The following is a 57,671-nucleotide window of genomic DNA, read 5'->3' as shown; positions in this document are numbered from 1 at the left end:
GGGCTGAAGATGCTGATGATCCTGTCATCTGTGGTGCTGCTGATTGCGTGCGCCAACATTGCCAACCTGCTGCTGGCGCGGAGCACGGCGCGGCGTGCGGATGTGGCGGTGCGGATGGCCATGGGGGCGGGGCGGCGGCGGGTGATGCGGCAGGCCATTACGGAGAGCGTGCTGCTGAGCTGCGTGGGCGGCCTGGTGGGCATGGCGGTGGCCTATGCGGGCTCGCGGACGATTTTGGCGCTGGCGTTTCCTGAGGCGCGGCATTTACCTATCAGCGCCACCCCGTCCGCTGCGGTGCTGGGATTTGCGTTTCTGGTCTCGCTGGTGACGGGGGTTCTGTTCGGGATGGCACCGGCTTGGTTGGCGCTGCATGCGCAGCCAGCGGAGGTGCTGCGCGGCGTGAATCGCGCCACGCATGATCGATCGTCCCTGCCGCAGAAAGTGCTGGTGATCTTCCAGGCTGCGCTTTCGATTGTGCTTCTGGCGGGCGCGATTCTGATGACGAAGTCGCTGGGCAATCTGGAAAATCAGAATTTTGGCGTGGCAACGAACAACCGCTATGTGTTGCACGTTGATCCGCAGGGTGCGGGCTACACGATCGATCGCCTTCCCGCGCTGTATCGGCAGATTGAGGATCGCTTCTCGTCCTTGCCGGGGGTGGGGCATGTGGCGATGGCTCTCTACAGCCCGCTGGAGGGCGACAACTGGGGCGAGTGCGTGATTCAGCAGGGGCATCCGGCACCGGGGCCGAACGACCGCTGCGGATCGACGTGGGACCGCGTGAGCCCGGGGTTCCTTTCCTCCGTGGGCGTGCCCATTGTGCGCGGCCGCGACCTGGGCCAGCAGGACACGGCGGCGACGCAGCAGGTTGCAGTGGTGAACCAGACGTTTGTGAACCGCTTCTTTCCGAAGCAGGATCCCGTGGGGCAGCACTTTGGCATCGATCTGCCGCAGTACTCGGGCGCGTTCGAGATTGTGGGCGTGTTTCGCGATTTCAAGATGAACAATCCACGCGACCCGGTGCGGCCTGTGTTTCTGCGGCCGCTGGCGCAATCGTTCAGCGGGTACAAAGAGGCGCCACTCATCTCAGGCGAGCAGCAGTCCATGTACATTGATTCGATCATCGTGAACTTCAGCGCGCCGCAGCAGGATGCGGAAGGACTGCTGCGGCGGACACTGGCGGGCATCGATCCGAATATGACGGTGGTGGATCTGCGTTCGTTCCACGCGCAGGTGATGGGCAACTTCGATCAGGAGCGACTGGTGGCGCGGCTCACGAGCTTGTTTGGCGTGCTGGCTCTGGTGCTGGCTTCGATTGGGCTTTACGGCGTGATGGCGTATTTTGTGGTGCGGCGCACCAGCGAGATCGGCATACGGATGGCGCTGGGAGCTACGCGATCGAGCGTGATTGCGATTGTGATGCGCGGCATGGGCGTGCAGGTGGGACTGGGACTGGTGCTGGGGATTCCCGCGGCGCTGCTGGCCGGCCGCTTGATGAGGAATCAGTTGTACGGGGTTGGATCGTACGATCCCTGGGCGCTGGTGGGCGCGACGTTGGTGCTGGCGATCTGCGCTGCGCTGGCGGGCCTGGTGCCGGCAAGGCGCGCGGCATCAATTGAACCCATGCAGGCTTTACGAACCGAGTAGCGAAGAGGAGCAAACCGAGATGATGACACGCGATATCCGATACGCAATCCGCCAGTTGAGAAAATCTCCCGGCTTCGCGCTCACGGCGGTGTTGACTCTGGCGTTCGGGATCGGTGCGACCACTGCCATTTTTTCGGTGGTGGAAGGCGTGCTGCTTCGTCCGCTTCCGTTCCCACACTCACAGGCATTGATGGCAGCCGGGGACGAGCTGGAGGGCGCTCCGTTCGCGGGTGGTCCTTCTGTACCCGCGGCGGAGATGCTCCAGTATATGCGCGACACGCGCGCATTCTCGGCCATGGGCGGTTACCGCGAGACCAACTACGAGCTGTCCGGCGCCGGTGAACCGGCACAGGTGAATGCGTCGCGGATGACGGCAAGCATGTTTCCCACGCTGGGCGTATCGCCGGCGCTGGGGCGGGTGTTCACGCAGGAGGAAGACCAGGGCAGGGCACAGGTCGCGGTGATCAGCTATCAGACCTGGCGCAGCCGGTTCCACGGCGAGGCCGGCATTCTGGGGCGTCGGATCCAACTGGACCGCAAGCCGTACGAAATTGTTGGCGTGATGCCAAGAGATTTCGAATTTCCGCTTGTGCCGGGGCAGTTGAACCGCAGTGAACTCTGGGTGCCCACCAGCCTTACACAGGATGAACTCAGCAGCGGACAGGGTAGCTGGAACTATCGCATGGTGGGCCGTTTGAGGCCGGGCATCACGGCTGTGCGGGCGCAAGCGGATATGCAGCGCGTGGCCGAGGACATCATGCGCAATTTTCCGGCGCCGATGCAGACTCTCAAGCTGCACGCGGTGGTGGTTTCACTCAATGAGAAAACCGTAAGCGAAGCGCGGCCACTGGTGCGGACGCTGTTTCTGGCAGTAGTGGTTGTTCTGTTTATTGGTTGCGCAAACCTCGCGGGCCTGCTGCTGGTGCGGGTGATTCAGCGCAGGCGCGAAGTATCGGTTCGTCTGGCTCTGGGCGCCAGTGTCCGGGAGGTTGTTCTGCAGAATCTGATTGAGGTTCTGGTGCTCAGCATTTCCGGCGGACTCGCCGGGCTGGCGCTGGCCTGGGTTGCGGTGCGCGCAGGGGTGAGCATGCTGCCTGAAACGCTGCCGCGCATTGATTCGATTTCGCTGGACTGGAAGGTGGTGAGCTTCGCGTTGCTGCTGGCGGTGATTACGGGGCTGGCGTGCGGAATGATTCCAGCACTGGCGGCCTCCCGGACGAAGGTGAACGACGCGCTGAAAGAGGGCGGGCGCACCGGCACGGCAGGCGGTCACGCGCGGCTGCGTTCGGCGCTGGTGATCACGGAACTGGCGGTGGCGCTGGTGCTGCTGAGTGGGGCGGGGCTGCTGCTGAAGAGCTTCGAAAAGCTGCGCGCTGTGAATCTCGGCTTCCGCACCGACCACATGCTGACGGCGTACTACAGTCTGCCGCATCAGCAGTATTCCACGCAGGCGAGCGTGGACGCGTTCAATCGTGTGCTGCAGGCGAAGCTTGCGCAGTTGCCGGGAGTGGATGCAGTTGGCTTGACCTCGAACCTGCCGGCAAGCGGCAACACCGATAACAGCGGGATTGTGGCGGAGGGGTATGTGCCGATCAAAGGCAAGACGCTAAATCTCAGCTGGCCTTCGCAGATCACAGGCGATTATTTTGGCGCCGCCGGCATTCCGATTGTGCGTGGCCGCAGCTTTACGCAGGCCGATGGCGCCGGAACTCCGCTGGTTGTGATCGTGAACCGCACGCTGGCTGAGCGCTACTGGCCGGGGCAGGACCCGGTTGGCAAGCGCATTCATCTTGGCGTGCCGGAGATCCCGTTGCCATGGATGACCGTGGTGGGCGAGATTGGCGATATCAAGCAGACCACGGCGGACAGCGAGACGCAGGCGCAGATCTATCAGCCTGCGGGTCAGTTCAAGGAGACGCTGGGCATGTTCGCGCAGCAGAGCATGCTGAATGGTGATTCCGGATCGATCGTGTTGCGCACCGGGCTGGCACCCGAGCAGATGGCCGACTCTTTGCGCGCGGTGGTTCGCTCCATCGACCCGCAGTTGCCGCTTACGCAGGTTCAAAGCATGGATCGCGTGGTGAGCGAGGGACAGGCGCCTCGGCGTTTCAACGCGGCACTGATCTCAGCGTTTGCGGCAGCGGCGCTGCTGCTGGCACTGCTGGGAATCTATAGCGTCATTGCTTTCTCGACCGCAATGCGTACGCAGGAGATGGCGATTCGGCTGGCGCTGGGGTCGCAAAGGGCGGGGCTGATGCGATTGATTCTGGCTTCCGGAGCGAAGCTGGGGATTGTCGGAGCCGGAATTGGCGCCGTGGGTGCGGTGTTCGCGATGCGCCTGATGCGCGCGCTTCTATTCGAGGTTGACCCACTGGACCCGGTGGTGCTGGTTGTGGCGGCGCTTTCGATTCTGCTGCTGGCGCTTGCGGCTTCTTATATCCCAGCGCGGCGGGCTGCTGCGATCGAACCCATGCAGGCACTGCGGACGGAGTAACGAAATGCGAGACCTGCGATATGCCGTGCGGCAATTGAGGAAGGCACCGGGCTTCAGCGCCGCGGTTGTGCTTACGCTGGCGCTTGGCATCGGCGCGAGTGCGGCAATCTTCTGCCTCATGGATGGGTTATGGCTGCATCCCCTGGCGGTGCCGCGGTCCGGCGAACTGATGCGGGTGTTTGCGACAACGCAGCAGGAGTCCGAGGGCCTTTTCACGTACCACGATTACCAGGTGATTGCGCAACGCGCGTCGGCGTTTGGCGGAGTGGCTGCGATTGGGCGGCGGGGAAGCCTGATGCCGCGTGCGGATGGCACCTCGGCATTGCTGCTGACGAATGTTGTTTCGAGCAACTTCTTTGACGTGCTGGGTGTGAATCTGGCGCTGGGGCGGGCCTTTAGCGCGCAGGATGCGGAGAGGATGCGGACGCATCCCGGCGTTGTGCTTGGCTATGGATTCTGGCGGCGGGAGTTCAACTCCGATCCAGCGGTTGTGGGACGCAGTATCACTCTGCTGCGGGGGCGGGATCATCGCAACGCGGTGGAGGTGCTGGGGGTGCTTCCAGCGAGTTTCCGAGAGATGGATCCGAACAGCGATCGCGATCTGTGGATTCCTGCGGAATCGTGGGCGTTGCTGAACGGCGGGAGCGATCTGACGTCGAGTGAATTTCGCTGGTTCAACGTGGTGGGGAGGCTTGCCCGGGGAGCAACGGCGGCGGCGAACGAGCAGGTTGCGTCGATTGCGCAATCGCTGCAAGTGGTCGAGCCCGCGTCGCACCAGGGCCGCGGCGCGCGTGCCGTGAGCGATTTTGGCTATCGCATGGACCGGGCCGGAACCACGGGGCTGATTTTGTTTGCGGTGGTGGGCTGCGTGGTGGTGCTGGCCGCGGTAAATGTGGCGCACCTGCTGCTGGCGCGGGCCATTACGCGCAAGGGCGAGGTGGCGCTGCGGCTCTCGCTGGGCGCGCGCCGGGCAACCATTGCGCGGCAACTGCTGACAGAGAATGCGGTGCTGGGCGGGGCGGCTCTGGCGGCGGGGCTGTGCCTGGCCGCGGCGATTGCGGCGGTGCTGCCCCGGTTGCTGGTGCTCGAACCGGCGATGCTTAATGCGAATGCGGACAGAGCGGCGTTCCATCTGGACTGGCGGGTGCTCGGGTTTGCATCCGCGCTTGCATGCGCGACCATGCTTTTGCTGGCTGTGGTTCCGCTGCTGCAGGCAAGGCGCGCGGAGTTGATTCCTGCGCTGCAAGGGGCGGCGGCCACGCGCACCGAGGGACGCACGCCGGCAATTCGGCAAGCTTCAATCTGGTTGCAGATTGGATTGTCGTTCGCGCTACTGGTGTCGACCATGGCGCTGGTGCGCAGTTTTTTGAATACGCGCACGCAGTCGATTGGGCTTACGCGCGATCAAGTGCTGGTGGCGTTTACGCAGGATCCCGATGAGCCGATGCGCAGCGATGTGCTGGCGAAGTTACGCGTACTACCGGGGGTGAAGGGCGCCGCGTTTGGAATTCGCGCGCCGTTGATGCCGTCGGAGGGCGGCATTGCCGCCAAGGTCCTGCTTCCCAGTCATCCTGAACTGCGTGTGGCGGCGGAGATCAAGTACAACGCAGTCAGCCCGGATTTTCTCAACGTGACCGGGACGCGCGTGTTGCTGGGGCGGGGGTTTACTGCGGAGGACAACACGTCAGGGCCGCCGGTGCTGCTTGTGAGCCAGGCCATGGTGCGCAAGTACTGGCCGGGCGCGAATCCGATTGGGCAGATGGTGCGGCTGCCGGAATTCAACAACGGCTCCGATGTTGCGCTGCGCATTGTGGGCGTGGTGGAAGATGCGCCGATCAACCAGGTGGGCGCGATTCCGGAACCTTACATGTATATTCCGTTCCGTTTCTCGAGCATGGGCGAAGTCACGTTTGTGATCGGGAGCGAACAGAATGCTATGGCACTGGCGCCGACGGCGCGGCAGGTGTTCATCCATGCCAATCCGCTGCTCGATCCAATGTTCATCACGTCTCTGCCGGAACTGATCCGCTACTCGACGGGCAGTTATCAGATGATGGCGGAGTTGGTGAGCGCGCTGGGAGTGATTGCTTTGATGCTCACGGTTGTGGGGCTCTATGGGTTTCTGGCGTTCAGGGTGGCGCAGCGGCGACGGGAGATTGGCATCCGCATGGCGCTGGGCGCATCACGACGCGCGACCGGGTTGCTGATCCTGCGCGACACGGCACGCATGGCAGGCATGGGGCTGGTTATTGGTATTTGCGCGTGCGTGGCGTCGGTAAGGATTGAAGCTTCGGTGCTGTTCGGAGTCAAGCCATTGGACGCGCTCTCAATGGCTTCGGCGCTAGTGATCATGACGCTCGCGGTGGTTGCCGCGGCGTGGTTACCCGCGCGCAGGGCGGCGTCAGTAGAACCCATGCAGGCGTTGCGCACGGAATAGGAGAAGGGTATGCACTCATTCGCTCAGGATCTTCGGTACGCGCTGCGCCAGTTGCGCAAATCGCCGGGGTTCACCGTTACGGTGGTTCTCACGCTGGCGCTCGGCATCGGGGCGAATGCCGCGATCTTCACCCTGTTCGACCAGGTGCTGTTGCGCATGCTGCCGGTGCAGCATCCGGAACAACTGGTGCGTTTGCAGTGGAGCGGCGGATTCAGCGGATCGATGAGCTCTTTCGGCGGCGACACGGGAGAGGCTCACAGCTATTTCTCGTATCCGATGTACAAGGATCTGCGCGATCAGAGCAAGGTCTTCGACGGAATGGTCGTAGCGGATAAGGCGCAGGCGGGAATCTCCTGGCACAACGAAGCAGAGAGCAAGCAAATTGAGATCGTCAGCGGGAATTACTTCGAGATGCTTGATCTGAGGCCGGGAATGGGGCGGCTGTTTACCGCACAGGACGAAACGGGAAAGAATGCCAACGCCGTGGTGGTTCTCAGCTACAACTACTGGCGTACGCGCTTCAACGCGTCGCGCGACGTGGTGGGGCAAACCATCTCGATCAATGGGCACCCGTTCACCGTGGTGGGAGTCGCACCCAGCCACTTCGATTCGGCAATTGGCGGATTCAAGCCCGCAGCGTTTGTGCCCGTCACCATGGTGGAGTACGCAATTCCGTGGAGAGCGCAACTGAATGATCTCAAGAATCATCAGTCGGCGTGGCTCACGATCGTTGCCCGCCTGAAGCCTGGTGTGAGCATTGCGCAGGCGCAATCGAGCATTGCGCCTCTGTGGCACTCGCTGCGCACCGACGAGTTTGCACTCTACAAGTCGAAGTCCGAGCGGTTCCGCAAGAGCTTCATTGATAGCTCGCGCCTGAGCGTGGTGGACGACTCCAAGGGTTTCAATCCGGACCGGCTGGATTTGCAGAAGCCGCTGGTGATCCTGATGAGCATGACTGTGCTGCTGGTGGCGCTCTGCGCGATCAACGTTGCGACCTTGCTGTTGCTGCGGGCGTCGGCGAGGGTCAGGGAGATGTCGATGCGCTATGCGCTGGGGGCACGCCGCGGGCGCATCATTTCGCAATTGCTGGTGGAAGGCGGGATGCTGGGCGTGGCAGGAGCGGCCGCGGGACTGGCATTTGCGCCGGTGGTGGCTCGTTTGCTGGTCCGCATCATGACCAGCGCCGATGCAGGCTCGGAGCACTACTCGAGCGCCGTGGACGTGCGCGTGCTTTTGTTCACGCTGGGGGTGTCGCTCCTGTCGAGCCTTGTGTTCAGTGTTGCACCGGTGTTTCATTTCATCCGGCCCGACCTGGCGGGAGCGCTACGCCAGACGGCGGGCACCGCATCACGAGAGTCGCAGCGCTTTCGCAAAATCGCAGTGGGCGTTCAGATTGCGCTCAGCCTGATGTTGCTGGGGGGAGCGGGCCTGTTTGTGCGCACGCTTGAGAATCTGCGCCAGCAGCAGGTTGGCTTTGATATCGGCCACCTGGTGACGTTCACGCTCGATCCCACCAACTCGGGATACGGCGAAGACCGCACGCCGCAAGTGATCGCCAGCGCGCTTGAGGCTTTGAGTCGCATCCCCGGTGTCTCGCAGGCGGCGGCCACGAACGATCCCGAACTGACTGGAGACAGCGAGACCTCGAACGCGTCGATTCAGGGTTACAAGCCTGGGGAAGACGAGAACATGAATTTCGAAGAGCCCTTCATCACGCCGGGTTATTTCGCTACCTTGCACCAGCCCGTTCTTGCGGGAAGGGAATTCACAGTGGCCGACGCGAAGGGTCAGCCCAAGGTGGCGGTGGTGAATGCGGCGTTTGCAAACCGCTTCTTCGGTTCACCGCAAAAGGCGATCGGGCGGCAGCTTGCAAGGGGCTCGGGCGATGACGTGAAGTACGACATGACGATTGTGGGTGTGGCCGGCGATATCCGTCACACGGATCTGCGCACGCCGCTGGGCCCGGCCGTTTACAAGCCATATTTTCAAATGGATCACGCGACGGGCGTGGAGATGTACCTGCGCAGCGTGCAGCCACCGGAGTTGATTGAACCAGCGATTCGCAGGGCTGTTCACGAGCTGGATCCTGCGCTGGTGGTGGACGGGCTGCGCACCATGCAAGAGCAGGTAGACCGCAGCGCAGCGGACGAGCGCGCTCTGGCGTTGCTGGCGGTGGGCTTTTCTTTGCTGGCGGTGCTGCTTGCGGGGGTGGGGCTTTATGGCGTGCTTGCGTATTCGACGGAGCAGCGCACGCGGGAGATTGGCGTGCGCCTGGCGCTTGGTGCGCAACGCTCCAATGTAGTGGGGCTGGTGCTGCGCGAGATGCTGATTATTGCGGGCATCGCCGTGGCTGTGGCGCTGCCGGCCACCATTGTGACGGCGCGCCTTTTCCGCAGTCAGCTCTACGGCGTGACGTCGACCGATCCGCTCACGCTGGGATTTGCGGTGGGTGTAACGGCGTTAATGGTGATGCTGGCGGCGGCGCTGCCGGCGCGGCGGGCGGCGAGTGTTCAACCCATGCGTGCATTGCGCACCGAGTAAGCGAGGGGAGCAGGGATGGGATCAGTGATGCAGGACGTGCGCCATGCGCTGCGGCAACTTCGCAGGACGCCGGGGTTTGCGTTTACTGTGGTGGCGGTACTCGCGCTGGGCATGGGCGCGAACATTGCCGTGTTCACGCTGCTCAGCGGTATCCTGCTGCGGCCTCTTCCACTGCAGAAAGCAGACCGGTTGGTAGCAGTGGAGCTCTCCGGGGCGATGCCGTATTACACGCTGACCTACTCCAACATGGTGCAACTGCGCGACGCGGCGGGGTCGCGGATGAAGTTTGGCGCAATCGTATACGGCGGTCCGCAAAATGCGAGTGTGGTTACGCCGGCGGGCAGGTTTCAGATTGAAGTGCCCACGGTGACGGCGGGTCTGTTCGACGTGCTCGGCGTGCGCCCGGTGCTGGGCCGCAGCTTTCGCGCGGACGAAGATCAACCGGGCAAGAATCGCGTTGTGCTGATTGGATATGACACGTGGCAGAAGCTGTACCAGGGTGATCCGGCGGCGATTGGAAGCACGCTCACCATGCGCCACCAGCCTTACACCGTGATAGGCGTTCTGCCGCAGGGCTTCTTTTTTTCGTACTACAACAAGATGGCGGCATGGTCTCCTGCGGAGCTTGGGCCGAACGCAGCGTCCGCGATGGGCGAGAAGGCGCGATGGGGAGAGATGTTTGCCCGGCTGCCGGACGGGATGACGGCCCAGCAACTCGCCGCAGATCTGAGTCGGGCGCAGGCGGTGATTGCGCGAGAGGTGACAGGCGGCGACGAGCTTCCATCGAGCATCAAGGTGACGGACTGCCAGACGCTCCTGAATCGGAAGGTCCGCAAGCCGCTGTTCCTGTTGTATGGAGTGGTGGCGGGCATCTGGTGCCTGGCGTGCCTGAACGTGGCTGGTCTGATGCTGGCACGCGCCATTGCGCGCAGCCGCGAGCATGCTGTGCGCGCGGCTCTCGGAGCGAGCCGTTGGCGGCTGCTGCAGGAGAGCCTGGTTGAAAGCCTGCTACTGAGCGGAGCGGGCGCACTGGCCGGCTTGGGACTGGGTGCTGGCGCGCTGAAGGTATTGTGGCGCCAGATTGAGCATGAGCTTCCGTTGACGAACGCAGTCCACGTGGACTGGCGTGTGGTGATTTGCCTTGTATGCCTGGCGCTGCTTACTGCTTTGGTGTGCGGAGTCCTTCCGGCGGTCCGGGCCATGCGGCGCGACGTGCGCGATGCGCTTGCGGGAGGAGCGGCTACTCAATCGAGCGGGGCCAACCGCACGCGCGAGGTGCTGGTGGCGGGGCAGTTGGCGCTGACCCTGATGTTCCTTGTGGGCGCGGGACTGTTCCTCCGCACCATCTATGCCTTGCGCGATGTTCCACTTGGTTTCACGCAGCAGAACGTTCTGACCGGCGGAATCATTCTCAACGGCGGCAGCCAGCTTGAGGATGAGGAGAACGGAGTGGACCGGCCGAGCGTGGTGCAGAATTCCTACTTGCCGCTGCTGGAGAGGCTCAAGACGATTCCCGGCGTGCAGGTGGTTGCGTTGAGTTCCGTGCTGCCGTTGCGGCGGGAGATGAGTGTTTCCATCATCACGAACATCGATCACAAGGAGGTTGGGTACTCCAAGCAGCCACAGGCGGATGGACGTATCGCATCGCCCGGATTGGTGGAGGCGCTTGGGATCCCGATGGTGCGCGGGCGCTTCTTCACGGACGAGGATACGGCATCTTCTCCGGTGGTGGCGGTGGTGAACCAGGCTTTCGTCGGCAGGTATCTACCCGGTGCCGATGCTGTCGGACATACGCTCTCCATGGACAAAAAGGGCCGCTTCGCCGATATCCGCATCGTGGGCGTCATTGGCGATACCAAGCAGACCAGCCTGGCGGAAGCCACGAAGCCGGAGATCTATTTCTGCCTGGCGCAGACGCAGCCGGGCACGCCGCTCTATGGAATAGCGGCTGCGTTCATCCAGGTGGCGATGCGCGCCGGGGTCCCGGCGGACGCGCTGCGTTCCCAGTTCGACAAGGCTCTGCACGAAGTTGCACCCGAAGCGACCACCACCAAGGTGAAGACCATTCGGCAAGCGGTGGAGGACTCGTATGGCAATCAGGCTTTGATGGCGCGGCTTCTGGGAGGCTTTGCCGGCTTGGCGTTGCTGATCGCCTCTGTGGGCCTTTACGGATTGCTGTCGTTCGCGGTGGCGCAGCGTACGCGAGAGATTGGCGTGCGTATTGCGCTAGGCGCGCCGCAGGGCAATATCGTCGGACTTATGTTGAAGCGGGCGGTGGTGCTGGTGGCAGCCGGCGTGGGCTGCGGCGCAGTGCTGGCATGGTTTACCGCGAGGCTGGCCGCTTCTTACATTTTTGGAGTGCGCCCGCACGATGCGCTCACTTTCACAGCGGTGACGTTGGTGCTTTCCGCCGCTTCTCTCTTTGCAGCGTGGCTGCCGGCCAGGCGCGCGGCTGCTGTTGACCCCATTCAGGCTTTGCGATCGGAGTAGGAAAAATGATTGACCTCAAAAATGTAGAACGCAGTTACAAGACCGGCCACACGGAAACGTGGGTGTTGCGCCGCGTGGGTCTCACCATCAACGAAGGCGAATTCGTAACGGTAATGGGCCCGTCCGGAGCGGGGAAGTCGTCTCTGCTGAACGTGCTGGCGCTGCTCGATGATGGCTGGGCAGGCGAGTACTGGTTTGGCGGCACTGCAGTGCATGCGCTCAATCGCAAGCAACGCGCCGATCTTGCGCGTCAGCGGATCGGCATGGTGTTTCAAAGCTATCACCTGCTTGACGATCTCACCGTGGCGGAGAATATCGACCTGCCTTTGTCGTATAAGAATCTGGCTTCGAAGCAGCGGGCCGGCATGGTTGCAGACATCCTCGACCGTTTTCAGATTGTGGCGAAGAAGGACCTCTTCCCGAATCAGCTTTCGGGCGGGCAGCAGCAACTTGTAGGCATAGCGCGCGCGGTTGTGCACGCGCCTTCGCTGCTTCTTGCCGATGAGCCCACGGGCAATCTGCATTCCACGCAGGCGCGCGAAATCATGGAGCTATTCCGGGAACTGAATCGGAATGGCACGACTATCGTGCAGGTAACTCATTCAGAAGAGAACGCTCGCTACGGATCGCGCATTCTCGAACTCCACGACGGATGGCTCACGCGTGACGTCGCCGTCGATTCTCCAGTTGTCACGGGGGCCCAGTGAAAGATATTCAAAAGGTGAACGCAATTTCCACCCAGATGAACCGCGGAGCGCGCGGCGCTGCGGGCAGGCGGATGAAGGCAATTTTGGCGGTCGTACTGTTGCAGGCGAATCTGGTCCTGGGGGTTGAGCCGATGCAGGCTCAATCGTCAGAGCAGGCAAAGGCCGCGCCGGATTCTCCGGCGCCCCCGGCGAGCGCCGCATCTGCTGCGCCGCTTACGCTGGCGCAGCAGATGCAGCAGGCGCAACAACAACAGGCGGTGGGCTCGCAGCAACCATTCCACGTGGAACTGCCGCACTCGCGCAAACCATTTTCGCCTTACTTTCCAAGTGACGCGCCGCCACTGGATCTGAGCAACTCCCCGCGTTTGCAGAACCTGATCCGCGATGGGAAGCTTTACGTTTCGCTGCGGGACGTGATTGCGCTCGCGATCGAGAATAATCTGGATATCGCTTATTTCCGTTATAACTTCCCGATCGCGCAAACCGATGTAGCGCGGACCAAGGCCGGTGGCCTTGCCCAGGGAGTCAACACCGGGGTGGTGCAATCGTCGACCCAGGGAGGGTTTGGCGGCGGCAGCAGTGGTTCCGCGGGCGCCAGTTCCGGTTCCGCGGCTGCAGGCGCAGGCGGCATTGTCACGTCGACGCTGGGCGCGGGAACCGCGGTTGCGTCTTTCGATCCTTACCTGAACTTTAAAGCCTTTTTGGATCACGATGTGACGCAGGAGGGCAATGCCTTCCAGACGGGCGTTTTGATTTTCAAGCAGAACACCATCGAGGCCCTGGCCGGATACAGCCAGGCGTTTCCGTTCGGAACGGGCCTGGCGATCAACTATGAGGCCCAGCGCTTCGCGAATAACAGCCCCTACGATTCAGTTAATCCCACGCTCTATTCGAATTTTCAGCTTGTTCTGACGCAGCACCTGCTGGCTGGTTTCGGAATCGCCACGAACGAGCGTTACATGCACATCGCGAGGAAGAACCAGCAGATTAACGATCTCGCATTTCGTTCCCAAGTGATAGCCACGATTACCCAGGTGGAGAACATCTACTGGGATCTAGTCAATGCTTATCAAGACGAGCAGGTGAAGGAACGGTTGCTCTCGTTCGCGCAGAAGACTCTTTCCGACGATCAGAAACAGTTTGAGCTGAATGCTATTCCGGCCATGCAGGTGACGAAGGATGAGTCGAACGTGGCCACCAGCGAAGGTGACCTTACGGTGTCGCGCGCGACTCTCCGGCTCAACGAGCTTCTGATCAAGAACGCCATCACAAAAATGGATGATCCGGCGATTGCCGAAATGCCGGTCATTCCCCTCGACAACACCGGGACGCCTGATCCCAATGCGTCGAGCTCCATTGACGACCTGATCACACAAGCTGAAAAGAATCGTCCCGATGTCAAGGAGGACGAGATCGCGATGCAGGTGGCGCAGATGAGTCTCAAGTCCATCCGCAGCGAATTGTTACCTACGCTGGACGCTTATGGATTCTATGCGGGAGCCGGGATTGCCGGGAAGCCGAATCCAAACTGCAACCTGGGGCCTGACCAGTGCGCCTCCGAACTGCCTCCGGGGTTCGGCGGCATGTTCCAGAACACGTTCAATTACTCTTCGCCGGAATACCAGTTCGGGATGAATCTGCAAATTAACCTTCGCAACCGGGTGGCCAAGGCGGATCAGTTTCGCGCGGTGTTGGAATTTCGTCAGCGCCAGATCACGTTTGAAGAGCAGAAGAAGAGCATCCGCTTCGATGTGCGCAACTCGCAGTTCGCGTTGCAGCAAAAGGGGGCGCTCGTGAATTCTGCGCAAAAGGCCCGCGATCTGGCACAGCATACTTTCGAGGTTACCCAGCAGGAGCAGAAGCTGGGCGCCAAGTCCGGCAGCGATACGCTGCTTGCTCAGCATGATCTGGGGGTGGCCGAATCGGCGCTTGTGGCGGCCCAGACGGCCTATGAAAAAGCCAAGGTGGATATTGACCGCGCCACTGGAACGACTCTGGAGCGGATGGGCGTATCCATAGACGATGCCAAGATGGGAGTGGTGACGCACGCGCCGTAGAATGGCTGAAAGCATCCATCCGTTTGCGGGCCACGCGCCGCGCGCGGAACATCGCGCGCGGGTCATGGTCCGGACCGATTGTTGACATCAAAACCGGCGCAGTGGAGGCAGGCCATTCCGAGTAAGCAACCAAAAATCCGGGTTCTTGTAGCGGACGATCAGCCCCACATTCTGGAGGCTGTGGAACTCCTTCTGCAGCCGCAGGGAATCATCGTCGATTGTGCTCGCACGCCGCAGCTAGCGCTGGAAGCGCTGGGCCAGACCGACTATGACGTTTTGCTGATCGACCTGAATTACACGCGGGATACCACATCGGGCCAGGAAGGCCTCGATCTGCTGGCGCGTATCCAGGAGATGGATTCGCGGTTGCCTGTGATCGTGATGACGGCCTGGGGCAACATCGATCTTGCCGTCGAAAGCATGAAGCGCGGGGCGCGCGATTTTGTTCAGAAGCCCTGGGAGAACGAGCGGCTCATCAGCCTTATCCGGGTGCATGCGGAGCTGCACCAGGCGCTGCGGCGGGCGCGGCAACTGGAACTGGAAAACCGCCTGCTGCGAGCGGAGGGCATGCCGGAGTTTGTGGCCACCGCCGCGTCCATGCAGCCCGTGCTTGAGCTCATTGCGCAGGTTGGGCCGTCCGATGCCAACGTGCTGATTACGGGCGAACACGGCACAGGCAAGGAGATTGTGGCCAAGCTGCTGCACGCTGCCTCTCCACGCGCGCGCATGCCGCTGGTGGCTGTGAACGCCGGGGGATTGCCGGAGGGCACGTTCGAGAGCGAGATCTTTGGTCACGTGAAAGGGGCGTTCACGGATGCGCGCACGGACCGCATCGGGCGATTCGAACTGGCGAACAACGGGACGCTGTTTCTGGATGAAATTGCCAATGTCCCTATTCGACAGCAGGCGAAGCTGCTGCGCGTGCTTGAGACCGGCGAGCTTGAGCGGGTGGGTTCGTCCCAAACGCGGCGCGTGGATGTGCGCGTGCTTTCAGCCACCAATTCACAATTGCACGAAGAGGCAGCGGCGGGAAATTTCCGGGAGGATCTTCTGTTCCGCCTGAATACAGTGGAGATTCATCTGCCGGCGCTGCGCGATCGCCGCGAAGACATTCCGCTGCTGGCCGTGCACTTTCTCAATCGCAGCCGGGCACGGTATCGCAAGCAGGTCACCGGCTTTTCAGCGGTGGCCATGCAGCAGATGATGCAGTATGCGTGGCCGGGCAACGTGCGTGAACTGGAGCACACGGTGGAGCGCGCCGTGTTGCTTTGCCGCGGGAACGAGATCGATCCGGCCAACCTTGCGATCAGCGCGGCGCGCTCTGCCACGCCCTCGTTCGACAACATGAGTATTGATGAAGTCGAAGCGCTTCTTATCCGCAAAGTGCTTCGCCGTTGCGACGGCAACATATCCCAGGCCGCGGACGTGCTCGGACTCAGCCGCGCGGCTCTCTATCGCCGCATCGAAAAATATGGCCTCTGATCGAAAGGCGCGCAGGCGCCGGCCGCGCTCTGCGGTGCGGCGCGCGTGGCTCTTTTGTTTCTGGCTGTCGTTGCCAGGGCTGTTGTTCGCGGGCGTCCTGCTGTTTCAGCAGAATACCGGAACGGGTGTCACGATCCTGATTGTCTGCTGTCTCCTGCTCTACCTGCTTCTGATTGCCGCAGCCCTGATCGAGAGCCTGGTGCGGCCGCTGCAGACGCTGTCGAACGTTGTGGCTTCTATGCGCGAGGGCGACTACTCCTTCCGCGCGCGCGGCGCGGGGTCGCGCGACGCGATGGGCGAGCTTGCGACCGAAGTGAATGCTCTTGCCGATTTGCTGCAGAAGCAGCGCGTCCGCTCGCTTGAGGCCACGGCGCTGCTGGCGCGCATTCTTGAAGTGATGCACTCGCCGCTTTTCGCTTTCGATCGCGAGGATGTTCTGCAGTTGGTGAACACGTCGGGCACGCAGATTCTGGGTAAATCGTATGCGCGATCGTTTGGACACTCTGCGGCGGAACTGGGACTCGAAGATCTGCTCAATGCGGCGGATCAAACCGTTCACTCATTCGGCGACCGGCCCACACGCTGGCTGTTGCGCAAGGCTACATTCCGCCAGGAGGGAGTGCCGCACACGTTGCTGCTGCTGGCCGATGTGAGCGTGCCGCTGCAGGAAGAGGAGCAGGCGGCGTGGAAGCGCCTGATCCGCGTGCTGGGGCATGAGCTGTCGAACTCGCTGGCGCCCATCAAGTCGATTGCCGGCAGCCTGCTGGCACGCGTCGACGCGATGGAGGGGGACGCGGACACGATGCGCGATTTTCGCCGCGGACTGGGCGTGGTGGAAGGCCGCGCGGATGCGCTGCACCGCTTTGTGCAGTCGTACAGGCTGCTTGCGCAGTTGCCGCCTCCGCATCTCAAATCGGTTTCGTTGCAGCGGCTGCTGGAGCAGGTGGTGCTGCTGGAGCAGCGGTTGCACGTGGAACTGGAAGGGGGACCGGTGGTGCTTCTTCATGCTGATCCTGACCAGCTGGAACAGATGTTGATCAACCTGCTGGCAAACGCCGTGGATGCCACGCTGGCAAACAACGCATCCGATGTGCGGGTGAGCTGGCGGATTGCCGATGCGGCCGCGTGGGTGACGATTGAAGACACCGGCATGGGAATCGCCAATACCGAGAACCTGTTTGTGCCGTTTTACACGACCAAGCCCAAAGGCAGCGGCGTTGGCCTGGCGCTGGCGCAGCAAATTGCGCGCGCGCACGGCGGGGAGATCCGGCTGGTGAATCGCGAAGAGGGGGATGGCGCTCGTGCCACCGTGCGCCTGCCCATCGGCTGATCAGGATCTGGTGGAAGCTTTGTGCCACGCCTCGAGCAGCGGAACGACGTCACGCGAATTCGTCGCTGCTCCTTCAACGAAGCCAAATGTGCCGTGAAGCGCCATCTCGCGCGCGCTCAACAGGAACGCGCCAAGAGCGGCGCGGGCAAGCGCGCTGCCGGTGCTGATGCGTTTGACGCCCAACGCAGAAAGCTCCGCCGCGCTAAGCTGCATGGCAGGCATGCCAGCCAGCACATTCACCGGCCGATCCACGGACTGCACTACGGCGGCGATGTCGTCCCTGGCGGTGAGCCCCGGCGCATAGAGCACGTGCGCGCCCGCCTCCTGGTAGGCCTGCAGGCGGCGGATGGTGTCGTTCAGATCGGGACGGCCGTGCAGATAATTTTCGGCGCGTGCCGTGAGCGTGAATGGGAAGGGAAGAGATTCCGCTGCTTCGATTGCGGCCTGGATGCGTTCTTTTGCAAACTCGACCGCGTAGATTGGATCGGCTGCATTGCCGCTTGCGTCTTCAATGGAACCGCCGGCAAGCCCGTGCGCCGCGCCCATGCGGATGGTTTCGGCGACGAACTCCGGCGCATCGCCAAAGCCATTTTCGAGATCGGCGCTGACCGGCAGTTCCGTGGCTGCGACTAGTTCAGCGACATGCGCCATCATCGCATCGCGGCCCACGGCCCCATCCACAGTGCCGCGCGAGAATGCGTAGCCGGCGCTGGTGGTGGCCAGGGCTTCAAAGCCAAGCTGCGCCAGCATGCGCGCGGTTCCCGTATCCCAGGGATTCGGGAGGATGAATGCGCTCTCGCGGTCGTGCAGCGCGCGGAATTGCTTTGATTTTTCAGCCTGCGTGGCCATCTTGACCTCACTCCGGGGAGACGCTGAACCTCATGGACCGGTAGTCGAACGTATAGCTGCGCACTTGATCGAGGACGTCGATGCCCAGCACGCCATAGACGTCGTCAAGCGCGGCCGAGCCGAGCGGCTGCGTGAGCACCTGGAGATAATGCGCGCGCAGCATGGTGCCGCCCACTTCCAGCGGAACCGTCTCCGCCATGTATGCCTGCTGCGGAGGAATGGACGCATCGCCGGGAATAGAGAACTGGTTGGTGGGCTGCCGGTTGAAAACGTCTGCGTGCTCCGCATAGTAGCGCGACGTGAGGTAGCTCTGCTGGCCGCCTGCATCGAGCATGAACATGCGCTCATTGCCCGGCGACCCGAGCGCTACGATGATCTGATCTCCATCGAGGAAGAAGTGGGCGCCCACGGGATCGGCTGCACTCTTGCCGGCGGCAAGACCTGCGCCGTCCTTTGTTCCGGCTACCATTGCGGAGTCCGGCTCTTTGCCGGGCTGCACTTCAATGGTGGCATCGGCCGTGATCTTCACGCTTCCCAGCGCCTGGAGTGCTGCGTAGCCTAGTACGCCCTGCACCTGGTATTTGCTGTGCGGAAAGGCATAGTCCGCGTCGTCGAAAACGAAGGCCGTCACGTTGCGCAGCGTCAGTCTCCCGGCAATCGTGAAACGCGGAATCACCGTGACATGCACCTGCATCGGCCGGCCGGTGAGCGAGTGGATCGTGACTGCCTGGTCTGAGACTTTGAGGCCCACTTCGCGTGCCGTGGATCGCGCAATCAGGTTGAACGGCGCGGTGGGATCGAGCATCCAGCTATGGGGCTGCGCGTCAACGAAGACCGGAACATCGATCAGGCCCAGTGGGTCTTTGCTGACCTGCATGAGGAAGCGTTCGCAGGGATCGACGGTCATGGGCGGATTCGCGGCTGCCAGCGGAAGCATCTTCAGCGGCATTTCAATCTCCGCCTGCTCGTCGTCGCTCATCTTGCCTTTGAGACGGGCTTCGAGGGCCTCGTAAGCTTTGGCCGCTTTGGGAAAATCGCCTGTGCGCAGGTAGTCTTCCGCCAGCGCCTTTCGCACCAGCTTCTCGTCGGCTGCGTCTCCGGCGGCCACTATCTTTTCAAGCAGCGGCTCCAGCAAATCAATGGAGCGGTGCGGATGGTTGGACCGGTTGGCGAGGATGCCGCGATATAACTGCGCCTGCTCCGGGGGCAACTGGTCCAGCACATCGGCCACTTGAAAATACTCATGGTCAGCAAGCAAGTTACGGACGCGCACATCGAGCGTGATGCCGGCGCTGGTGCCGGTGTGCACTTCGGCGCCGGAACCTGGTTGCTGCTGGTCAGTGGTTGCGGGGGGCTGTGCGGGAGGCATGGTCTGTTGGGCAAGGGCACCCCAGCCAGCGACGGCCATCGTTGCCCACGCCGCTATCAGGCGCATTCCTATTGCGCGCGCCGCTCTGCCCGCCCTGCTCATGGTTACTACGAAGGTAACAGAATTCCGGCATTTGCGGAGGTGTGGTTTCCTGCGCATTGGAACGCATTGAATTCGGCGGCAGGTAGACTGGAATCAGCACGCATGGCGAAACGGACGATTGAACAATATGAGATAGTTCGCCGGCTTGGCGCCGGGGGCAGCGGAGTGGTCTACCTGGCCACGGACACGCTGCTGCAGCGCCCTGTCGTGCTCAAGATCCTGCGCACCGGCGCCATGTCCGCGGAGAAGGTACGGTCGACGGTGTTGCGCGAGGCGCGGCTGGCCTCTGCAATTGAGCACCCCAATGTTTGCGCCATCTATGAAGTAGGCGAAAGCGGCGGCGAAGCATACATCGTGATGCAATACGTCCCGGGGCAGTCTCTTGACGTTCTTATTGCGCGCGGCCCGGCCAGGCCGCAGCTTGTGCTCAGCGTAGGTATCCAGGTGGCGGACGGGCTGCAGGCGGCGCACGCGCTGGGCATTTTTCATCGCGACCTGAAACCGCAAAACGTGATGCTGACCGATGGCGGCCTGGCGAAGATTCTGGATTTCGGTCTCGCTCGGCGGCTGCGACCGGAGGATGCCACCTTCGATCCGACCAAGCCATCGCTGGCCAAGGACGCTTCCATAGCGGCCACTTACACGGCGCGGGGCGGCACCATCCGCTACATGGCGCCGGAGCAGTTTGTTACGGGGCACTCAAGCGTCCAGTCTGACATTTGGGCGCTGGGGGTGATTTTGTACGAGTTGGTTTCAGGGCGCCATCCGTTCGCGCGCCCGGATGCGGAGGATTTTCAGGCGATCCGCTCCATTCAGTTTTCCGATCCACCGGATCTGTCGGAGATCGTGCCGGAGATTGCGGCCGAACTCAAGAGCGTAATCGAGACTTGTCTCGAGAAAAATCCATCGTCGCGCTACGCGTCTGCTGCGGACGTGCGTGAAGCGCTCAAGACCATCATGAAGGCGCTGCAGATTGAAACCGGCAGCATTCCGGGTGACGCCGCGGCCAACCTGCCCACTACGGAAGCCGAGGCCGAAAAGCGGACGACAGGTTTTTTGTCGATGCTTGCGGAACGGTTCCGCGAGTCTTCAGGCGACCGCGCGCAGACGAACTCGCTGGTGGTGCTGCCATTCACGAATTTGGGTGCCAGCGAAGTCGCGCCGCTCTACGGCTATGCGCTGGCCGATGCCATTGCGGCGCGGCTGGCGCGCATCCCTGGCCTCGTGGTTCGTCCGTCGAGCACTCTGATGGCGTTGTCCGCGACGCCGCCCGTCGCGCATATGGACCCGTTGCAACTGGGCCAGCGGCTGCTTGTTTCGTTTGTGCTGGCGGGAAGCTTTGTGCGCTCCGAGCAAGGCTTCGATCTGAACTGGCAACTGCTCGAAGTAAGCTCGCAGAGCGTACGCTCGGGCGGAGTGATCCGGGTGCCCTCGCTCGATCTGATCGCGGTGCAGAATGAAATTTCCAATGAAGTGTTCGCGGCGCTGCATGGCCTGGGCGCGGTGGACCAGGTGGACGCGCCCCGCCCGGCCCGCGAGGAGCCTCTTCCCGGCTCGGTGAGCGAGGAATATCTGCAGGCGCGGGCCCTGCTCAGCTCGTTCATGGTGCGCACCGGTTCGCGGGCCGATCTGGATCGCGCGCATGCATTGTTCAGCAGCGTCACCAGCAAAGATCCCGCTTTCGCGCTGGGCTGGAGCGGTCTTGGCATTGCCGAGTTGCAATACGCCCGCCACGGATTTGGCGGACAGAGCCACATCATGCTGGCACGCCGCGCGTTTGAGCAGGCGCTGCATATCGATCCCGCTGCGATTGAAGCAAACCTTTATCGTGTTTACATGCTGCTCTCGCGCGGCGAAAAAGAATCGGCGCGCCACGGCATCCTCAATCTGCTTAGCAATGCAGGCAACGACTGGAACGTACACATGGTGGCGGGCCTGGCGCTGCGCGGGGACGGCATGTACGACGAGGCGCTGCATCAATTCAATCGCGCACTCAAGCTGAACCCGGCCAACGCTGCCATCCTTTATAACCATCGCGCCCGCGTATATCACTATCAGAATCAACTGGAGCTCGCGGGAGACGAGCTTGAAAAGGGCCTGGCGCTGGAACCGCGGCACCCGTTGCTGCGCACCTCATCGGGATATCAGCAGATGCGGCTGGGTAATCTGGGGGCTGCTATTGACATTCTTGAGAGTGTGATTCGCGACGATGACTCGCTGCGCATCGCTGTGCCCACTCTGGCGATCTGCTATGTGCTGGCCAATGAGCGTGCCCAAGCAGCCGCTCTGATGAAGGACGAAACCCTTGCAGCGGCCGAGGCCGACAGCGAAATGGCATATCGACTGGCCACCTACTTCGCGGTGGAGGGCGATGCCACGGAAGCGCTGCACTGGCTGCGCCGCGCCATCTATCTGGGCAACGAGAACTGTCCGTGGTTCCAGAAAAATCCGGCGTGGAACAACTTCCGCACCAATGCCGATTTCGAGCGCATCCTGGAAGACCTGAAGAAGTCGTTCCGCAGAAATCAGAAGACGTGGAAGCGGCTGCTGGAGCAGGTTCCCCGCGAAGCCGAGTGAACGTGCTGATTGAGTTGAACGATTCTGCATTCCTCGTTACATCTTGACGATCAGCGTGAACGCGGCAGACGCGGTCTGGCCCGCGGACATGACCGTGACCTGCGGCATGGAACTGCCAATCGTCCAGGCAATGACGACGCTCGCAACGCAGTAAAGAGCAGGCAGCCACGGTCGATGCGCGCGTGTGCCGGAGAATTCATTTGGCGACTCCACCACAGGCAAGTTCGCATTGAAGTATGGCAGAGAAACGGGCCGGTTGGAACGGAGATTGCGGGGCGGGGCGGCGGGGATTCTATGATGGGAGATCGAGAGACTTCTTCATGGATAAAAACCGCCTGTCGCGTCGTACCGTACTGCGCGGAATGGCATTGAGCGCCGGCGCGGCGTCCTTGCCTTCCGCGATTTCGATTGCCCAGCCAGCCTTTCAATCCCGGCGGCCCGCGCCGGCTGCACGTAAGTTTCGCAGCAAGGCTGTGGATGCGGCGATTGACGCGACGGCCGCGAAACTTCGCGACCCTGAACTCGCGTGGCTCTTCTCAAATTGTCTTCCGAATACGCTTGACACCACCGTCGAATTCGGCAGCTACGAAGGCAAGCCGGACACCGTGGTGGTCACCGGCGACATACCCGCCATGTGGCTGCGGGATTCGTCGGCGCAGGTTTGGCCCTATCTTCAGTTTGTAGCGCAGGATGCGCAACTGGCGCGGCTCATTGAAGGGGTGATTCGGCGCCAGACGCGCTGTATCATCGCCGATTCCTACGCCAACGCCTTTATGCCCGACCTTGCCAGCCGCCAGCCGCTGGAGTGGTCGACGCACGACAAGACGCAGATGCATCCCGGTGTGGGCGAGCGCAAATGGGAGGTCGACTCGCTCTGCTACCCCGTACGCCTCGCCTATCGCTACTGGAAAGAGACGGGCGACTCAAGCCCCTTCGATGCGCGCTGGGCGGTGGCCATGCATGTCATCCTCGAGACGTTCAGAACGCAGCAGCGCAAAGGCTCGAGGGGGCCGTACTCGTTCCAGCGCTCCTCGCCCGCGCCCACCGACACACTGAGCGAGGACGGCTTCGGGAATCCGGCGCGGCCGGTGGGGCTGATTTACTCAGGCTTCCGACCGTCTGACGATGCCTGCGCCTACCCGCTGAACATTCCCGGCAATTTTTTCGCGGTGCGCACGCTGCACCGCATTGAGGAGATGCTGACCCAGATTGCGCGCGATGGTAAGGCGGCGCGTGAGGCGCGCGCCCTTGCCGACGAGATCGAGGCAGCGCTGCAAGCCCATGCCCGTTTGCATCATCCTACCGCGGGCGATGTTTACGCCTACGAAATTGACGGCTTCGGCAATGCTATTTTCATGGATGACGCCAACGTGCCGAGCCTGCTTGGCATGCCGTATCTCGAGTCCTGCAGTATCGAAGACCCGGCGTATCAGGCAACGCGCAAGTTCGTGCTCAGCGACGCGAATCCATACTTCTTCCGCGGCAGTGCGGCCGAGGGCGTTGGCGGTCCGCACATTGGCCGCGACATGATCTGGCCCATGTCGATTATCATGCGCGCGCTCACCACGCATGATCACCAGGAGCAGATCCAATGCCTGCGCTGGCTCAAGGCGTCGCACGCCGGCACCGGCTTCATGCACGAGAGCTTCAACAAAGACGATGCGAAGAAGTTCACGCGTGCGTGGTTTGCCTGGGCGAACACGTTGTTTGGGGAGTTGATCCTCACGATGGGGAGGAACTCGCCCGGCGTGCTCGCGCAAGTTTAGCGCAGTTTTTGAGTTGATGTATCCAGGCGCGCGCCGCGTCAGAACAACAGCAGATTCTCTCGGGAATGACAGAAAGAAAAAGAGGCCGGAGCCTTCGCTCGGGCCTCTTCCCTTTGATACGCGCTGACTACTTCAGGCTCACGGTTGCCTTGAGCGGCAGCTTGTCGCTGGAGCCGCCCACCAGGATGGTGTAATCCCCCGGCAGCAGCGACCAGTCATTCTTGCTCTCGTCCCAGATCGACAGGTACTTCTTCTCGATCTCGACCGTGACCGGCTTCTTCTCGCCTGGCTTCAACATCACCTTGGCGAATCCCACCAGACGTTTCGGGGGCTCCTGCGCGGCGGCAGGCAATGCGGCGTAGACCTCAGCAATCTCCGCACCTTCCCGCGCGCCGGTGTTGGCCAACGTGAACGTGACCTTCACTGTGTCGCCGGCGTCAGCCTTCAGGGCCGAATAGCCGAAGGTGGTGTAGGAGAGGCCGTAGCCGAACGGGAAGAGAGGCTGCTTCTTTTCGGCGTCATACCACTTGTAGCCCACCTTCACGCCTTCGTCATAGGTCACGCCGTAGTCCGGCACCTTCGCTTCGCCTTCCTGTGATGGCGAGCTCCAGTGCATCGCAGGCGGCTTCTCAATGGCCGGCCGCGGCAGATCGGCTTCGGTTTTCGGGAAGGTATTGGGCAGCTTGGCGCTGGGGTTTACGGTGCCAAACAGCACATTGCCCACGGCGTCCGCGCCGGCTGAACCCGAGTACCAGGCCTCGAGGATGGCGGCCGGAGCATCCACCCACGGCATCGTCACGGGGCTGCCCGTCTCCAGCACTACGACGGTGTGCGGATTGGCCGCGGCCACGGCGGCGATCACCGCGTCCTGGTCCACTTCCTTGCCGTCCGCCTTGTACTTTTCAAGCGAGAGGTTGGGCAGGTCCATGCCTTCGCTCTCCCAGCGGTAGGCAAACACAATCGCCACATCGGCGCCCTTGGCCGCGGCTGCGGCGCTCTGCGGATCTGTGCCCACGTCAAACTTCACGGTGGCGTGCGGCGCGCGCGCCTGGATGGCCTTCAGCGGCGACGAGGGGAACCATATTTCTTCCAGCCAATGGGTGGGGCCCTGGCCGAAAGGCTTGAGCGCGTTTCCGCCGATGGGATCAACCTGCGCCGATCCGCCGCCCGAGATCATGCCCACATCGCTGTGCGCGCCGATCACGGCAATGGTCTTCACGGCGCCGGCCTTCAACGGGAGGACGCTGGCTTTGTTTTTGAGCAGAACGATGCTGTTCTCTTCAATCTTGCGCGCCGTTTCCAGACCTGCAATCGGGTCCACTACGTAGCGCTGCCGCGGACGATCGACCACGCCGGTTTCAAACATGGAGCGCAGGATGCGGTGCACGTGATCATCAAGCTCGGTCTGCGGGATCTTGCCTGCTTCCACCGCGGCCTTGTACTTGTCGCCGAACCAGTTGTGTCCCGGCTGCTCGTTGTCGAGGCCGGCCTTAGAAGCCTTCTCAGTGGAGTGCGTGCCGCCCCAGTCGGACAGGACAAATCCCGGGAACTTCCAGTCCTTCTTCAGCACTTCATTCAGCAGCCAGTCGTTTTCGCAGGCATAGTCGCCGTTCACGCGGTTGTAAGAGCACATGACCGCGGCGGGCTTGCCCTTGAGCACGCCGATTTCGAAGGCCAGCAAGTCGCTCTCGTGCGCTGCGCGCTTGTCCACGGTGACGTTGACGAAGTTGCGGCCGCTCTCCTGGTCATTGAACGCGTAGTGCTTGATGTCGCCAATGATGTTCTGCGACTGCGTTCCCTGGATCAGCCGGGCTACCAGTTCGCCGGCCAGAATCGGGTCTTCGCCGAGATACTCGAAGGTGCGCCCGTTACGCGGCTCCCTTGTGATGTCCACGCCGCCGCCCAGGGTCATGTTGAAGCCCTGCGCGCGCAGTTCAGTGCCGATGAGCTTGCCGTATTCGTAGGCTGCGTCGGTGTCCCAACTGGCGGCTGCCGCAACGTTGGCGGGCAGCGCGGTCGAGTAGCGGCCATTCACGCCGCTGGAGCGCACGCCGTACGCGGCGTCACTCATGTCGATGCCGGGAATGCCGAGCCTCGGAACGCCTACGGTGTAGCCCACGCCGCGATTCGATGCGGCGTTTTCCGGCGTGACCGGGTCGTCGGTCGGCATGCCCACGCCATGCAGCAGGGCGACCTTCTCGTCCAGCGTCATTTCCTTCATGACCAGGTCGGCGCGCTCGTCCGGAGAAAGGCTCGTGTTCATCCACGGACCTGTGGGTTTGTGTTGTCCCTGGGGCCGCTGCGCCACCCCGGGAATTGAGATTGTCGCGACAGCACATAGCGTCAGGGCCAATCGTACAAGCGAAGCAGGTCGGAGCGACCGATGCATAAATCCCCCAGTGGTAAAACGTTTGTGTGAACCGCTCCAATTCAACTACGCCGCGCCCGCGCCCGGCAAGTGGGAATCCGATTCTTTACCAAAATTAAGGTTGAACCTGGCTCACCTTTCCCTCAGCCTGGCCGAGCGGACCCGTTTACCATGGAGAGGACCGGATCATTCGAAATTCGACTGACCACGACTAATCACCGACTACTGAGGAACCAATGGCCGCACTCATTGATGCCATCGACGTCAAGCGCAAAATGTACTTTGAACTTGAAAACGTGCCGTATCTCTGCCTGGACGTGGAGGTCTCCACGCCCACGGCTCGCGGCGGCCAGACGCTGGTCCGGCTCAAGATGCGCAACCTGCTTACGCGCGCCGTTTTCGACAAGACCTTCAAGGCCAGTGAAAAGTTCAAGGAGCCCGATCTCGAAGATGCGGAAGCGTCCTACCTTTACAGCGACGGCGACGGCTCCTACTTCCTGGATCAGACCACGTTCGAGACCATCATGCTGGGCAAAGAAAAGCTCGGCGACGCCCTCGATTTTCTGACCGAAGGCATGATGATCAAGCTCGAGAAATTCAACGGCAACGCCATCGGGATCCAGTTGCCGCAGCAGGTCGAACTCAAGGTCGACTACACCGAGCCGGGCGTCCGGGGAGCTACCGCTTCCGGCGGCAACTCGAAGCTGGCCAAGCTTGAGACGGGCATCGAAGTCAAGGTTCCGCTCTTCATCGAAGTAGGCGATGCGGTGAAGGTGTACACCGAAACCCGCGAGTTCGCCGGGCGCGCCTGATTGCCGATGTGCAGACCGTCTACCGGGCGGCGCACGCGGCCCGCAACTGCTCGGCGCCAGACGCGAATACGGTAAGAGCGATCCGCCCAATGTGCAGGCAAGGGCTTTCTTTCTGGCTGCGGGCGCATTGCCACAACCGCGTCAGATCGATGTGGCCGCGCTTGTTGATGGACAACCCGCAGCTCACCAGCGCGACATACATCTCAAGAGAGGCGTCGCATTCGAACTCGAACAGGATGCTCAACTCCGTTGCGTCGGTCGAAGCGCTGAGCATCCAGCCTCCGCACTCCACAATTGCCGCCGCGAGCCGCTGCGCAAGCTCCGGCAAGTCCATCCACGAGGCTGCGCGCACGGCGATCGCCGCAGGCTCAGCCTGAACAATCTGGAACATACACAAGCCTCCGCAAAACCGGGCCGGTTGGATGGTTTCCGATCTCTCATGGGGGTGAATAGATCGCCGAGGAACGCCGACCTGCACTTCAGCAGCAGGCTGGCTCCCTCATTCTAGGCAGACCTCTTCCGACCTCAACCAGAATGTGCGCGGCGATTCTTCGGCGAGTTCCGATATGGAACACGCAGCCGGTCCGGTTTGCTTTTAAAAACTGCTTCCTCGAACAGAGCTGTCTGCAGGAACGCCGGCCCGGTGGGTCGTCGCGAAGGTTTGCAGGGCCAGCCAGCGCGTGCGGGCTGGAGTTCGGCTTACCCAGCTTTGATATCCTGATGCCTCTTGTTTTCGACCGATGGGGGTTCGCGTGAAAAACAAACTCTGTACTCTCTTTGCCGGCTTGATGGCTCTTCCCGTCACCCTGCTCGCACAACTGGCTTCACCGGCCGCGCCCGCCAACCCGATCACGGCCAGCGAAAAGGGCCTCTATTCGTTCATGAGCGGCGCAGCTCTCCGTGCCGCCGAGAAGATGCCTGAAGAGAATTATGGATTCAAACCGACGCCGGAGGTGCGCAGCTTCGGGCAACTGGTTGGTCACGTGGCAGACGCCAACTACATGTTCTGCTCCCTGGCCGTGGGCGAAGAAAATCCGATGAAGGGGATTGAGAAATCAAAGACGTCGAAGGCAGACCTGGTGGCGGCATTGAAAGATGCGCTCGCCTACTGCAACAAATCGTTCGAAGGCATGACCGATGCCAAGGGCAGTGAGATCGTGAAGTTTATGGGCCGCATGGACATTGCCAGGCTCACCGTGTATTCACTGAACACCGCGCATACCGATGAGCACTATGGAAACATGGTGACCTACATGCGCCTCAAAGGGATTGTCCCGCCAACCAGCGAGTCCGAGCCCGCACCCGCGCCCAAGAAAAACCCCTGAGGCTCATGCTCAGTGTTCCGCGTGACCAGCTTGCAGCACGGGCTGGCCGGTAGTGTGATCTGCCCCAAGTCTCCATTCGGACAGCTGGGGCAGACTGTTCCTGGGGCCCGCGCCTGACCTGCGGGTCAGCGCGGTACCACTATCTGGAAGATCACTCCGGCGCCATTGGCGAGAACGTATTGCCCATCGACATCGCGCCATTCATATCCAGAGGGGGGATGGCGCAGGTGATGGGCTTGCCAGTCGTCGACGCGACGTCCGCGATCCCAGTCCTCGTGGCGCATGTGCTCGCCCTTTCTCCATTCATCGTGATGAACATACTTGTCGCGATGGTCATTGTCGCGATGGTCATTGTTGCGGTGGTCGCTGTCGCGGTGCTCCTGATCGTCGTGGTGATCCTGTGCAATGACCGGTACGCCCGTAAAGGACAGGGCCAGAGCGCTCACTGCAAGAGTTTTCAGCAACGGTCTCATTCCTTAGTCTCCTCAGGATGTCTGAAGGGGGCGGGCGGCCGATGGATGCTCCCGCACTCTGGTTTGGATTAGAGTGCGGTCGAGCTTTGTGGTCCGGCGGAGCCTACGATCTCGTCATCCTTCAGGCGCAAGTCTGGACGAGCTCGTAAGGCCGATACACCGGTTGCCACACGTACGCGTCGAGTTCTGATTGGACATGGTCGATCGGCAGATCTGAGGCGCCTTCGGCGATCGCGGCGGCGGCGACGGCCTGCGCCACGGCAAGTCCCACCTTGCGTGAGTCGGCGACGGGCGGCAGGAGCGCGCCATCGGGATTTTGCACCGCCGGGGAGAGCGAGGCCAGCGTTCTGGCCGCGGCCATAATCATTGCCTCGGTTACGCGCCGCGCCCGGGAAACGAGAATTCCCAGCGCCAGTCCGGGGAAGATGTAGGAGTTGTTGGTCTGCGAAATCCGCACGGTGCGGCCGTCCACATCGACCGGCGCGAACGGACTGCCGGTGCCAATGAGGGCTTTGCCGCCGGTCCATCTCAGCAGATCGGCCGGCACCGCCTCCGACTTCGACGTGGGGTTCGACAAGGGCAGAATCACCGGGCGCTCCGCGTTCCGGGCAATTGCGCGGATAACTTCTTCAGTGAACGCCCCGGCCTGGGCAGAGGTCCCCACCAGGACGGTGATCCTGGCGTTGCGCACCGCATCCAGCAACGAGATCGGCCCGTCTCCGCTGAGGTGCCAATCCTTCACGTCCTGCTGACGGCGCGCCAGCGGCATCTGGCTCGCGCGGAGGGCGGGGTCGCCCTCCACCATCAGGCCGTGGCGATTGAACGCGTAGATGCGCTCGCGGGCTTCGGTCTCAGTCAGCCCGTCCGCCTTCATCGCGGCGACCAGCAGTTCAATGATGCCCACACCAGCTGACCCCGATCCGAACATGGCAATGCGCTGGTCCTTGAGCGGCACGCCGGTGGCGTGCACCGCGGCCAGCAAGGTTCCGGTGGTCACCGCCGCGGTCCCCTGGATATCGTCGTTGAAGGTGCACAGCCGGTCGCGATACCGCTTGAGGATCTTCAGCGCGTTCTCGCCGGCAAAGTCCTCCCACTGCAGCAGGATGTTGGGCCAGCGCCGCATCACGGCCGCAACGAATTCCTCAATGAAGTCGTCATACTCGGGCCCGCGCACGCGCTGATGTTGCCAGCCAACATAGATGGGGTTGTCGAGCAGAGCCTGGTTGTCCGTGCCCACGTCCAGCAGAATCGGCAGGCAGTGAAAGGGAGGGATCCCGCCCAGCGCCGTATAGAGCGCCATCTTGCCGATAGGGATACCCATGCCGCCCGCGCCCTGGTCGCCCAGGCCCAGGATGCGCTCCCCATCGCTGACCACGATGCAGCGGATCTCGTCGTAGCGCGGATGGGCCAGCATCTCGTCGATGCGGTGCCGGTTGGGATAGCTGATGAAGAGCCCCCGCGGCTTGCGCCAGATTTCAGAGAAGCGCTGACACCCCTCGCCCACCGCCGGCGTGTAGACGATGGGCAGCAGCTCTTCAACGTAGTGCTCCATCAACGAGTAGAACAGCGTCTCGTCGCTGTCCTGCACATCGCGCATGAGGGTGTATTTGGCGAAACCGTCGGGCTGGTTGTCGAGAGCCTTCTTGCGGCGGTCGCGCTGATCGTCGAGCGTGCCCAGGTGGGGCGGCAGCAGTCCGTGGAGGCCGAAGATATCGCGCTCCTGCACGGTGAAGGCGGTCCCTTTGTTCAGGAGCGGATGGAGCAGAAGATCGTAGCCGGTGCGGTGGGTGCGGACGATTTGCGGGGCTGCGGGGGAGGTGTTGCGAGGCTGATCAGACACGGCGGTTCCTATGTGATTCGGATTCAGAACACCCAAATCGTACTTCCGCTATCTTCTATGAGCAGCGACATACATCACACCCCTGTGCCCGTCGCCTCACGCGAATGTGATCAGCACCACCTCGGGCGCTGTGCCCACGCGCATGGGCGGACCCCAGGTTCCGGCGCCGCTCGAGGTGAGCACCTGCAGCCGCCCGAACTCTTGCAGCCCAAAGGTGAACCGGCCGAAGGCCCGGCGCGCAAACCATGTGAACGGATAGACTTGCCCGCCGTGCGTGTGACCCGAGAGCTGGAGGCTGACGCCCGCCTTCTCGACCAGCGGAAGCCGGTTTGGCACGTGGTTGATGAGGATGCTGGGCTGCTCGGGCTTAAGCTGCAGGCTTTCAAGGAAGTTGGCGAAATGGGCCGGGTACACGGACTCGGCATACGGCACGCCGATGATCTTTACCCCTTCCACATCAACAACTTCGTTGCGCAGCACGCGGATTCCGCCGTCTCGCACCGCGGCGCAGTAGCCAGCCGCGTCGCCGTAGTCTTCGTGATTGCCCTCGGAGAAGTAGACGCCGAGGGGCGGCTTCATCTCAAAGAGGGGCCGCGCCAGGCGCTCGGCATCCACCGTGGATCCGTCGTAAAGGTCACCTGCAATAAAGATGATGGAGGGGTCAAGCCGGCGGGCAATCTTGAGGATGCGGCGCGAGAATCCGGCGCCATTCACGTGGCCGAGGTGGAGGTCACTCACCAGCATGGCGTTACGGCCGCGCCAGGAGTGCGGCAGATTGGGCAGCTTCACCGTCACGCGCCGCTCTCGGATGAGGCGTGCGTTAACGAATCCGCACAGCGACACAGTGATAGCTATGCCGAACAGAATGATGGCTATCCACGGCCTCACTTCAAGTGAAGCATGAGGCATAGTGAGGCGCAGAAACAGGTCAGCTGGCCAGCACAGGCAGGCTGCCCAGAAGAGGAAATTCAGGCATCCGAGCCAGATGGCGGCAAGCTTGTAGTACACAGCGATAAAAGCGTTGGTGTACCGGAACCCGAGCATGGAGGCGGAGGTGAAGCTGACCGAAAGCACCAGCAGAACGGCAGCCAGCGGAGCGGAGACCGAGCGATCCAAGGACCAGAACGACTTCCATGTGACAAAGAGGAGTCCGTGCCCCAGAAAAAGAATGCTCTGCATGATAAGGATGGCGCCGATGGGCCAGGAGGTGCGTCTGCTTTGATTGGTGGCGCTCGTCGGCAGGGCGGCGGACGTCGCCACACTGGGCTGCACGTCTGAGCCCGTGAAAGAATGATCCATGATGGAATGGATGCCGGATTCTGCCGTTGGTCTCTACGTTTCCGTGCCTTTTTGCAAGTCGAAGTGCACTTATTGCAATTTTGCGTCGGGAGTGTTTCCGGCGGATCAACATGCGCAATATATTTCCAGGGTGATTGAAGAACTGAACGCGGCCGGCGAGTGGGCTGGAGGGCTGGGTCTGGAGCTGCCGAGCCGGGTTGACACCATCTATCTGGGCGGAGGAACTCCGTCGCTGCTGGAGCCGGAACTGTTCGATGGGCTGTTCGCGGCGATCCGGGCGAAGTTCGCTGTGGATCCGGACGCGGAGATCACCGTAGAGTGTGCGCCGGGGCAGTTGGGCGATCCGGTTCTGGATGCCATGCTCAGCGCTGGTGTGAACCGGGTCAGTTTGGGCGTGCAGTCGTTCATCGACAAGGAGGCGCACGAGAGCGGCCGCCTGCACAGCCGGGCGGTGGTGTTGGATGATTTGCGGCGGCTGCGCGACATGGGAATCAGCAACCTGAATGTGGACCTGATCGCAGGGCTGGCAGGGCAGACGTTCGCTTCCTGGAATGAATCGCTGGAGGTACTGCTCGAGTCCGGCGTGCCACATGGCAGCGTGTACATGCTGGAGGTGGATGAAGATTCGCGGCTCGGGCGCGAACTGATGTCAGGAGGCGCGCGCTACCGGGCCGGCCTTGTGCCGACCGACGATGCCATCGCGCAGATGTACGAAACGGCGGTTGCGCACCTGGAGTCCGCTGGAGTGCGGCAGTACGAGATCTCCAACTTCGCGCGCGCCGGGTTCGAGTCGCGGCACAACCTGAGGTATTGGCAGCGGAGGCCGTACCTGGGGCTGGGGCTAGATGCGTCGTCGATGCTGCGGGAGGACGGGGGCGAATTGGTGCTGCGGGCGACGACCACGGATGATCTGAAGGGCTACCTCTCTGGAGACCTGTTCCGCGAAACGACCTGGCTCAGCCCCGCCCGGCAGGTGGAAGAAGCGTGGTTTCTGGCGCTCAGGACGAATGCCGGCATCGACCCCGAAGAGCTCCAAGAGGAGTTTGGAAGAGAACTGGTGGCGGCATCCGTCGAGGTGGCCGGGAGGCTTGCCGGAGACGGATTGCTGTTGCGCGAGGAGGGTCGATTCCGGCTCACTCCCCGCGGGCGGATGGTTTCGAATGACGTGTTTCAGGAATTTCTGGCGGAAGCCGAAAGCGTGGGCTGATCCGCGGGGTGGACCGTCGTTCAGCGCAGTTCCTGGCGCGGTTGTGCGGGACGGGCGTCGAGGTTTAAGGAAGCGTCGCTCAGGCCGGGGCTCTTCGCGGTCAGCTTGATTTCCCCTGCCTGCCTGGATGTGCGAATCACAAGCAGCGCGCGGCCCTGATAGAGCTTGCGCCGATCGCTGCTGTAGCTGTCCGGGTCCTGGGCATCTCCATTGCCCACCGCTGCAATGACGCCGTGCCCGCTGATCGCAAATTGAACGTTCTTGTCGGCATGCAGATCGGGCCGGCCCTCGGCATCCACGGCTTCCACCGTGATGAACGAGAGGTCTTGTCCGTCGGCATGCAGGACGGTTCGATCCGCTGTGAAGCGGAGTTTGGCAGGCTGCTGCGCGGTGGCGAGCACGCTCTCCGCGACCTTGCGGCCCCCGCGCAGTCCCACGGCCTTCAGCGTGCCCGGCGCATAGGGAACGGAGAACACAGCCTTGAACTCCTGCTCGCGGCCGGTATCCTTCTCGCCCAACAGCTTGTCATTGAGGAAGAGCTGGACCTTTTCTGCGCCGGAGTAGACTTCCACGTCAAGCTGCTTGCCTTCCTGTCCCGGCCAGGTCCATGAGGGCAGCGTGGGATAGGTAGCCCACATGATGGCTATGATCTCTTTGCCATCCGGCGCGGGCTGCCTCACCGTGGCGTATACGCGGTCGCCGCCGTTCCAGATGATGTCTCGATAGTAGGATTGCGGCTTGCGGTAACCGGTCAGGTCGAGGTCGCCGCAGACCGCGGCGTGCCATGGATACGGATGATTGAATATCTCCATCATGGCCTTGGCGTTGGGATCGGAGTTGTTCTTCGACATCTCCGCCATCGCGTCTTTGCCTTCCGCCATGCCGGCGAATAATTGGTCGATCATGCCGGTGCCGGCCATCATGTTCTGCACCGCCGGCGCCAGCTTGGCCTGTTCCGGAGTGCCGTACATCCAGGCGCCGATGCCCGACTCTCCCAGGTAGTCCATGGCCGTCCAGGTGAGGTCGCCCAGGATGTAGGAATTGTCGTGCGAAACCTGCCAGAGAGGGAACGCTTTCGTCGGCCATGACTCTGTGGTCAGCATCATGCGCGCCGGCAACTGCTCGTGGTCCTTCTGGTAGCTATAAAGAATGTTGTAGTTGTACCCGGTGATGTCGAGCAGCGAGAACACGGCCTGCGCAGTGGGCTTGGTAGTTGTGCCGGGAAAAGCCAGAGTGAGCGGACGGGTGTTGTCGAGGGCGCGCACCTGGTCGGCAAGCTGCTTGCCCAGCGCCGCGCCGCTTTCCACTTCGAGTTCAGGGATCTCATTGCCGATTCCCCAGATCACGATAGAGGGGTGATTGCGATCCCGCAGCACCATGGACGAGACGTCCTCCTTCCACCATTGGTCGAAGTCGCTGCCGTAATCGAACTTGACCTTGTGCGCTTTCCATACGTCGAAAGGCTCATCGAGGACCAGCAAACCCAGGCGGTCGCAGGCGTCAAGGAACGCGGAGGAAGGCGGATTGTGCGCGGTGCGCACCGCATTCATGCCGGCGGCTTTCAGCAACTCCACGCGGCGCTCTTCAGCGCGATCGAAGGCGACGGCGCCGAGAGGGCCGTTGTCGTGATGAACGCTGCCCCCGGTGAGCTTGATGGGCGTGCCATTGAGCAGAAGGCCCTTCTCTGCCGACCACGCAAGCGACCGGATGCCGAAGGGGGTAGTGACCTGGTCAACGACCTTACCGTTTTGGAGAATTTTTGACACTGCCCGGTACAGCGCGGGTGACTCCGGAGACCAGAGCGACGGATTCGCAACAGCAATGTCCTGCGCCGCTTCGTCCTCCTTGCCCGACGGGATGCTGAGCTTGGATTGCGTGCTGCCGACTTTCTTTCCGGCTTTGTCGAGCAGTTCCGTCTCCACCGTCACGCCCGCCGCATCGGAGCCCTCATTCACGATCCGGGTGCGGACAGCGACCTTCGCGGAGGTGGTCGTTGCCTCTGGCGTGGAGACAAAGACGCCCCAGTGCGCCACATGAATGGGATTGGTGACCACGACGCGAACATGGCGGTAAATGCCTGAGCCGCTGTACCAGCGGCTGTTCGGCTGGGCCGAGTTGTCCACGCGCACGGCCAGCACATTGACGCCGGTCGGGTTCAGCTCCGGCGTGAGATTGAACGTGAATGCGGTGTAGCCGTAAGGGTGTGTCCCCAGCTTGTGCCCGTTGAGATACACGGTGGCGTCGCGATATACGCCATCGAATTCAACGCTCACGCGTTTGCCCTTCCATTCGGCAGGAACCTGGAACGACTTGCGATACCATCCGATGCCGCCGGGAAAGAACCCTGCACCTGCGCCGCTAGGGTTGTCTTTCTCGGGCTTGCTCTCAATGCTCCAGTCATGGGGCAGGTCGACCGCGCGCCAGGACAAATCGGCGAACGAAGGAGCTTCCGCTCGGCTCGGATCACCCAGGAAGAATTTCCATCCCGCATCGGCATCCAGTTCCTGCCGGGGTGAGCCGGCGCTGGCGGCCGTTGCTGATGGAAGCGGCGCGAAGCACGCGAGGGCGACGGCCAGGGCGATCAAGGTGCGGGACAGGGCTTTCATGCGGTCCTCTTGCTGGTTGGCTTCGTGGAGGTTCTGTTATTGGCGGACGCGCTCGCGTCCGACGTAGCAGGGAGTCGCAGCTGCACGACGGGTAGGGCTGATTTCAAAAGACAATCAATTTATATACACGCACCGAAACACTCTCGTCGAACGAAAAACGGGAGGACCGGCGCGGCGTGACTACTACTAGAGTTGGTCGATCATTCCGCAGAGGACGTTCGCGCCAGCGGTCGCAGTCCGGCGTGCATGCGCGGTGCACGGCGGCGGGTAGGCCCGACAGCGCTGCCTGCTAGAATTTCCATGCTTTTCAGTACCCAGATTTCGCGCCGGACTCGCCGGCGAAACCGCGCATAACCCAGATCTGCGAATCAGCCGGTTCAGAGCATCGACTGGGCCTCTCCGGGGTTCTGCCGTTTCCTCGGCATGGAACGTGCAAGTGGCACTCAAGCATAAAGGAGAATCTCTCATGCCCATCGTCAAGTACCTCTGCGATCTTTGCCACACTCACCATCACCCGGGCGGACCGCATCGGGACTGGGAGAATCACCCGTCGTGGATTGCGGGGATCGAATCCCTGCAAGCCTATGGCGCGTGGGTGAGCTCGGTTGTGCTGCCCATTGCATTCCAGTGGATTGAGGAGCACAGGGCAGAGGTCTACGCCGGGGTGCCGGAGGAGCTCAGGGACGATGTGGGTGTGGTGATTGCGGCGGCGTTCAAGCTGGTGAAGGGACTCCCCGCCTACCAGAACGGGATTGCCAGGACGGCGGAGTATGAGGCCGCCATGGCGGCCGCGGATGCCGATGCGTCCAGGATCAATCCGGTGTGGTCCGGCATTACCAGGAAGGTGAGAGCCAGCACGCAGGAGGCGTTCGCGGAGCAGGCGTCGGTTCTGGGAGATCAGCCTGAATGAGGGAATGAGCTAACCGCGGTGGGGCCCTGCAGAAGGCGGGGGCCCTGCCGCGGGGTTATCGTTCGCAGAGCGAGGGGTCCATCTGGGCCTGGAACACGCGGTTGCGCCCGCTGTTTTTGGCGTCATAGAGGGCCGCATCCACCGCGCGAATGACTGCTTCGGTTTCGCAGTGAGGCGGAAAATCCGAAGCGACGCCGAAGCTTGCAGTTACGCGCAACACCGTGTCGGCGGCGGTGATATGCGCCGATTCCACGGCCTGCCGCAGTTGTTCGGCCCGTGCCAGGGCGCCTTCAATCGCGCAACTGGGCAGGATGACGAGAAACTCCTCGCCGCCGTACCGGCCCACGCAGTCATAGGCTCGCAGAGAGCGCGTGAAGATGGCGCTGACATCCCGCAAAACATGGTCGCCTGCTACGTGGCCAAATGTGTCGTTGACCTTCTTGAAGTAGTCGATGTCAATGAGGATCACGCTGAGAGACACCCTTTCACGCGATGCGCGAAGGAGTTCTTCCTCGAGGCGCTCAACGATGGCGCGGTGATTCCAAAGGCCGGTCAGACCGTCGTGCTCGGCCTGGTGGCGCATGCGCTTGCTTTCATGGATCAGCTCCACCTTCTCCCGCTCCAGGGCATCGCGGCGGCGCTGGTCTACGCGAACGCTATTGAAGACGGCGTACATAATGGCGACGAAGAGAAGTGCTCCGGCAAGCGAGGACAGGGAGATGCCATTGCCAGCGATTGAAAACAGGGGTGCATCGATGTTCTCGGCGATGGACCAGCCGGTGAACTGGCGGCCTTGTTTGACCACGTTGCTGAACTCCATCATTAACTCGTCGAGCAGGGCGAGGATGGCGACCAGCCAGCGGGCGGAATCGAACTGGCGACGCCGGAAGAAGGCATAGCTCACCAGGACCAGGGGAAATGCTTCCAGCAATACGGAGGGCACGGTAGAGACGGCATCGGCGATCCGGGCGAAGCGGGTCCACTGCGGATTCCAGCTAAGGGCGATCAATGCGCCGTCCAGGGTGGCATTGACGACATGAATCAGAGCGAGGATGCGCGTGAGGCGGCAGAGTCTGCGGTTTTGGTGGAGAGGAAGCAGCCACAGGAGCAGAAACCACAGAGACACATCCTGCACGATGACGATGGGTTGTGCCGCTCCCATGGCCACAACGTAGGACAAGCCCAGATGGGCGTTCAGGAGGATGAGATAGGCCGGGGACGCTATGGCGAAGCCGGCCGTCCAGAACAGGACGCGGCGGCTGGGTACGCGCAGCCAGAGCAGAAGGCTGAGAAGACCAATTACAGCGCAGAGCAGGCTCTGGGCGAAGAGGAACTGCCGGCTGCGCAGCCATTGGAACTCGCTCGCTTGCTGCGCGGCTGCAATGGCGTCGGGGCTTCCGATCAGAGGCGCGGCGCCAAAGCCACCGGCCTCGCCGGAGTCGTCGGAGAGCAGAGGAGCTTTCCAGACGCGGATGGCCAGTACGCCTTGCTGCGCCTGACGGTTGATGGGGCCGAGATCGAAGACCTGCGCCGGCTGCGAGAGCTTTCGGACCGGCCCTGGGGGGACCTTGCCGTTGCGGCCGATGAGCGCGCCGTTCCAGTAGACCTCGTAGGCGTCTCTTATCTTTGGCACCAGCAGGGCGAAATGCGGCGGCAGGCCGGGAGCGGGGGTGAGCGCGATGTTACAGCGATACCAGGCAAAGCCGGTGAGATTGCTATGTCCCTGGCGGCCCCACGGCTCGTCCGCGGTGAGTTGTTCCCAGCCGGAGCTGTTGAACATGGGACTGTCCCAGGCGAGGTCGTCACCGGGGTGGAATTGCCATGGGCCGCTGAGCGTGACCGTTCCCTTGCCGAGCCCCTCGATGACCGTGGGCACGTCCGGCGCGATTCTTGCGGTCGCCTGCTCCGCGCGGAGGCAGAGCGCGGAGAAGACAAGCACAGCCATCGCAGCAATGCGGCGGAAAGGAAGATGGCGTGGGGACATCATGCTCAGCATACATATTCATCGGCAATTTGTATGGAAAATCTGAGCAGTTTCCATGCTGGCTCAATCGAAGGCAGAGCCTTCCATTCCTTATAAGTCGCGAGTCGGCAGAGTCAGGCGGGGCGAAAGCTACCAGGCGAACCGGTCGTCTGCCGAGAGGAAGGCGGCGGGGGCGGGTTTGGCATGCGGGAGGTCGGCGGCACACTGGATCGTCTCCGGGCCCGTCTCGCGAGCAAGACGCAGAGCTTCCTCTGCTTCCCGCAGTACGACAACCGGGGAGCGCCCGTTGCTGGGTGCGATGCCGAAGCAGGCTGTGAGTCGCACCGCTCTTGCCGCGACCGAAAACGGCGTCCCGAAGACTTCGCCGCGTATCCGCTCCGCCAACAGAACCGCGTTGATGGGGGTGCAGCCGGGCAGACCGGCCAGAAACTCGTCTTTGCCCATGCGGCCGAGCAGGTCATAGCTGCGCAGGAGCCGGGAGACGCGCTCGGTGACATACACGAGCAATTGATCGCAGGCGTCGGGTCCAAGCCGCGCGTTCCAGTGCCCGAAGTCGTCAATATCGAACAGGATGAAACACAGCGATGTGTTCATGCGCTGGACGCGGTCGGTCTCCCGGAAGAGCAGTGACAGGATGGCATCGCGGGTGTAAACGCCGGTGAGCCGGTCGGTGTGGTCGTTGCGCGCGAGCAGATCCTGCAAGGATTCGAGTTCCTGCTCGCGACGGTGCGCACGGAGAATCCTTCCCAGGCGAACGGAAAGCTGATCGGCCGGCAGCGCGGTAGGAAGCAGGTCATCGAGAACGCCCTCCTCGAGCCGATTCTTAGAGTCCTCCGAGACAGTGTCTGAAAACAGGACAATTAGCATGCGATGGTCGGCCTCGGCACGGGCTGCAGCCAGCAAGCGACCCAGGTCGAGGCCCGGCAGGCGAGCGTCGATCAGCGCCATTTGCGGCGCAGCTGCAACGTCGACCAGCCTCAGTGCCGCCAGCGCTGCCTCCGGTGATAGAACGATGCGAACCTCAGCTCCAATTGCAACGAGGACCGGCTCCACAGCCGCAAGGAACGCGGGCTCATGAGAGGCCAACAGGTATGTGTTTTTGAGCGTGTGCGGCATGGGAAGCAAGTCCTCGATGGGGAAAGTATCGGCGGGGATTAGAAAAACCTTAGGAGAGAGGGGATCGTAAAGGAATGGTGGCAAACAGGACAGCTCAGAGCTGCTTCTAAAATGGAGACAGTGGCATTGATTCCCCTCAATCCGCCGGCTCCGCAGTCGCTTCTCCATCCATTCGCCCGGTGCACTGTGTGGCGTGGCCCTGCCGTCCTCAAACTCTGGCATCTGACCAGCCTGGATGCTCCCACCGTAGCGGTGGTGTGGGCCTGCGCGTTTGCGTGGGCTGCCCGGGTGCGGGTAGCCCCGGCAATGTTGGCGGTGCTGGCACTGGTGGTGTGGGCAATTTACGTCTTTGACCGCCTGCTGGACGCAAGGGCGGGGCGGGATGACCCGGGCCGGCACATTCTGCAGGAGCGCCATTGGTTTCATTGGCGTCACCGGCGGGCGATGTCGGCGCTGGCGGGAGCGGCAGCAATCGTGGCAGGGTGCATGGTGGAACAGCGGCTTGCTATGCCGGCTCTGCGGCGCGACTCGCTGATGGGCCTGGCCACCCTGGCGTACTTCTCGGGAGTGCATGGCAGAGGGCTGCGGTCTGGCTGGATCGCACGGGTGATGCATTGGCTGGGGCGTGTTGTCTCGCGCGAAGTGGTGGTGGGCGTGATTTTCAGCGCCGGATGCATGTTGCCGGTGTTGCCGTCAGCGGGCTCGGGTGTTGTGCACATCGCTTTGCGCATGGCGGCGCCCGCTTTGACGTTTGCGGGGTTGGCCTGGCTGAATCTGGCCGCCATTGGGCGTTGGGAGGCATGGGCAGCCGGGTCGCTCAGGGACACAGGTGTGGCTCGCCTGGGGTTGCGCATGGCTAGGATATGCGCGCTTTGTGGGCTGGCGGCCGCCATTGTTGACTTGCGGGTTGCGATGCTTCTGGCTGCGGCTGCGTTGAGTGCGTTGATGCTGGCCGGCCTCGACGCGAGGCGCGAGCGGATGGATGCGGTGACATTGCGGGCAGCCGCAGACTTGATGCTGCTGACGCCGGTTTTGCTGACCCCCATCGTGCTGGCGATGGCATTGGATTCGCTTCGGTGATCGAGAGCGCAAAGGGCGAATTCGCTTGCGGCACGGCAGACCGGCCTGATCCCGAGCCGAATTTTGACGGGCTGGCAGCGGTCTATCGCTGGATGGAGTGGCTCAGCTTTGGGCCGTTTCTGGGGCGGGCGCGTTGCGTGTTTCTCCCCTCGATGATTGGAGCGCGGCGAGCGCTGGTGCTGGGCGATGGCGACGGGCGCTTCACCCAGGCGCTGCTGCGCACGAATCCAGCCGTTGCCGTGGATGCCGTGGACGTGAGCCGGGGTATGCTGCAGTCTCTGCTGCGCGCGGCTGGAGCCGATGCTGGGCGGGTTCGGGTCAAGGTGCAGAATGCTGCAACCTGGACGCCCGATCCGGCGGCTGACTACGACATCGTGGCGACCCACTTCTTCCTCGACTGTCTGAGGAACGAGGACGTGCTGGCGCTGGCGGAGCGGGTGCGGCCCTCTCTGGCGCCGCAGGCGCAATGGGTGGTGTCAGAGTTTGCCGTGCCGGCCAACTCGTTTGGCCGGTGGGTCGCACGCCCCGTGGTGCAGTCCCTCTACTGGGCGTTCCGAGTAATGACCGGGCTCAACATGCAACGGCTGCCCAACTGGCAGGCAGCTCTGCGTTCGGCCGGCTTTGCTCTGGTTGAAGAGCGGCAATGGCTGCATGGGCTGCTTACCAGCCAGTTGTGGAAGGTCACCGCGGCTGCTGAAGAATCGGCCTAAGCAGAACGTGTGGCGTAATTTAGCTCTTTAGCCATGGTAGGTTACAATCGTGTTAATATGTCTCCCTGATAAGTAAAGGGGGAGCATTCCGAATCCCCACGGAAAACTAACTATGAACGTCTATCTTATGCGGCATGCCAATGCGGGACTGCGTCGCGGCAATCCGTTGCTCGATGCCAAGCGGGGACTGATCAAAGAAGGAAAAGATCAGTGCATGCTGATGGCGCGCGTGCTCAGCGCCTTGAAGGTATCGATCGACGCCATAGTCTCTAGCCCGCTGAAGCGCGCGTTGCAGACCGCCCAGTTTGTAGGCACCGAGCTTGGCTTTGATGCAAAGGTCGAGATGAGCCCCGCCCTCCTCCCCGAGGCAGGGTACCCGGCATTCCAGGATCTGCTGGCGAAATATGAAGCGCAGGGCCGCGAAGGCCTGCTGGTGGTGGGGCACAACCCCACCATGTTCCAGTTTCTCGGCAAGATGATCACGGGCAACGGTCCCGCGGCGATCAGGATGCGGAAGGCGTCGATCGCGCGCGTCGACATGGATCATCATCCGCCGCGAATGCAGTGGTTAATTGACCCGCGGACCGCGCGGCAGATCTATGCCAGCGTGGGGAAGAGCTCGCGTCCGAAGACCTCGCGAAAATAATCGGCCTCTTTGCGCAGAGACCACAACTCCAGCTCCGCGCTCGTGCGTCCGGGCTTGACGTCGACATAAACACGTTTGGGATAGACGCGCGCCACCACGCGAACCACATCGCTGGCTCGATCCTGGTTGAGGGCCACGGCCAGGCGCAGCAGCACTACCGCCCTCGTGACGTTCTTATGTTCTTCTGGCGGGATGTTGCGCATGGCGCGATCAGAAGGCTGGGGCCGGCTCTTGCCCAGGTAGCGGGCGATTGCGGAGACGATGGTGCGCTGCACCGGCGTGTAGCCGTACATTTCAGAGCTGGAGATGATGTACTGCGTGTGGCGATGATGGCCCTGATGGTTGATGAATTTGCCGGTGTCGCGCAGCACGGCCGCGGCGGCCAGCCAGTTTTCATATTCGTCGGGGAGTTTGTGCAAGCCGCGCAACTCGCGAAAGAGCTGAACAGCGTGCTCGCGTACGGGGTCTGGCGATCGTACCTCGACACCGTAACGGCGGGCGGTGGCGAGAACGGATTCCCAGCGTTCCTTTTCAAACTCGCGATGACCGCTGGCGCGGGTATCGGTTTCCGCCAGCATCTGGGCCAGCGGTCCGTCGCGCAATCCGAAGGGCGAGTAGCGGAAGCCGGGCAGGGAAAAGCTTTCCAGTATCTCTGAGAACACGTGTGCGCCGGCGATGATGATTTCCGCGCGACGTGGGCCGATGCCGGGAATGGCCTCGCGATCCGGCAGCGGCAACTTCTCCATACGCGCGGCGAGCTTGCGTACCAGAGCCGTGGGCGCGATACCTGCGGCCACTCCCGCGCGCGCGATGGCCTGAGCCATGCCGCGGCCCTGCTTGCCCACCATTTTGCGTGCCGGCCTGGCTTGCGTGGCCAATGCGGCGCAGGCGTCGGCCAGCGCAGCGGCGGTGCCGGAGGTGGCAATCACGTGGTCGATATCGTCGGCGTGAATGCGGCGGTGCGCGCGGCGTAGCTCGCGGGCAATAAGCTGGCGCATCTGGCGGAGGCCTTCGGCGGCAGGGGGATCGGCGCAGAGGAACTCCTGGCTCAGGCGCACGGCGCCCAGAGGGAGGCTGATGGTCTCCCGGATGCGCTTGTGATCGCTCAGCGTGATCTCGCAACTGCCGCCGCCCAGGTCGATGAGCAGCACCCGGCCATGCGCGGCGGTTTCGCCGGCCATCACACCGTGATGAATGAGCCGGCCTTCTTCCAGACCGGAGATGATTTCGAGATTCCAGCCGGTTTCCGCCTTGATCCACCCCTGAAAGGCGGCTGCGTTGCGGGCATCGCGCATGGCGCTGGTGGCCACAATTCGAAGCCGGTCCACGGCATGGGTCTGCACCGCGCGCTGAAATCGCTTGAGTGCGCGCAGCGTGGCGGCCATGGCTTCCGGTGAGACCAGTCCTGACTCGAAGACGCTGGCGCCGAGGCGCGTGACCTCGCGGTCTTCATGAAGGGTTTTTAGACGGTGGGCGACGACGCGGGCAATTTTAAGACGGCAGGAGTTGGAACCTACATCGATAGCGGCAAAGACAGGCATGCGGCCGGATGCTCCTCACGAAGCTCTTATCAGGTCAACATACACGACAGGGCGCTCACCTGACGTCGTGTGCCGCGAACCATCCGAGTACGTGTGCCTCGTAACCAGCGGGGTCAGCGGAGGAGGCCCCGCAGTGATCGGCGTTGGCTGGCTCCCAGAGGGCAACGGCCGGATTGCTCCGATTGATCTCCTCGGAGTGGTTGCTACGACGCCGATGAGCACGCAGAGGAACAGCCACATCGAAACGATCGCGACCAGAAGCGCGGCGATGCTGCGGCGGATCCGCATGGCGCCTGATACGCGATAAGGAGCGGCTGCGTTCCAGGATCAACGTACCATTCCGTTTCACGCAGTTTTCATGCTGCCGCGGCGCTGAGCGTCTTTTACTGCGAAACGGCGTCCCACGCGGCTGATATCCTGATACATGCTGGAAACCGGAAGAATGAATAGAGTTTCTGATACGCAAATGCGTGCGAGTATCGGCAATTCCCCCGTTGCCGCATGGGTCCTGCTGGCTCTTATCTTCCTTTCTGTTCAGTTTGCCTCTCTGTTTACGCCGCCCCTGCTTGATGATGTGGATGCTTCACATGCGCAGGCCGCGCAGCACATGGCCGAGACCGGAAACCTGGTCACGCTCTATGTGAACGGTGTGCGCTACCTCGAGAAGCCTCCGCTGCCCTACTGGCTGGCCGCGGGCTTCTTCAAGGTCTTTGGGCAGAACGTGTTTGCAGCACATCTCTCGAACGCGATTGCGGTTCTGGGCTGCGCGTGGCTGGCATGGTTGTGGGCAGGCCGCGCGTGGGGCAAGCGCGCCGGCTACTATGCTGCTCTGGGCGTACTCACGTCCATCGGAATTTTTCTCTTCACGCGATTTTCAATTCCCGAGGCGCTGCTGTCATTCCTGTTGATGTTTGCGCTGTACAGCTTCATCAGAGGATTTGAGAGCCATCGGCCGATGCGCTTCTACGGCATGTGGGCTGCGCTGGCGCTGGCCACACTGACCAAGGGCCTGATTGCGCCGGTGTTCTTTGTGGCCGCGGCCGTGCCGCTCTTGCTGATGAGCGGACTGTGGCGGCGCTGGCGCGATCTGAAGCCGTTCACGGGCGCGCTGTTGTTCCTCCTCATCGCCGCCCCGTGGCATGTGCTCGCAGGCCTAGCCAACCCGGATCAGGGACACCCCGTGGGCAATCACCCCGCCCCCGGCAATGTGCACGGCTTCTGGTACTTCTACTTCCTCAATGAGCACGTGTTCCGCTTTCTGGGCACGCGGTTTCCGCATGACTACAACCGCATGCCGGTCATCTGGTACTGGCTCGCACACCTGGTATGGCTGTTTCCGTGGAGCCTGTTTCTCCCGGCACTCGTCGTCGTGGCTTGGCGCACGCGCCACAACTGGATGCAGCATCTGCGCCGCGATGCAGGCCAGACGGTTGACTTCTACCTCGATTATGCAGCCCGCGAAGACGTGGCCAGCTATGTCGCGAGGCTGAAGTTCCGGGTGCGCACGGCGTGGCTCCTCGGCATCTACTCGGCTTTTATACTGCTGTTTTTCTCGCTTTCAACCAACCAGGAGTACTACACCTTTCCCGCGTGGCCGGCGCTGCTGATCCTGATCGCAGGCATCGCATCTGAAACCGAAAAGCAGCGCGGAGCCGCCGATGGCAAGCCGCTGCTGAGCACCCGCTGGCTCACCGGCGCGCAGACGGTATTTGCCCTAGCGGGCGTGGCAGCTGCGGCGGGGCTGGCGTGGGGATTGTGGGAATCGCGCAGTCTGCCCTTTGTGCCCGACATCGGCACACTGCTGGCGCATCGCGACGTGGGCAACTACACGCTGTCCATGTCGCACTTTTTCGATCTCACAGGACCGTCGTTCGCGGCGCTACGCCTGCCGGCTGTGCTTGCCGCAGTGACGCTGCTGGTGGGCCCAGCCGTGAGCTTGATCCTGCGGCTCCGGCGCAATCATGTGGCCGCGACCACCGCCTTGGCCGTCACGAGCGCCGTCTTCCTTGTCGCTGCCCATCTCGCGTTTGCCCGCTTCGATCCCATGCTGAGCTCAAAGCAGGTTGCGGATGTGATTGAGGCAAAGGGCACGCCCGCGGACTCCTTCATTATTTACGGCGATCAATCCGACGCATCCTCTGTGGTGTTCTACACGCATGATTTCCTGCACAAGCCCGCCTACGTGGTGATGCCGCCGTGCTCGCCGCAGGGTGAGGGCTCTTCGCTGGTGTGGGGATCGTGCTGGCCCGACGCGCCAAAGATCTTCCTTGATGATACGCAAGTCCTGCAGATGTGGGGCACGGGCGAGCGGAAGTGGATCTTCGCGCAGGATGCAAACCAGCCCAAGGTTGAGCAGCTGCTTCAAGGCAAGCTCTATCCGGTGAAGACCATCGCGGACAAGGAATTGTGGACGGACCGGCCTTTCTAGCGATCCTCAATCCGGCATCCAGTCGGAAGCTATACAGCCACAATCGACTGAAAGTGTTGGGTAGGCATGAAGTGTCAGGGCACGGCTTAAAGTCGTGCCCTGACACAAAGCGGTGTCCAGAACTCCTTCAGATTCATGGGGAGACAGAATGCTCGGAAATTCTTGTACTGATTCTGTGCTATGGGTGCTCGCATGAATCGTGTTGAACAGGTTTGGTTCAGCCGAGATTTCCCAATAGGCGGTGATAGGACAGCAACGCAAGGATAGCCGCAAACGTGACTACAAGGCGCAAGTATTGTGGCCGAATGGGACCTCAACGCGCACCCAGCCTTCGGGGAGCTTTTGGGATTGCTGGTCCGATCCCACGTAAGCCGAGTACACCTCGGGCGTCAGTTCCTCGTAAATGACATTGAAGGAACTCGGCGGGGCGTGTCCCGGCCGCAGAATCTGCTTAGGACCGTGCAAAATGATCGTGTTGCCCTGATAAGAAACCAGCAATGGGGATTCAGTTCCCCCGTGAATGACGTCGGGCAGCTTGAAGTCATGTGATCGATCGTACGGTGCACAGAAGTCTCCAGACGCAGACAAGTAGACCTCGGCTGGCTTACGGAATAGCGACTGTCGCCGGACGTACGCGGTAGCTCCCGATGGAAGGTGAAGCGTGACCATTCCCGGCTCCAAATGAGCCGCTTCATTCAAGCCTCGCCAAACGAAATAAGCGAAACCTGCGGCTGCCGCCACTATGACGGTCAAGAGGATCACGATTATCCTGCTGCGCCTTCCCATAAGGATTACTCAGCCAGAGCTTACCAAAGCCTGTTGACTCACGAACGGTGGACCAAGAGGTCTTGGCCCTATCGTGGGCGATTGGGAAGTTTCGTACAGTTGTTCCCAAGAAGGCCGCTCGTTCCCTTACATTGAGACCTCTGTTCTGTGAGTGAATTGTGCTAATTTGTGCTAACGACCTGGGATTTGTGGACTTCTTGGCATTTGGGACATTGCAGAATCAGTAAGTTGCGTGTTTTCAATTGCTGTTTCAGTCGTGCCCTGACACGAAGCACCTGGCTAGAAATGTGTGGCGTGGCGGCGAATGAGTTCATCGGCCGCGGTGTAGCCGGTGGGCACTTCGATTCCTTCGGTCGAGGCGCCGGCGGCGAGGAGGGGCTCGATCCAATCGGGGCTGCGGCGGTTTTTCCAGTGGGAGCTGGTGCAGGCGCGGACGGCAAGCTGCAGGGCGGTGCAACTAGTGCCGTCGAGCGCATTCAAGGGAGTTCCGCGATCGATGAGGAGACGCATGGTGTCCGAATTGCCGTGCCAGGCAGCTACGTGGAGAGCAGTGGAGTTTCCGGGTGTGCCGAAGTACGCGTCTCCGGAATAGAGGGCATCGGGGGGCGCGCCGGCGTCCAGGAGGCAGCGAACGCCCTCTGTGTTGCCCACCGCGGCGAAGGCACCGAGCAGATCGCCGCGGTGCACGGCAAACCAGGAGCGCGCATCGGGGTCGGTCCGCAGCAACTCCTGGGCTCGCGAGAGGTCGCCGAGGGCGCATGCGGCGGCGAGAGCGTGAAAGCCGCGCAGTCCAGGATCAATGCCGCGCTCGGCCAGCAACCGGAGCACATCTCCACGGCCGCGGCGAGCCGCTAGCTGTGCGGCGTTGCTGCCGTCTTTCTTGTTGGGAAGGAGGGGGTCGGCGCCGCGATCGAGCAGAAGCTGGATGATCTGAATGCGGTTGTCACGCAAGACCGAATGCTGGAGCGCACTGGTTCCCCAGTGGGGGATGAAGTTGGGATTGCAGTCGTGGTCGAGCGCGAGCAGCATGCCGTCGTAGTCGTGCCAGTCGGCCTTGCGGGCGAGGATCCACGCCTTTCCTTTTTCATCGACTCTGCCGCTCTTGAGCAGGAGCTCGAGGACGGTGTTGTCGTAGCTCTCCGGCACGTGGTAAGGAGTTTCGCCGTCGTTGGGATCCGCGCCGCGATCGAGCAATAACTGCGTGACGCCCGCGTGATGCGCCGCGCCGGCGGCGCCGTAGAGGGCGGATTCCCAGACCTCAGGATCGCCGGTTCTCCACGGCTTTTCATACCAGCCGGTGTTGGGGTTGGCGCCGGCGTCGAGAAGTGCCTGGGCAGCGCGGCCGAAGGCATCGGAGCGTGATGCATCAAGGCGCAGATAGCGCGAGAAGCAAATGTGGCAGAGCGGGTCCCAGTTGTAGGGGCCGCCGGTTGTCGATGCGAGGGTGGGATCGCGGGCGAGAAAGGCGCGGACAGCGGCTTCGTCCGCAAGGGCGGCGGCGGTGTAGATGTTTGCGCCAGCAACCTGCGGATAGCGGGTGAGAATCGCGTTGGCTTCATCCAGCGCGCCCTCAGAGTGTGAGGAGCCGTCGCGCGGGACCAGCGCGGCGCGCAGGAAAGCATCAACGGGATCGGCGAGATCGGCGATGGCAGTTGCGATGCGCACGCGCCCGATCTCGGCGGCGAATTTCGGCCAGGTGTCGAAGCCATGCTCGCGGGCGAGGACCAGCTGCGCATCGGCAAGAGCCACGCGGCTCTCGGGAGGTTTGGGATGATGGAGGCGGAGGCGCGCCAGGGCGTCGCTGTCGTTGAGGCGGCAGGCGCGCGCGAGGTCTTTGGCCTGCTTTTTATACTGCTCGAGACTGGGGTGGGCGGGGAGTTGTTTTTCAGGCATACGAAGCTCCTTTCGATGTCGCCCCTGGGTCCGCATGCTTGGGCGGGAAAGAAGATTCGCTGTGTTGACTTGCTATAAGGTGGGCACGGCCCTTTCCGCGGACTGGATGCGCCCTTCGCGCTGAGCCCTCACGGTAGCGCAGGGGGCGCGTCCAAGTCAACGGATGGCCGGATGCTTGAGGCGGGAGATGCGATGACGGTTGTGGTACGGTTTCGGGTGCGGCTTCAGGCAATCTTATTGGGGTGCCTTGTGGCGGCAGGCCGGGTGGCGCTTGCGCCGCCGCAGTTTGCGCCGCCGCTGCGCGAACCGCTGCGGGCGCTGCTTGCGGATGGGGGGGAGGAAGCCAGGCGCGGCACGTATCTCTTCTATAGACAGAAATACAGGGACAAGCACAAGCGGGATGTGGAGCTGCACGGGTCAGTGTACGGAGTGTTGCGCGATGTGCGCGTGAACGGGTGCGAGGTGGAGGCTCGGGTGGAGATAGACGATCTCTATTCCGGCACCATCGAGGGTGCGCCCACGGGAAACATGCAGGACAAGACGGAGTATGCGATCCGCTTCCGGTTGACGCGGGAGATTGCGGCGGCCCTGGATGTAATGGATGGGCGGCCCAGGCAGCTTGGCCGCGCCATGCATACCGAGTGCGAACAGAACGCTGCGTGCAGCTTCACATGGCTGCGGGTGCGATCGGCCCAGTCGAGCTTGCATGAGCAGATTGTGCTGAACAATTCCATCACTTTCGATGGACTGGCGAAGGAGATTCTGGCGCCGGTCAGCTCGCGGGAGGCGGCGAACGGGCTGATTCGCGATCTGCAGAGGCTGGCCGCGGCGGGTTGCGAATAGGAGGCTTGCGGGCGCGTCCGCAGCGTCTGCATATAACCGAAAAATCTATTCCGAAATGCTCTTAAAGAGCGGTAGAGTTCATAACACCGGGATTGGATCGAGCCCGGAGGCACGTTCTGAGCGCGAAGGAGAGCACTTATGGACCTGAAGATGCGCACGCGGGAAGTGAAGGGCGTGATGCTGATTGACCTCACTGGCCGTTTGACGATGGGGGAGGCATGTGCGGGCATCCGGGATGAGATTCGCGATGCTCTGGGGCAGGGATCGCGCAAGATCCTGCTGAACCTGGGGGGAGTCAGCTATATCGACAGCGCCGGGCTGGGCGAGCTTACGGCGGCTTATACATCGGTGAAGAACCGTGAAGGGCAGTTGAAGCTACTCAATCTGACCAAGCGCGTTCATGACCTGATGCAAATTACGAAGCTGTACACGGTGTTTGACGTGTACGACGACGAGAACAAGGCTGTGGCTGCGTTCGAATCGCCGGCGATGGCTGCGAGCTAGGCGTTACTTTTGAGATCGATGACGGGGCTGTTCCGGATGGGTGTGACGCAGGGTCTTCATGAGTGCGTCGTAATCCACCGATTGGCCCTCTTCGCTCGCCATGGGCGAGGTGGATGTGAGTTCCACCAGCCACTCTCGAAATGCGTCGTTGAGGGTTCTCCCCTGGGCGCGTGCGATGGCTCGCGCGGTGTCGATCTGTTCTGCGTCGGCCGAGAGGGTGATGCGCTTCATTCCTAGAGTGTGACTCACTTTTGTGCCCGGTGTGTCCCCTGTAGAGTTAAAAAGTGACGCAGGCGACAGCACAGGCCGAGTGGAGAAGGGAACTGCGCGCCATGACGGCGCTGGCGGTTCCCGTGGTGCTGAGCGAACTGGGATGGATGCTGCAGGGCATTGTGGACACCATCATGGTGGGCCGGCTTGGGCCGGAGGCCATTGGTGCGGTGGCGGTGGGCAATGCCGTTTATTATGTGCCTTCGCTGTTCGGGATTGGGCTGCTGCTGGGGCTGGACACGCTGGTGTCACATGCCTACGGGCGCAATGATCACGACGCCTGCCATCACTGGCTGGCGCAGGGCGTATATCTGGTCTGCATTGTGAGCCCGCCGCTGATGCTGCTGCTGTCCGCGGCCAGCCTGGTGTTCAGGCATGTAGGGATTGATCCCGCGGTGGCCGGGCCGGCGGGCGATTATCTGCGGGTGCTGATCTGGGGCACACTGCCGCTGCTGCTGTACGGGGCGGCAAGGCGGTATCTGCAGGGGGTTGGGCAGGTGAGGGTGGTTACGGTCACCTTTGTGATGGCGAACCTGCTGAACTGGTTCGGCAACTGGGTGCTGATTTATGGACGGTTGGGTGCGCCGGCGATGGGGGTGCGCGGGTCGGCTCTGTCGACGGTGATCGCCCGTGTCGGCATGGCGGCGGCGCTGATCGGTTTTGCGTGGCGGTATGAGCGCAGCCGGGGGCATCCGCTGTTTGCGGGCTGGGCAAAGCCAAGCCTGCTGAAGATCAAGCAGATGGTGCGGCTGGGGGCCCCGGCGGCGGGTCAGATTGTGGCGGAGGTGGGGGCGTGGAATCTGGCAACATTTTCGGCAGGGTTCCTGACGCCTGTGGAACTGGCTACGCACACAATCGCGCTGAGCTATGCCAGCCTCACGTATATGGTTCCGCTGGGGGTGAGTGCGGCGGCGGCTGTGGGCGTGGGCCACGCGATCGGCGCAGGGAACGCGCCGAGGGCAAGGCGGGCCGGATGGATGGCGCTGGGGCTGGGAACGGGCTTCATGTTTCTGGCGGGGGTGGTGCTGTTCGCGGTGCCGCGGCCGCTGATTGCGGTGTATACCACCGATCCGCGGGTGATGGCGGTGGGCCCGACTCTGCTGCTGATTGCGGCGGCGTTCCAGATATTTGATGGGATCCAGACGGTGTCAACCGGCGCTCTGCGGGGGCTGGGCGAGACGCGTGTTCCGATGATTGCGAACTTGATCGGATACTGGGCGATCGGGCTGCCACTGGGATTTGTGCTGTGTTTCTGGATGAAGCGCGGGGTGTTCGGGCTGTGGATCGGGTTGACGGTCGCGCTGGTGGTGATCTCTACCAGCCTGCTGCACCGGTGGAGCAAGGCGAGCCGGATGGCGTCGGGTCACGGTTTGTAGTTCGCACTGTCGCGGTAATTTGCGGTACGTTATCTTACAATGTGAACTGCGAGGTCTTAAGCCTTTTGGTGCCGGTCACGACGATGCAGGTTTCAAGTGACTATAATCACAAAGGAGCTTACGGGATTCCTGAGCCAAAGTGTTCTCCTGGGTTTTAAGCCAGGTCGCCGCAGCCCGGTGGTGGCGTCGATTTGAGTGTTTCGGTTTCAGGAACCATCAGCTCAGGTAGGTGCGTAAGCGTACCTCCGCAACGAATTCTATCGGAAGGGAATCCCGGCCAAATGGCGACTGGAGACCTGGTCCTGGGTCAAGAACAGGGCCGCACAGACGCGCGCCAGCGCGTAGTCAACGATTTCAGCATCAACGTAGCAACGGTGAACGGGTCCGGCTCGCAATCCGCCAATAGCGTCCTGCTGAAGAGCATCTTCGGAATGGGAGTTCCTGTAAGCGGCAAGAACCTCTTCCCGTCGAACATTGCCGGACTTCCCACCTGGTATACGATCCGCGCCAGCAAAGACGGGTATGTGGCGCGCAAGCGCGACACCGAGATCCTGGTGGCATTGAACGCTGAGACGGCGAAGGACGACATCCTTGGTCTGCCGGCGGGAGCGGTGGCGATCTACGAGGAGAACCTCAACTTGAGGCAGTATCGCGACGACGTGATCTGCTATCCGGTTCCGTTCGACAAGATCACGGCCGCGGTGTGCACTGAGGCCAAGTTGCGCAAGCTGGTCAAGAACATGGTGTATGTGGGAGTTGTGGCGCAACTGCTGTCGATTGACATTGGGATCGTCGAGGGGGCCGTCAAGAAGCAGTTCGCCAAGAAGCAGAAGGTGTTCGATCTCAATTTTGGCGCGGTGAAGGCCGGGCGGGATTTCGCGGCTGAGAAGCTGGTGAAGCAGGATCCTTTCGTGATCGAGCACATGAACCAGACCGCGGGGAAGATCATCATTGACGGCAACGCGGCGTGCGGCATGGGCGCGGTGTTCGCGGGTGTCACGGTGATTGCGTGGTATCCCATCACGCCGTCTACTTCGCTGGTGGAAGCGGCGACGGACCTGCTGAAGAAGTATCGCGTGAACGAGGATGGCAAGGCGACGTTTGCGGTGGTGCAGGCTGAAGACGAACTGGCGGCAATCGGCATGGTGCTGGGCGCGGGCTGGGCGGGCGCACGGTCAATGACGTCGACTTCGGGCCCGGGCATTTCGCTGATGGCGGAGTTCACGGGCCTGGGCTACTACGCCGAGATTCCTGGCGTGATCTTCGACGTACAGCGCACAGGTCCCTCGACGGGCATGCCGACGCGCACGCAGCAGGGCGATGTGCTGTCGACGGCGTTTCTCTCGCACGGCGATACCAAGCACATTCTGCTGTTCCCGGGCTCGGTGATGGAGTGCTTTGAGATGGGCGGCGAGGCATTCGACCTGGCGGAGCGGCTGCAGACGCCGATTTTTGTGCTGACCGATCTGGACCTGGGCATGAACAACTGGATGAGCGATCAGTTCGCCTATCCGGAGAAGCCTCTGGATCGCGGCAAGGTTCTTAGCAAGGAAGACCTGGAGAAGGCGGGCGGATTCGCGCGCTACAAGGATGTGGACGGCGATGCCGTCGGCTGGCGTACGCTGCCCGGAACGATGCACCCCAAGGCGGCGTACTTTACGCGCGGATCCGGTCATAACGCGAACGCCGGCTACACGGAGAAGCCCGACGAGTATCAATACATAGTCGATCGCCTGGTGCGGAAGTTTGAGAGCGCGCGCAAGCTGGTTCCGGCTCCGCAGATTGTGAAGAACGGCACGTCGAAGGTGGGTTTGATCGCTTACGGCAGCTCAAACTACGCGGTGCTCGAGAGCATGGACCAGATCAAGAACGAGTACAAGACGGATGTGGATTATCTGCGTGTGCGGGCTTATCCGTTTGCGCATGAGATCCACGATTTCGTGGCCTCGCACGAGCGCGTGTACGTGGTCGAGCAGAACCGCGATGCGCAGATGCAGAGCCTTCTGAAGCTGGATCTTCCCGCCGAGCAGGTAGTCAAGCTGCGGTCGATTTTGTACTACGGCGGCCTGCCGCTGGATGCGCGCAGCATCACGGAAGAGTTTGCCACGAAGGAGGGCCTCTAAATCATGGCCACAGCAACTCCCACACCTAAAGTCAATCGCATCGGTCTTCCCGTCATCGAGTATCGCGGCGGCAAGTCGACGTTGTGCGCCGGCTGCGGCCACAACGCCATCTCCGAGCGCATCATCGACGCCATGTACGAGATGGGCGTGGAGCCCGAACGGGTGATGAAGATGAGCGGCATCGGCTGCTCGTCGAAGAGCCCGGCATACTTCATGAGCCGCGCGCACAGCTTCAACAGTGTGCACGGTCGCATGCCCTCGGTCTCGACGGGCGCCATTCTCGCCAACCACACCATGACGACGATTGGCGTCTCCGGCGACGGCGACACGGCTTCGATCGGCATGGGCCAGTTTGTGCACCTTCTGCGCCGCAATCTGCCGATGATTTACATCATTGAGAACAACGGCGTGTATGGGCTGACGAAGGGCCAGTTCTCGGCGACGGCCGACCTGGGTTCGAAGCTGAAGACGGGCGTGATCAACGATCTGCCTCCGATCGACACCTGCGCTCTGGCCATCCAGCTTGGCGCTACCTTTGTGGGGCGTTCTTTCAGCGGCGACAAGAAGCAGTTGCTGGCGATGCTGAAGGCGGCGATTGCGCACAAGGGCACGGTGATGCTGGACGTGATCAGCCCCTGCGTGACGTTCAACGATCACGAGGGTTCAACGAAGAGCTACAAGTTCATGCAGGATCACGATGAGCCGGTGGCCGAGATTGGCTTTGTGGCCAGCTTTGAAGACATCGAGGTTGATTACGACTCCGGCCAGGTGTACGACGTGGAGATGCACGACGGATCAAGTCTCCGGCTTCGCAAGTTGAAGGATGACTACGACCCGACGGACAAGGCCAACGCTGTGCGCACGCTGATGGAGGCGCAGGCGAGTCAGGAAGTGCTGACCGGCGTGTTCTACATCGACACGCAGAAGCCCTCGTTCATGGATCTGCTGAATGTGGTGGACGAGCCACTGGGGCAGCTTTCGGAATCGGTAACACGGCCGCCGAAGTCTGCTCTGGAGCAGTTGATGGCGAGCCTGCAGTAGTAGAGCAGGAAGCAGGGAATGGGGAGTAGAACAAAAAGCCCCGCAGCGATGCGGGTGCAGTGATGCGGGGCTTTGTTTCGCTGTGTGCTGGTCAGGGCTTAGTTGAATGCTGCCGCGGCGGTTTCTGCGACTGCGTGGTCGTTCTCCCCCGAACTGCCGCTGACGCCGACGGCACCTACGACTTCACCATTGCGCTTGAGCGGAATGCCGCCGGCGAAGATCATGATGCGGCCGTGATTGGAAACATGAATGCCGAAGAACTGATCGCCGCTCTGCGAATTTGCGGCGAGATCTTTGGTGGTGATGTCGAATGCGCGCGACGTGAACGCCTTGTTCATGGAGATGTCGATGCTGCCGATCCACGCACCTTCCATGCGCTCGAAGGCGACGAGGTTAGCGCCCGCGTCGACCACGGCAATGTTCATGGGCACGCCGATTTCCTCGGCCTTCGTTTGGCCGGCGCGAATGACCGCGCGCGCCTGTTCGAGCGAGACGCCGAGTACTTTGCTTGAGTTTTGCTGATTCATTCATCCTCCCGATTCAACCGGTTCAATCCGCGCCAGGCCGGGAAGGGGCGCAAGGGGTGGACTGAACTCCACTGGAGGATAAACTGCGCGGGCGAGGGGCGGCATGAAAACTTGGAGGGGCAGGCGGCGGGGATTCGGCCTGCGGATTTGATAAGGGTCTAGCGGGGCGCAGGCGCGGAGGCCGTGATGCGGACGCCCATGCCGTTCAGCTTGGTGCGGGCCTGTGCGGCCTCAGGAGTCTGGGGGTGCTTGCGGATGAGAGAGCGCAGCTCTTCAATGCCGGGATTGCGCTTGTTCATGGCGAGCAGCGACAGTCCCTTGTGGAGCTGCGCCGCGGGCGCCTTGCTGCTGGTGGGGAAGCTCTCGAGAACGGAGTTATAGGCCTTGACCGCGTTGTTGTAGTCCTGCTGGCGATAGGCGATTTCACCGAGGTAGAACTGCGCCTGTCCGGCGAGGTCATCGTTTGGATAGTACTGGATGATGTCCTGAAACTCGCCTTGGGCGACGTTGTATTTGGCGCTGTTAAAGTCGCGCACGCCAGCCTGGAACGTGTCCTGCAAAGGCGGCGCCATGTTTGCCGTCTGGCCGCCGCCTGGGCTCGGCGAACCTTGCGGTCCCGGAGCCTGGCCGGGACCTCCCTGAGGGGATTGACCGGCAGGAGGAGCCTGGGTGTTCTGCATCTGGGTCTGCAATGCATTCAGTGATTCCTGCAGCTTGTTGGCGCGGGATTTGAGCTCATCCATCGAATCATTGAGCGATTGCACCTGCCCGGAAGCGGAATCGACTTTTCCACCCAGCGCTTCATTCTGCGCGGCGATCTTCTGCTGCAGGTCGCTGACGGCTGCGGACATGCGGTTGGTGCTGTCGGCCGTCTGCTCCACCAGGTGCTGGATGACGCCGAAGCGCGTATCCATGGTGGATTGCAGCCGCTGCATCATGTCGAGCAACTGTTGCACCTGCGTCTGGAGCTCCACAATCTCTTTGGAAACGGCGTGAGCACGCGCCGGAGCGAGCAGCACGATGGTGGCGAGAAGGGCGGCGGCGAGGAGACGGGGACTGCGTAGGTTCTTCATGAGATCACCTGTTGAAGCTGACGGCCCGGGGTGGATACTGGCTGCCAGTTGCGGCGACAGAGGCGGGCATAACCCAAGAATACAGGGTCCACGCCCGCGGAAACGGGCGTGGACCATCAGGCATTCCGACAGCCGGGTGGATTGCCGGGGACCCCGCTTTAGCGGTCGAGCGTGAAGCCAGCGCGGCGGTTTTGCTGCCAGCACTCTTCGGTGGAGTCGCTGCAGAAGGGCTTCTCCTTGCCGTAGCTGATGACGCGCAGGCGGGTCGCGGCCACGCCGGCGTTGACCAGGGCGTTGCGGGCGGCTTCGGCACGGTTCTGGCCGAGGGCGAGGTTGTACTCATTGGAGCCTCGCTCGTCGCAGTAGCCGCCGACGACCACCTTCACGTTGGGATGGCTGTTCAGGTAGGCCGCATCCTGCGAAAGGATGCTCTGCGCATCGCCGCGAATGTCGGCGGTGTCGTAGTCGAAGAAGATGTCGTGCACGTTGGCGCGGAATTCTTCTTCTTCGCTCATGGTGTTGCTGGGGACCGCCACGGCGGGCTTCTGCTCCACGGTGACGCGGGCTGTGGCGTCTGCGGTGCCGCCCTCACCGCGGGCCACCAGGTGATAGCTGGTGGAGGTGGCGGGCGTAACGGTCTTCACGCCGGAGGTAGGCACGTCGCCGATGCCGTCGATGGTGACGGTGGTGGCGTCCGTGGTTTTCCAGGTGAGCTGTACCTGATCACCGGCCGAGATGCTGGAGGGCGTGGCGGTGAGCTGTGCGGTGGGTGCCGGGGCCGCTGGGGGAGCCTCAGCGGGGGGCGGCAGCGGCTTCTCCTTTTTCTTACAACCGGCGACCGCAACCAGGGCGACGAGAAGCAAAACCGGAACAAAAATACGAGAAAGCTTTTTCAAAGTGCACTCTCCTTCGGCGAGATTGAGGCAGCAACTTTTTGGAACCGACCATGGTAGACCTGCTATGGGCGATGGGAGACCAACTACGGCGCCCTGTGGGCGCTGTGCCCCGCGCCATGAATCTGAGGTGGCGCTTTTTCAAGAAC

At 62.1% G+C, this 57,671-nt stretch carries 42 protein-coding genes (1 of these 42 only partly in view); 24 read left to right on the top strand and 18 right to left on the bottom strand.

Annotated elements, in window-relative coordinates; translation table 11 throughout:
* The 9 genes from VGL22_RS07155 to VGL22_RS07115 form a co-directional block, all read left to right on the top strand.
* A protein-coding gene (locus VGL22_RS07155; protein WP_465266218.1) for an ABC transporter permease crosses the window boundary here: on the top strand, positions 1 to 1,647 show its 3' portion. 921 nt of this gene lie to the left of the window's left edge; the window shows 1,647 of its 2,568 coding nt (coding positions 922–2,568); the start codon falls outside the window, past its left edge; it ends in the stop codon at positions 1,645 to 1,647.
* Between the two features lie 19 nt (positions 1,648 to 1,666).
* Positions 1,667 to 4,141 (top strand): ABC transporter permease, encoded by a 2,475-nt coding sequence (locus VGL22_RS07150; RefSeq protein ID WP_465266217.1) that lies wholly within the window; start codon positions 1,667 to 1,669, stop codon positions 4,139 to 4,141.
* A gap of 4 nt (positions 4,142 to 4,145) precedes the next feature.
* Entirely contained in the window at positions 4,146 to 6,578 is a 2,433-nt protein-coding gene (locus VGL22_RS07145; RefSeq protein WP_465266216.1) for an ADOP family duplicated permease, read from the top strand.
* Between the two features lie 9 nt (positions 6,579 to 6,587).
* Entirely contained in the window at positions 6,588 to 9,119 is a 2,532-nt protein-coding gene (locus tag VGL22_RS07140; protein WP_465266215.1) for an ABC transporter permease, read from the top strand.
* Positions 9,120 to 9,134: 15 nt separating this feature from the next.
* Complete coding sequence (locus VGL22_RS07135) at positions 9,135 to 11,609, top strand: ABC transporter permease (RefSeq protein WP_465266214.1); 2,475 nt, start codon at positions 9,135 to 9,137, stop codon at positions 11,607 to 11,609.
* A gap of 5 nt (positions 11,610 to 11,614) precedes the next feature.
* Positions 11,615 to 12,316, top strand: coding sequence for an ABC transporter ATP-binding protein (locus VGL22_RS07130; protein WP_465266213.1), 702 nt, complete (start codon positions 11,615 to 11,617; stop codon positions 12,314 to 12,316).
* A 14-nt stretch (positions 12,317 to 12,330) separates the two neighbouring features.
* Complete coding sequence (locus tag VGL22_RS07125) at positions 12,331 to 14,373, top strand: TolC family protein (RefSeq protein ID WP_465266212.1); 2,043 nt, start codon at positions 12,331 to 12,333, stop codon at positions 14,371 to 14,373.
* Positions 14,374 to 14,451: 78 nt separating this feature from the next.
* A complete protein-coding gene (locus tag VGL22_RS07120; RefSeq protein ID WP_465266211.1) occupies positions 14,452 to 15,855 on the top strand; it encodes a sigma-54-dependent transcriptional regulator in 1,404 nt (467 codons plus the stop codon).
* A complete protein-coding gene (locus VGL22_RS07115; protein ID WP_465266210.1) occupies positions 15,845 to 17,185 on the top strand; it encodes a sensor histidine kinase in 1,341 nt (446 codons plus the stop codon). Before VGL22_RS07120 ends, VGL22_RS07115 begins: the two co-directional genes overlap by 11 nt.
* Here VGL22_RS07115 and VGL22_RS07110 read toward each other — a convergent pair whose 3' ends face one another.
* Positions 17,186 to 18,034, bottom strand: a complete 849-nt coding sequence (locus VGL22_RS07110; RefSeq protein WP_465266209.1) for an isocitrate lyase/PEP mutase family protein — start codon at positions 18,032 to 18,034, stop codon at positions 17,186 to 17,188.
* Between the two features lie 7 nt (positions 18,035 to 18,041).
* Positions 18,042 to 19,469 (bottom strand): retropepsin-like aspartic protease, encoded by a 1,428-nt coding sequence (locus VGL22_RS07105; protein WP_465266208.1) that lies wholly within the window; start codon positions 19,467 to 19,469, stop codon positions 18,042 to 18,044.
* 138 nt (positions 19,470 to 19,607) lie between these two features.
* Between VGL22_RS07105 and VGL22_RS07100 the strand changes: the two genes are divergently transcribed.
* Entirely contained in the window at positions 19,608 to 22,082 is a 2,475-nt protein-coding gene (locus VGL22_RS07100) for a protein kinase domain-containing protein (RefSeq protein WP_465266207.1), read from the top strand.
* Positions 22,083 to 22,118: 36 nt separating this feature from the next.
* On the opposite strand, the gene VGL22_RS07095 is transcribed toward VGL22_RS07100, so the two are convergent.
* On the bottom strand, positions 22,119 to 22,295 hold the full coding sequence (locus tag VGL22_RS07095; protein ID WP_465266206.1) for a hypothetical protein: 177 nt from the start codon (positions 22,293 to 22,295) through the stop codon (positions 22,119 to 22,121).
* Positions 22,296 to 22,402: 107 nt separating this feature from the next.
* Here VGL22_RS07095 and VGL22_RS07090 point away from each other — a divergent pair, with 107 nt between their 5' ends.
* Entirely contained in the window at positions 22,403 to 23,848 is a 1,446-nt protein-coding gene (locus tag VGL22_RS07090; RefSeq protein WP_465266205.1) for a glycoside hydrolase family 125 protein, read from the top strand.
* 127 nt (positions 23,849 to 23,975) lie between these two features.
* Here VGL22_RS07090 and VGL22_RS07085 read toward each other — a convergent pair whose 3' ends face one another.
* Complete coding sequence (locus VGL22_RS07085; protein ID WP_465266204.1) at positions 23,976 to 26,111, bottom strand: beta-glucosidase; 2,136 nt, start codon at positions 26,109 to 26,111, stop codon at positions 23,976 to 23,978.
* A 341-nt stretch (positions 26,112 to 26,452) separates the two neighbouring features.
* Here VGL22_RS07085 and efp point away from each other — a divergent pair, with 341 nt between their 5' ends.
* Complete coding sequence (efp, locus tag VGL22_RS07080) at positions 26,453 to 27,028, top strand: elongation factor P (RefSeq protein ID WP_465266203.1); 576 nt, start codon at positions 26,453 to 26,455, stop codon at positions 27,026 to 27,028.
* A 19-nt stretch (positions 27,029 to 27,047) separates the two neighbouring features.
* Here efp and VGL22_RS07075 read toward each other — a convergent pair whose 3' ends face one another.
* Positions 27,048 to 27,419, bottom strand: a complete 372-nt coding sequence (locus tag VGL22_RS07075) for a hypothetical protein (RefSeq protein ID WP_465266202.1) — start codon at positions 27,417 to 27,419, stop codon at positions 27,048 to 27,050.
* 361 nt (positions 27,420 to 27,780) lie between these two features.
* Here VGL22_RS07075 and VGL22_RS07070 point away from each other — a divergent pair, with 361 nt between their 5' ends.
* A complete protein-coding gene (locus tag VGL22_RS07070; RefSeq protein WP_465266201.1) occupies positions 27,781 to 28,353 on the top strand; it encodes a DinB family protein in 573 nt (190 codons plus the stop codon).
* A gap of 125 nt (positions 28,354 to 28,478) precedes the next feature.
* Here VGL22_RS07070 and VGL22_RS07065 read toward each other — a convergent pair whose 3' ends face one another.
* The 3 genes from VGL22_RS07065 to VGL22_RS07055 form a co-directional block, all read right to left on the bottom strand.
* A complete protein-coding gene (locus VGL22_RS07065; protein ID WP_465266200.1) occupies positions 28,479 to 28,826 on the bottom strand; it encodes an RcnB family protein in 348 nt (115 codons plus the stop codon).
* A gap of 121 nt (positions 28,827 to 28,947) precedes the next feature.
* Positions 28,948 to 30,666, bottom strand: coding sequence for an NAD-dependent malic enzyme (locus VGL22_RS07060; protein WP_465266199.1), 1,719 nt, complete (start codon positions 30,664 to 30,666; stop codon positions 28,948 to 28,950).
* A gap of 96 nt (positions 30,667 to 30,762) precedes the next feature.
* On the bottom strand, positions 30,763 to 31,965 hold the full coding sequence (locus VGL22_RS07055; RefSeq protein WP_465266198.1) for a metallophosphoesterase: 1,203 nt from the start codon (positions 31,963 to 31,965) through the stop codon (positions 30,763 to 30,765).
* 10 nt (positions 31,966 to 31,975) lie between these two features.
* Here VGL22_RS07055 and hemW point away from each other — a divergent pair, with 10 nt between their 5' ends.
* A complete protein-coding gene (gene hemW, locus VGL22_RS07050) occupies positions 31,976 to 33,172 on the top strand; it encodes a radical SAM family heme chaperone HemW (RefSeq protein WP_465266197.1) in 1,197 nt (398 codons plus the stop codon).
* 20 nt (positions 33,173 to 33,192) lie between these two features.
* On the opposite strand, the gene VGL22_RS07045 is transcribed toward hemW, so the two are convergent.
* Positions 33,193 to 35,778: a glycoside hydrolase family 2 TIM barrel-domain containing protein gene (locus tag VGL22_RS07045; RefSeq protein ID WP_465266196.1), complete on the bottom strand. Its 2,586-nt coding sequence runs from the start codon at positions 35,776 to 35,778 to the stop codon at positions 33,193 to 33,195.
* A 466-nt stretch (positions 35,779 to 36,244) separates the two neighbouring features.
* Between VGL22_RS07045 and VGL22_RS07040 the strand changes: the two genes are divergently transcribed.
* Positions 36,245 to 36,688: a hypothetical protein gene (locus VGL22_RS07040; protein WP_465266195.1), complete on the top strand. Its 444-nt coding sequence runs from the start codon at positions 36,245 to 36,247 to the stop codon at positions 36,686 to 36,688.
* 55 nt (positions 36,689 to 36,743) lie between these two features.
* On the opposite strand, the gene VGL22_RS07035 is transcribed toward VGL22_RS07040, so the two are convergent.
* Complete coding sequence (locus VGL22_RS07035; RefSeq protein WP_465266194.1) at positions 36,744 to 38,684, bottom strand: GGDEF domain-containing protein; 1,941 nt, start codon at positions 38,682 to 38,684, stop codon at positions 36,744 to 36,746.
* Positions 38,685 to 38,801: 117 nt separating this feature from the next.
* The gene (locus tag VGL22_RS07030; protein ID WP_465266193.1) at positions 38,802 to 39,788 is read right to left on the bottom strand and encodes a GGDEF domain-containing protein; all 987 of its coding nucleotides are present in this window, start codon (positions 39,786 to 39,788) and stop codon (positions 38,802 to 38,804) included.
* Between the two features lie 120 nt (positions 39,789 to 39,908).
* On the opposite strand from VGL22_RS07030, the gene VGL22_RS07025 reads away from it, so the two are divergent.
* From VGL22_RS07025 to sixA, 3 genes are all read left to right on the top strand, one after another.
* Positions 39,909 to 40,868 (top strand): hypothetical protein, encoded by a 960-nt coding sequence (locus VGL22_RS07025; RefSeq protein ID WP_465266192.1) that lies wholly within the window; start codon positions 39,909 to 39,911, stop codon positions 40,866 to 40,868.
* On the top strand, positions 40,865 to 41,578 hold the full coding sequence (locus VGL22_RS07020) for a class I SAM-dependent methyltransferase (protein ID WP_465266191.1): 714 nt from the start codon (positions 40,865 to 40,867) through the stop codon (positions 41,576 to 41,578). Before VGL22_RS07025 ends, VGL22_RS07020 begins: the two co-directional genes overlap by 4 nt.
* A 112-nt stretch (positions 41,579 to 41,690) precedes the next feature.
* Positions 41,691 to 42,224: a phosphohistidine phosphatase SixA gene (gene sixA, locus VGL22_RS07015; RefSeq protein WP_465266190.1), complete on the top strand. Its 534-nt coding sequence runs from the start codon at positions 41,691 to 41,693 to the stop codon at positions 42,222 to 42,224.
* On the opposite strand, the gene VGL22_RS07010 is transcribed toward sixA, so the two are convergent.
* Positions 42,176 to 43,765 (bottom strand): Ppx/GppA phosphatase family protein, encoded by a 1,590-nt coding sequence (locus VGL22_RS07010; protein WP_465266189.1) that lies wholly within the window; start codon positions 43,763 to 43,765, stop codon positions 42,176 to 42,178. The genes sixA and VGL22_RS07010 overlap by 49 nt on opposite strands.
* A 442-nt stretch (positions 43,766 to 44,207) precedes the next feature.
* Between VGL22_RS07010 and VGL22_RS07005 the strand changes: the two genes are divergently transcribed.
* Entirely contained in the window at positions 44,208 to 46,193 is a 1,986-nt protein-coding gene (locus VGL22_RS07005; RefSeq protein WP_465266188.1) for an ArnT family glycosyltransferase, read from the top strand.
* Positions 46,194 to 46,472: 279 nt separating this feature from the next.
* On the opposite strand, the gene VGL22_RS07000 is transcribed toward VGL22_RS07005, so the two are convergent.
* Positions 46,473 to 46,862: a hypothetical protein gene (locus VGL22_RS07000; protein ID WP_465266187.1), complete on the bottom strand. Its 390-nt coding sequence runs from the start codon at positions 46,860 to 46,862 to the stop codon at positions 46,473 to 46,475.
* Positions 46,863 to 47,258: 396 nt separating this feature from the next.
* Positions 47,259 to 48,872, bottom strand: a complete 1,614-nt coding sequence (locus VGL22_RS06995) for an ankyrin repeat domain-containing protein (protein WP_465266186.1) — start codon at positions 48,870 to 48,872, stop codon at positions 47,259 to 47,261.
* 192 nt (positions 48,873 to 49,064) lie between these two features.
* Between VGL22_RS06995 and VGL22_RS06990 the strand changes: the two genes are divergently transcribed.
* A complete protein-coding gene (locus tag VGL22_RS06990; RefSeq protein WP_465266185.1) occupies positions 49,065 to 49,715 on the top strand; it encodes a hypothetical protein in 651 nt (216 codons plus the stop codon).
* A gap of 138 nt (positions 49,716 to 49,853) precedes the next feature.
* Positions 49,854 to 50,219: an STAS domain-containing protein gene (locus tag VGL22_RS06985; RefSeq protein WP_465266184.1), complete on the top strand. Its 366-nt coding sequence runs from the start codon at positions 49,854 to 49,856 to the stop codon at positions 50,217 to 50,219.
* A 3-nt stretch (positions 50,220 to 50,222) separates the two neighbouring features.
* Here the strand turns inward: VGL22_RS06985 and VGL22_RS06980 are convergent, their stop codons facing one another.
* Positions 50,223 to 50,450, bottom strand: coding sequence for a hypothetical protein (locus tag VGL22_RS06980; protein WP_465266183.1), 228 nt, complete (start codon positions 50,448 to 50,450; stop codon positions 50,223 to 50,225).
* A 53-nt stretch (positions 50,451 to 50,503) separates the two neighbouring features.
* Between VGL22_RS06980 and VGL22_RS06975 the strand changes: the two genes are divergently transcribed.
* The 3 genes from VGL22_RS06975 to VGL22_RS06965 all read left to right on the top strand — a co-directional run bounded on the left by VGL22_RS06975 (position 50,504) and on the right by VGL22_RS06965 (position 55,029).
* Positions 50,504 to 51,865, top strand: coding sequence for an MATE family efflux transporter (locus tag VGL22_RS06975; protein WP_465266182.1), 1,362 nt, complete (start codon positions 50,504 to 50,506; stop codon positions 51,863 to 51,865).
* A 281-nt stretch (positions 51,866 to 52,146) separates the two neighbouring features.
* On the top strand, positions 52,147 to 53,988 hold the full coding sequence (locus VGL22_RS06970) for a 2-oxoacid:acceptor oxidoreductase subunit alpha (protein ID WP_465266181.1): 1,842 nt from the start codon (positions 52,147 to 52,149) through the stop codon (positions 53,986 to 53,988).
* A 3-nt stretch (positions 53,989 to 53,991) separates the two neighbouring features.
* The gene (locus tag VGL22_RS06965; RefSeq protein WP_465266180.1) at positions 53,992 to 55,029 is read left to right on the top strand and encodes a 2-oxoacid:ferredoxin oxidoreductase subunit beta; all 1,038 of its coding nucleotides are present in this window, start codon (positions 53,992 to 53,994) and stop codon (positions 55,027 to 55,029) included.
* Positions 55,030 to 55,127: 98 nt separating this feature from the next.
* On the opposite strand, the gene VGL22_RS06960 is transcribed toward VGL22_RS06965, so the two are convergent.
* The 3 genes from VGL22_RS06960 to pal all read right to left on the bottom strand — a co-directional run bounded on the left by VGL22_RS06960 (position 55,128) and on the right by pal (position 57,525).
* On the bottom strand, positions 55,128 to 55,556 hold the full coding sequence (locus VGL22_RS06960; protein ID WP_465266179.1) for a GlcG/HbpS family heme-binding protein: 429 nt from the start codon (positions 55,554 to 55,556) through the stop codon (positions 55,128 to 55,130).
* 158 nt (positions 55,557 to 55,714) lie between these two features.
* Positions 55,715 to 56,629, bottom strand: a complete 915-nt coding sequence (locus VGL22_RS06955; RefSeq protein ID WP_465266178.1) for a tetratricopeptide repeat protein — start codon at positions 56,627 to 56,629, stop codon at positions 55,715 to 55,717.
* Between the two features lie 158 nt (positions 56,630 to 56,787).
* Positions 56,788 to 57,525 carry a peptidoglycan-associated lipoprotein Pal gene (pal, locus tag VGL22_RS06950; RefSeq protein ID WP_465266177.1) on the bottom strand — a complete coding sequence of 246 codons (738 nt, stop codon included), beginning with the start codon at positions 57,523 to 57,525 and terminating at the stop codon, positions 56,788 to 56,790.
* Positions 57,526 to 57,671 lie beyond the last annotated feature (146 nt).

The organism is Occallatibacter sp. (assembly GCF_036502485.1).
Lineage (GTDB): Bacteria > Acidobacteriota > Terriglobia > Terriglobales > Acidobacteriaceae > Telmatobacter.
The sequence above is the reverse complement of the archived record's forward strand: the minus strand, read 5'-3'. Positions and strand labels throughout refer to the sequence as shown.

Excerpts from the sequence above, each read along its gene's own strand:
- VGL22_RS06995 (WP_465266186.1), bottom strand. The coding sequence starts at position 48,872 with ATGCCTGAAAAACAACTCCCCGCCCACCCCAGTCTCGAGCAGTATAAA.
- VGL22_RS07005 (WP_465266188.1), top strand. The coding sequence starts at position 44,208 with ATGAATAGAGTTTCTGATACGCAAATGCGTGCGAGTATCGGCAATTCC.
- VGL22_RS07035 (WP_465266194.1), bottom strand. The coding sequence starts at position 38,684 with ATGCTGAGCATGATGTCCCCACGCCATCTTCCTTTCCGCCGCATTGCT.
- VGL22_RS07040 (WP_465266195.1), top strand. The coding sequence starts at position 36,245 with ATGCCCATCGTCAAGTACCTCTGCGATCTTTGCCACACTCACCATCAC.
- efp (WP_465266203.1), top strand. The coding sequence starts at position 26,453 with ATGGCCGCACTCATTGATGCCATCGACGTCAAGCGCAAAATGTACTTT.
- VGL22_RS06960 (WP_465266179.1), bottom strand. The coding sequence starts at position 55,556 with ATGAATCAGCAAAACTCAAGCAAAGTACTCGGCGTCTCGCTCGAACAG.
- VGL22_RS07085 (WP_465266204.1), bottom strand. The coding sequence starts at position 26,111 with ATGAACACGAGCCTTTCTCCGGACGAGCGCGCCGACCTGGTCATGAAG.
- VGL22_RS06985 (WP_465266184.1), top strand. The coding sequence starts at position 49,854 with ATGGACCTGAAGATGCGCACGCGGGAAGTGAAGGGCGTGATGCTGATT.
- VGL22_RS07045 (WP_465266196.1), bottom strand. The coding sequence starts at position 35,778 with ATGAAAGCCCTGTCCCGCACCTTGATCGCCCTGGCCGTCGCCCTCGCG.
- VGL22_RS07000 (WP_465266187.1), bottom strand. The coding sequence starts at position 46,862 with ATGGTCACGCTTCACCTTCCATCGGGAGCTACCGCGTACGTCCGGCGA.
- VGL22_RS07030 (WP_465266193.1), bottom strand. The coding sequence starts at position 39,788 with ATGCCGCACACGCTCAAAAACACATACCTGTTGGCCTCTCATGAGCCC.
- VGL22_RS06965 (WP_465266180.1), top strand. The coding sequence starts at position 53,992 with ATGGCCACAGCAACTCCCACACCTAAAGTCAATCGCATCGGTCTTCCC.
- VGL22_RS07075 (WP_465266202.1), bottom strand. The coding sequence starts at position 27,419 with ATGTTCCAGATTGTTCAGGCTGAGCCTGCGGCGATCGCCGTGCGCGCA.
- VGL22_RS07130 (WP_465266213.1), top strand. The coding sequence starts at position 11,615 with ATGATTGACCTCAAAAATGTAGAACGCAGTTACAAGACCGGCCACACG.
- VGL22_RS07150 (WP_465266217.1), top strand. The coding sequence starts at position 1,667 with ATGATGACACGCGATATCCGATACGCAATCCGCCAGTTGAGAAAATCT.
- VGL22_RS07115 (WP_465266210.1), top strand. The coding sequence starts at position 15,845 with ATGGCCTCTGATCGAAAGGCGCGCAGGCGCCGGCCGCGCTCTGCGGTG.
- VGL22_RS07010 (WP_465266189.1), bottom strand. The coding sequence starts at position 43,765 with ATGCCTGTCTTTGCCGCTATCGATGTAGGTTCCAACTCCTGCCGTCTT.
- VGL22_RS07105 (WP_465266208.1), bottom strand. The coding sequence starts at position 19,469 with ATGCGCCTGATAGCGGCGTGGGCAACGATGGCCGTCGCTGGCTGGGGT.
- VGL22_RS06980 (WP_465266183.1), bottom strand. The coding sequence starts at position 50,450 with ATGAAGCGCATCACCCTCTCGGCCGACGCAGAACAGATCGACACCGCG.
- VGL22_RS06990 (WP_465266185.1), top strand. The coding sequence starts at position 49,065 with ATGACGGTTGTGGTACGGTTTCGGGTGCGGCTTCAGGCAATCTTATTG.
- hemW (WP_465266197.1), top strand. The coding sequence starts at position 31,976 with ATGCCGGATTCTGCCGTTGGTCTCTACGTTTCCGTGCCTTTTTGCAAG.
- VGL22_RS07145 (WP_465266216.1), top strand. The coding sequence starts at position 4,146 with ATGCGAGACCTGCGATATGCCGTGCGGCAATTGAGGAAGGCACCGGGC.
- sixA (WP_465266190.1), top strand. The coding sequence starts at position 41,691 with ATGAACGTCTATCTTATGCGGCATGCCAATGCGGGACTGCGTCGCGGC.
- VGL22_RS07065 (WP_465266200.1), bottom strand. The coding sequence starts at position 28,826 with ATGAGACCGTTGCTGAAAACTCTTGCAGTGAGCGCTCTGGCCCTGTCC.
- VGL22_RS07140 (WP_465266215.1), top strand. The coding sequence starts at position 6,588 with ATGCACTCATTCGCTCAGGATCTTCGGTACGCGCTGCGCCAGTTGCGC.
- VGL22_RS07135 (WP_465266214.1), top strand. The coding sequence starts at position 9,135 with ATGGGATCAGTGATGCAGGACGTGCGCCATGCGCTGCGGCAACTTCGC.
- VGL22_RS07100 (WP_465266207.1), top strand. The coding sequence starts at position 19,608 with ATGGCGAAACGGACGATTGAACAATATGAGATAGTTCGCCGGCTTGGC.
- VGL22_RS07090 (WP_465266205.1), top strand. The coding sequence starts at position 22,403 with ATGGATAAAAACCGCCTGTCGCGTCGTACCGTACTGCGCGGAATGGCA.
- VGL22_RS07110 (WP_465266209.1), bottom strand. The coding sequence starts at position 18,034 with ATGGCCACGCAGGCTGAAAAATCAAAGCAATTCCGCGCGCTGCACGAC.
- VGL22_RS06955 (WP_465266178.1), bottom strand. The coding sequence starts at position 56,629 with ATGAAGAACCTACGCAGTCCCCGTCTCCTCGCCGCCGCCCTTCTCGCC.
- VGL22_RS06970 (WP_465266181.1), top strand. The coding sequence starts at position 52,147 with ATGGCGACTGGAGACCTGGTCCTGGGTCAAGAACAGGGCCGCACAGAC.
- VGL22_RS07055 (WP_465266198.1), bottom strand. The coding sequence starts at position 31,965 with ATGGATCATTCTTTCACGGGCTCAGACGTGCAGCCCAGTGTGGCGACG.